Below are 56,818 nucleotides of genomic sequence, written 5' to 3'. Positions count from 1 at the left end.
CGGGGTGATTTTGCTGGAGCTAGACCAGACCATCATCTGGGCGAACGAAGCTGCACTGTCCATGCATGGCGTCGAGCAACTGGGTGACCTGGGTGCCAATGCCCAGGAATACGCCAAGCGCTTCGCCCTGCGTTATCGCAACAACCACCCGGTAGTGTTCGACAATTATCCGATCAGCCGCGTGGGCCGTGGCGAGACCTTCAGTGACGTGCTGGTCGAGGTGACCCGCACCGATGATGAGGAGCGTACCTGGGTGCACAGCGTGCGCAGCCGGGTTCTGACCAACAGTCGCGGCGATCCCGAGTCGCTGGTGCTGATCATGGACGATGTCACCGAATGGGCCAGCGCCGAACAGCGCTTCGAAAGGACCTTCAACGCCAACCCCGCGCCGGCGGTGATCTGTCGCCTGAGCGATCTGCGCTATATCAAGGTCAATGCCGGTTTCCTGGAAATGACCGGCTATACCCGGGATCAGGTGATCGGTGCATCGACCTACGAGCTGGACATTCTCGAAGGGGCCGAGCGCAGGGAGCTGGCCATCGAGCGCCTGCGCGAGCACGCCACCATTCCGCAAATGCAGGCCGAGCTGACATTGCCCGAGGGCGGCAGCAAGCAGGTGATAGTGGCTGGCCAGCCATTGGCGTTCAACGAGGAAGACTGCATGCTGTTTTCCTTCGTCGACATTGAGCCCCGACACAAGGCCGAGGTTGCGTTGCGCCAGAGCGAGGAGCGATTTGCCAAGGCGTTTCGCCTGTCGCCGGTGCCGATCCTGGTGTGCGGGGCTGCCGATCAGGTGGTGATGGATGTCAACGAAGCGTTCCTCGATACCTTTGCCTATCCGAGTGAAGAAGTGCTGGGCAAAACGGTTGCCGAGATCGGTTTCTTTCATGACAAGGGGGCCCAGACTCGTCTGTTCGCCGCCCTGGAAAAAACTGCAAGGCTGGACCGCATCGACGTCGGCCTGCGCAAGAAAACGGCTGAATTGCTCGACTGCGCCATCTCGGCCGACACTGTGAATATCCAGGACCATCCGTCTTACCTGCTGGTGATGATGGACATCACCGAACGCAAGCGCACCGAGCTGGAACTGGTGGCGGCGATCGAGGAAGTGATGAAGCACGCTTCCTGGTTCAGCCGGACGCTGATTGAAAAGCTCGCCAACGTGAAGAGCGTCAATTCACCGAAACTGCCCAGCGTGTCATTAGCCGAGCTGACGGCGCGCGAACGCGATGTGCTGGGGTTGATCTGTGAGGGCCTGGCCGACAAGGAGATTGCGGCGCGATTGAAGCTGGCACCCAACACGGTGCGTAACCATGTGTCGACCATCTATTCCAAACTCGATGTCCACAGCCGCAGCGAGGCCATCGTGTGGGCACGGGAGCGTGGATTGTTCTCGGGGGAATGGCGCACCAAGGGGCAGCGCTAGGGGTGCAAATGCACTAGGTGATGGGGTGCAATTGGATGTGTCTGGCGACTCTTCCTGTTCGTAATCTGAGAGGGTGCGATACAGGTGCTGGAAAGACCTGTGGTGCCCCAACGGTACATCTCAAGGAACAGCAACATTGATAGCGAAAACATCGACATATCGATCCATTTTGCGCCAGTGCCAAGGTGAATCCCTATGATTTCTCTCGTGCAATTGCGTACCCAACTGGAGCAGAGCTTCCCTCCGCTGGCCTGTGACTGCAGCCTGACGGGCGACAGCTCGCTCACGGTGAAGCTCTATCATCCGACTTCAGGTCAGGTCGACCTGGTGGTCAGCGGGTTGAGCGTCGTCAATCTGCGAACACCTGATGCGGTCGCCGCGCTGGTCGAAGAATTGCGTTATGAACTCGAGAGTAACAACTTGCGCCAATTAGGCCCTTTATAGTCCAGAGTGGCCATTTACTGGCGTTGGCGGCAGGCTAGGCTATAAGAAATGCGAAGGTATTATTTTCTGTAGCCAGCGCGCGGCTTCGCGATGTTGTCGTCAGGTTGCCGAAAGTGTCGATAACTTACCGCAGGTCAGCCTATGAAAAGTCTTGGGAAACGCGTTTTTTCGCCGCTGTCGCTTGCCCTTTGCGCACTGATCCTCGGCGGCTGCGCCAGTCCGCCTCCGCCGCCACCCCCACCGGCACCACCACCTCTGGAACGTACCTGCGAAATGATCGAAAGCACTGATGTCCAGGGCGACGTGCGTGGGGAGAGCGGGCAAGTTACGCGAGTGACCGAGCTGACCCGGTGCGTCACCTAATAGGTTTTTCAATCGATATTGGTTTAACGCATACCCCCTAAGGGGTGTGCGTCAACTCAGATCAGGAGAGGAACCCGCCATCCACATTCAGCGACACACCCGTGGTGTAGCTGGACGCGTCACTCGCCAGATAAAGCACCGCCCCGGCCATTTCACTGGGGTCTGCTACTCGCTTGAGCGGGATCTGCTGCAGTGCAGTCTTGAGGATTGCATCGTTTTTCACCAGCGCCGAAGCAAACTTGGTGTCCGTCAGCCCAGGCAGCAGGGCGTTGCAACGGATGCCGAACTGCGCGCATTCCTTGGCAAACACCTTGGTCATGTTGATCACGGCAGCTTTGGTCACCGAGTAGATGCCCTGGAACACTCCCGGGGAAATACCGTTGATCGATGCCACGTTGATGATGCTGCCACCGCCGTTCTCGCGCATCAGCTTGCCGGCTTCCACGGACATGAAGAAGTAGCCGCGGATGTTCACGTCCACGGTTTTCTGGAACGCCCCGAGGTCGGTGTCCAGCACGTTGCAGAACTGCGGGTTGGTCGCGGCGTTGTTGACCAGGATATCGAGACGGCCGAACTGTTCCTTGATGCCGGCGAAGACCTGGCTGATCTGTTCCATTTCGCCAATGTGACAGGCGATCGCCGTGGCTTTGCCACCAGCAGCGATGATGGCGTCGGCAACGTGCTGGCAGCCTTCGAGTTTGCGACTCGAAACAATGACATGGGCGCCTTGTTGGGCCAGGAGTTTGGCAATGGCTTCACCAATGCCACGGCTGGCGCCGGAGACGAAGGCGATTTTGCCGTCGAGGTCGAACAACTGGGTCTTGGACATGGAATTCCCTTAATGAAGAGTCTTGTTATTGGGCCAGGGCGGATTCAGAGGCTGGATTTGGCAATGACCTGCAGGCTCATCTGCTCCAGCAGTTTGTTCATGTGAATGAACTGCGCAAAGCGTTTGTCCTGGGTCTGGCCATGGAAGAAGCGGTAGTAGATCTGCTGCACGATCCCGGCCAGGCGGAACAGGCCGTAGGTGTAGTAGAAATCGAAGTTGTCGATCTGCAGGCCGGCACGCTCGGCATAGTAGTCGACGAATTCACGGCGAGTGAGCATGCCTGGAGCATGGCTCGGCTGGCGGCGCATCAGTTGCACCGGCGGCGGGTCGCCGGCTTCTATCCAATAGGCCAGGGTGTTGCCCAGGTCCATCAGTGGGTCGCCGAGGGTGGTGAGCTCCCAATCGAGCACGCCGATGATCTGCATCGGATTGCCGGGGTCGAGAATCACATTGTCGAAGCGGTAATCGTTGTGCACGATGCTTGAGGTAGGGTGATCGGCGGGCATCTTGTCGTTGAGCCAGGCCTTCACCGCTTCCCATTTCGGTGCATCCGGGGTCAGGGCCTTCTCATAGCGATCGCTCCAGCCGCGAATCTGCCGCGCCACATAGCCTTCGGGTTTGCCCAGGTCGCCCAGGCCACAGGCCTGGTAGTCGACCCTGTGCAGCTCGACAAACTTGTCGATGAAGCTCTTGCACAGGGCCTCGGTCCTGGCTGAATCCAGCCCCAGCTCTGCAGGCAGCTCGGAGCGCAGGATAATGCCCTTGACCCGCTCCATCACATAGAACTCGGCGCCTATCACCGATTCGTCGGTGCAGTGCACGTAGGCCTTGGGGCAATAGGGAAAACCGTCGCGCAGTTGATTGAGGATGCGAAACTCGCGCCCCATGTCGTGGGCGGACTTGGCCTTGTGACCGAACGGCGGGCGCCGCAGGACGAACTCCTGCCCAGGGTATTCCAGCAGATAAGTGAGGTTGGAGGCGCCACCGGGGAACTGGCTGATGGTGGGCAGGCCACTCAATCCGGGAATGTGGGCCTTGAGGTAAGGATCGATCAGGCTGGCATCGAGTTCTTCGCCGCTGCGAATAGGTGTGGATTGGTCAGTAAGCGCCATGCTTATCCCTTCTGCTTATTCTGGAGGCCTGAAACTATTGGCTAATCTAATGCGCACTCCTGGCACCCACAACCACGAACATCCCTTATAGGTGAGCGTGTTGCCGGCCAATCATTGTTTTTGATACACCTGTTTGAATTATCTCAGAGCACCGCACTGCTCAGATCGCTGGGCAGGTTGACGGGCGTCAGTACCGGTTCACCGGAAAAGAATGCCACCAGGTTGCGCCCGACCATCTCCACGGTACCCTGGGTCGCTTCCGGAGACAGCCCGGCAACGTGCGGGGTGAGGATCACGTTGGCCAGGGACTTGAGTGCATCGGGGACCCGGGGCTCGGCGTCGAATACGTCCAGCGCCGCGCCAGCGATCCTGCGTTGCTCAAGCGCGCTGATGAGGTCGGCAGTCACGACCACACTGGCCCTGGCGATGTTGACGATAAAACCGCTGGGCCCCAAGGCATCTAGCACCTGGCGGTTGATCAGGTGCCGGGTACCCACCCCACCGGGCGTTGCGACGATCAGAAAGTCCGAGGCCCGGGCCAGCTCGGTCGGAGTCGAGCAAAAATCGTAGGGGACATCCTTGCGGTTCTGCCGGTTGTGGTAGCAGATCGTCATGTCGAAGCCATTGGACGCGCGCTTGGCGATGGCCATGCCGACTGCACCCAGGCCGAGGATACCCAGGCGTTTGCCCGCCAGCGACGGGCGCATGATCTTCGGCCACTCACCCCGGCGCACGGCGGCGTCGCAGCGGGGAATGTCGCGCACCAGCGACAGCAGCATTGCCATGGCATGGTCGGCCACCGACGACGCATTCACCCCGGCACCGTTGGTGACGGTGATGCCCCGGTCAGCGGCAGCGTGCAGGTCGACGTGTTCGTAACCGGCGCCGATCACGCAGATGATCTTGAGGGCGGGCAGGGCGCTGATCTCTTCGGCGTACAAGCCAAGCGGCCCGCGGGTCAGCACCGCATCGATCCGGTCACCATGACGGGCGATGGCAGCAGCCCGTTCGTTGGGGGTCGGTGCCAGAATCAGGTGAAAGCCCTGGTGTTCGAGAATCGGCAGGTAGTCATTGATGGTTTCGACCAGTACCAGAACGGTTGCGGGCATTGCGCGACTCCTGTGATCGGCGACTAGGTGGACAGCGCAAATGGGTCAAAAATGCTGATTCCCTGACAGTCTGGCAATCGTTGTCATTTGCGCAGTAGTGCTTTGATTCTGGACGGGTTCACGCAAGAAGCAAGGTCGGTGGCACGCCGGCTATCCAGTGTGCCACCAGGATACTGGGCGGCGCGCGCTCTGGTGTGTTCGGCCTGTGCAATCGGCTTGAAATCATAGATTGGGGATGAGCCGAATTAACTCCAGCGCATCGCTACGCAGCGACATATCTGAAAGCGACAGATAAGCCAGCTGATAACGACAGCTTTTGTGCTGATAACGACAAGTCGACGATCTGCCACGCACGACCATTCCTCAGCTAAGTCTTTGCTTCTGCTCAGTTATCGCGGAGAATCGCGCCCCTGTTTCGGCCGGACATGTCTGTCGGTTTTTTCCGACGCGTCCTGACCGAGTGGCAAGTGACCGGAATGCGGAGATCCGACCGGATGAATGATCAGGCCAATAGCGTCGACGAACGCTATGTAGCGACGAAACCCACCAGCCTCGAAGGCTGGAATCGCCATGACACCACCTGGATGTTGGGGCTGTTTGGCACGGCCATCGGCGCCGGCACGCTGTTCCTGCCGATCAATGCGGGTCTGGGCGGCTTTTGGCCGCTGATGATTCTTGCGCTGTTGGCGTTCCCCATGACGTTCTACGCGCACCGCGGCCTGACCCGGTTCGTGCTGTCCGGGCGCGAAGGCGCCGACATCACCGAAGTGGTTGAAGAACATTTCGGGATCAAGGCCGGCGCGCTGATCACCTTGCTGTACTTCTTCGCGATCTTCCCGATCCTGCTGATCTACAGCGTGGCGCTGACCAACACCGTGGGCAGTTTCCTCGAGCATCAACTGCACATCATGCCGCCACCGCGCGCGGTACTGTCGCTGGTGCTGATTCTGGGCCTGCTGGCGGTGGTGCGTTGCGGCGAACAGGTGATCGTCAAGGCCATGAGCCTGATGGTCTATCCGTTTATCGTCGCGCTGTTGTTCCTGGCGGTGTTCCTGATTCCCCACTGGAATGGTGGCATCCTCGCTACCGCGACCACAGTGCCGGCACCTTCGGCGTTACTGCATACGCTGTGGCTGGCGATTCCGGTGATGGTGTTCTCATTCAACCACTCGCCGATCATCTCGGCCTTCGCGGTGGATCAGAAGCGTCGCTACGGTGAACATGCCGAAGAGCGCAGCTCGCAGATCCTGTCCCGCGCCCACGCTTTGATGGTGGTGATGGTGCTGTTCTTCGTCTTCAGCTGTGTGCTGACACTGTCGCCGGCGCAGCTGGCGGAAGCCAAGGCGCAGAACCTGTCGATCCTGTCGTACCTGGCCAACCATTTCAGCAATCCGACCATTGCCTTTGCGGCGCCACTGATTGCCTTCGTGGCGATTTCCAAGTCGTTCCTGGGGCACTACATCGGCGCCAGTGAAGGGCTCAAGGGGCTGATCGTCAAGAGCGGCAAGCGTCCGGCAGCCAAGACCCTGGACCGCATGACGGCGGCCTTCATGCTGGTGGTCTGCTGGATCGTGGCGACGCTGAACCCGAGTATCCTGGGGATGATCGAAACCCTGGGCGGACCGATCATTGCGGCGATTCTGTTCCTGATGCCGATGTACGCGATTCGCAAGGTACCGGCCATGGCGCGTTATCGCGGGCAGGCTTCGAACGTGTTCGTGACGGCGGTGGGGCTGGTGGCGATATCGGCGCTGATCTATTCGCTGAGTGCCTGACAAGCAAGATCAAAGGATCGCAGCCTTCGGCAGCTCCTACGGGTAAATGCATTCCCCTGTAGGAGCTGCCGCAGGCTGCGATTTTTTGATCTCAGGGCATAAAAAAACGCCGCTCATCTCACGATGGGCGGCGTTTTTTATTGCGCTGTAACGTTAGGCTTGAACGACCGGGATGTTGGCGTTCGCTGCGGCTTCACGGAACTCGGCGATCTGGTCGAAGGACAGGTAGCGGTAGACATCAGCCGCCATGCTGTCGATCTTGCCAGCGTATTCCATGTACTCCTCGACGGTCGGCAGGCGACCCAGGATGGAAGCCACCGACGCCAGCTCAGCCGAAGCCAGGTAGACGTTCGCGCCGTCACCCAGACGGTTCGGGAAGTTACGGGTCGAAGTCGACACGACGGTCGAATTCGGCTCTACACGGGCCTGGTTACCCATGCACAGCGAGCAGCCCGGCATTTCCATGCGCGCGCCAGCCTTGCCGTAGATACCGTAGTAGCCTTCCTCGGTCAGTTGGTGAGCGTCCATCTTGGTCGGCGGCGACAGCCACAGACGGGTTGGCAGCTGACCCTTGACCTGCTCCAGCAACTTGCCCGCAGCGCGGAAGTGGCCGATGTTGGTCATGCACGAACCGATGAACACTTCGTCGATCTTCTCGCCAGCAACGCTGGACAGCAGACGGGCGTCGTCCGGATCGTTCGGCGCGCAGAGCACAGGCTCCTTGATGTCGGCCAGGTCGATTTCGATGATTTCAGCGTATTCGGCGTCAGCATCGGCAACCATCAGCTCAGGGTTGGCAACCCAGGCTTCCATCGCTTGGGCACGACGCTCCAGGGTACGCGCATCGCCGTAGCCTTCGCCGATCATCCAGCGCAGCAGGGTGATGTTGGAGTTCAGGTACTCGGTGATCGACTCTTTCGACAGCTTGATGGTGCAACCGGCAGCCGAACGTTCGGCCGAGGCGTCGGACAGCTCGAAAGCCTGCTCGATGCTCAGGTCGTCCAGGCCTTCGATTTCCAGGATGCGGCCGGAGAAGGCGTTCTTCTTGCCTTTCTTTTCAACGGTCAGCAGGCCAGCCTGGATCGCGAAGTAAGGAATGGCGTGAACCAGGTCACGCAGGGTGACGCCCGGTTGCATTTTGCCTTTGAAACGCACCAGGATCGATTCCGGCATGTCCAGTGGCATGACGCCAGTGGCTGCGGCGAACGCTACCAGGCCGGAACCGGCCGGGAACGAAATGCCCATTGGGAAACGTGTGTGCGAGTCACCACCGGTACCGACGGTGTCCGGCAGCAGCATGCGGTTCAGCCAGCTGTGAATGATGCCGTCGCCTGGACGCAGGGAAACGCCGCCGCGGGTCATGATGAAGTCTGGCAGGGTGTGGTGGGTGGTCACGTCGATCGGCTTTGGGTAGGCCGCGGTGTGGCAGAAGGACTGCATCACCAGATCGGTCGAGAAGCCCAGGCACGCCAGGTCTTTGAGTTCGTCACGGGTCATTGGACCGGTGGTGTCCTGGGAGCCGACGGTGGTCATCTTCGGTTCGCAGTAGGTACCAGGACGAACGCCTTTGCCTTCTGGCAGGCCGCAGGCCTTGCCGACCATTTTCTGTGCCAGGGTGAAGCCTTTGCCGGTATCGACAGGTGCTTCTGGCAGCTTGAACAGGTCGGTTGGACCCAGGCCCAGTTCGGCACGGGCCTTGTCGGTCAGGCCGCGACCGATGATCAGCGGAATACGGCCGCCGGCGCGAACTTCGTCCAACAGCACCGGAGTCTTCATTTCGAAGGTGGTCAGGACTTCGTCAGTGCCGTGTTTGCAGACTTTGCCAGCATGCGGATACAGGTCGATCACGTCGCCCATGTTCATGTTGGTGACGTCGAATTCGATCGGCAGGGCGCCGGCATCTTCCATGGTGTTGTAGAAGATCGGAGCGATCTTGCTGCCGAAGCAGAAACCGCCAGCACGCTTGTTCGGGACGTATGGCACGTCGTCGCCGAAGAACCACAGCACCGAGTTGGTGGCGGATTTACGCGACGAACCGGTACCGACCACGTCACCGACGTAGGCGATAGGGAAATCCTGGCCGCGCATTTCTTCGATTTGCTTCATCGGGCCGGTCTTGCCTTGCTCGTCCGGCACGATGCCTTCGCGAGCCATTTTCAGCATGGCCAGGGCGTGCAGCGGGATGTCCGGGCGGGACCAGGCGTCTGGGGCAGGGGACAGGTCGTCGGTGTTGGTCTCGCCGGTGACCTTGAACACGCGCAGGCTGATCTTGTCGGCCAGGGTCGGACGGTTGCTGAACCACTCGCCGTCAGCCCAGGACTGGATCACGCCTTTGGCGTGTTCGTTGCCGTTGCGGGCTTTTTCCGCGACATCGTGGAACGCATCGAACATCAGCAGGGTGTGCTTGAGCTGAGCGGCTGCAACAGGGGCCAGTTCGGCGCTGTCGAGCAGGTCAACCAGGGTCACGATGTTGTAGCCGCCCTGCATGGTGCCGAGCAGTTCAACAGCGCGCTTCTTGTCGATCAGAGGGGAAGTTGCTTCGCCTTTGGCGAGGGCAGACAGGAAACCGGCCTTTACATAGGCGGCTTCGTCCACGCCTGGCGGAATGCGATTGGTGATCAGGTCAACGAGGAAAGCTTCTTCGCCAGCCGGGGGATTCTTCAGCAGCTCGACCAGGCCTGCAGTTTGTTCGGCGTTAAGCGGCTGGGGAACGATACCCAGTGCTGCACGCTCTTCGATATGTTTGCGGTAGGCTTCAAGCACAGTTATTACCCTCATCAGTGGTCCCAAATGGGTGTCCGGGACGCTCATCCCGAAATTGCCGTACTCATGCGCTGCGCGGCGTTGTGGGCCGCTTAGCCAGAATTACCGACAATTCCTTACAGAAGCTGCTTTCAAAGTTTTACGCCTGCAGAACGGGGAGCTGATGAGGGTTGGCGTTGGGCTTTTCCCCGCTGGAAAAACCCTTCGCCAACACCGCTCTGAAGGAACGACTGTGCTCGTGACGCTTTGAAAACAGCTTCTAACGGACATTGGCGCCTTAAAAGGCTGGCTGATTCTACGGCAAAAAAAAATTAAAGGTAAGTGAGGGTCTATTGGACTTTGGTGGCGAGTCGCGTTGTGCGCCTACGTGTGCGAGGCAAGGCGCGGGATGCCGCTAATGGTTGTTCCCTTGGCAAATCCCGCAACGCAGCTTCGCGCACGTAGGCGCGCAACGCGGCCGGTGCCAAAGTCCAATAGACCCTCCGCCCCTCAAGATTGAGGGGTGATCAATGTTAGACAAAGGGCTAACATGCCGACCTGTCCTGCTTTCCCGTGTTCTCCTTAACTATGCCCAATCAGACCATCAAGACCCCCTGCGTCGGCCTCTGCTCCACTGTTTACGGTGACCTGGTGTGCCGTGGCTGCAAGCGTTTCCATCACGAAGTGATCAACTGGAATGGTTACAACGAGGAGGAGAAGCGCGCGGTGTGGCTGCGTCTGGAGCAGCTGTTGTCCCAGGTCATGGCCAGCAAGCTGGAGATTTTCGACCCCCAGCGCCTGCGGCTGCAGCTGGAACAGCGAAAGATTCGCTTCGTGCCGCATCAGTCGGAATATTGCTGGGCCTATCAGCTGATTGCCCGGGGGGCGCGGGTGATCAACAACCTCGAGGCCTACGGCATGGTGCTGATGCCGGAATTTCGCGACTGGAACCTGCCGGAGCTGCGCGATGCGATTGATCGGGAGTTCTTTTTGCTGTCGGAGGCGCACTACCAGCGCTATATCGCACCGGGCTTCCTGAAAGACGCCTTCGGCGGCTGACTTTAAAGTCGAAAGATCGCAGCCTTCGGCAGCTCCTACATAGGCTTGCGTTCATCCTGTAGGAGCTGCCGAAGGCTGCGATCTTTTGATCTTGCTTTTGCTTTAATGCCGCGCCACCACCTCTTCCAGATGATCCTCGATCTCCTGCGGCTTGAGCACCAGCACATCACTCTCCACCGCATCCAGCACCACCTCTGCGGTATTGCCGATCAACGCCCCCGACAACCCGGACCGCGCTACGGTGCCAATCACCGTCACCACTGCACGCAGCTTGTGCGCCATGAACGGAATCAGCACGTCAGCCGGCCCTTCCTCGATGTGCAAGTGCTGATCGTCGATGTCGAACTCGGCCTGGAACGCCCGGCATTGTTCGCGATATCGCGCCTCGATGGTTTCGCTGAGTTGAAAGGTGGGGTCCGCCGACGACAGCATGGGCGACGGATGGGCGCTGATCACGTGCAGGCGGGCCTTGGCCAGGCTGGCGATGTCGTAGCCATGATCGATGATGATGTTGTGCAGGTGCCGGTGCTCCAGGTCGGTGTTGCCGACATCGATGGCCGCCAGAACCACCCCGTCCTTCCACGGATGGGCAGTTTTCACCAGCAGCACCGGGCACGGGCAGTGCCGCAACAGTTTCCAGTCCGCCGGCGTCAGCAGGGCTTTTTTCAACGGGCTGTCGGGGAAGTGCTGCTTGATCACCAGGCCGCAACCTTCAGCCTGCTGCACATCGATGATGGTTTCATGCAGGCTTTCGTTCCACGCCTGCTCGGTGGTGACGCTGTAGCCATCCGCCAACAGCGCCGCCTTGAGCACGCCGAGCATGCCGCCATGGTCGTGCTTGCGGTCGCACACCAGCAGATGCAGATGCGCCTGGGTCACGCCGGCAATCAGTTTTGCGCGTTTGAGCGCGAGGCTTTCCGAGTGTTCGGGCTCGATGACCACCAGGATGCTGCGGATGGCTTGCATGATCGGGATCTCCGGGAGATGGAAAAATGCTGCGTGGGACAACTATAGTTGCTGGCCACGCATCCGGGACTTGATGCATATCAACGGTAAGCGACTGGTGGTCTGGCGGCAGGCCGGTATAATCGGCGCCCTTCGTTTTGTACCTTCTTTGCGTGAGCCCCATGATCCTTCCCGAAATTCACGAGTTCCTCGGCTGCCGCACCCCCGACGGCTGGGTTCAAGCCGCGCTGGCGGATCAGGAAACCCTGCTGATCGACCACAAGAACTGCGAATTCAAGGCGGCCAGCACGGCGTTGAGCCTGATCGCCAAGTATCACTCACACGTCGATCTGATCAACCTGATGTCGCGCCTGGCTCGGGAAGAGCTGGTGCACCACGAACAGGTCATGCGTTTGATGAAGAAGCGCAAGATCGAGCTGCGCCAACTGTCGGCCGGGCGTTACGCCTCGGGCCTGCGCAAGGTGGTGCGTAGCCATGAGCCGGTAAAACTGGTGGATACCCTGGTGGTCGGCGCATTCATCGAAGCCCGCAGTTGTGAGCGTTTCGAAGCCCTGGTGCCACATCTGGACGAAGAATTGGGCAAGTTCTATTTCGGCCTGCTCAAAAGCGAGGCCCGGCATTTCCAGGGTTATTTGAAACTGGCTTACCAGTATGGGGATGCGAAGGATGTTGCCCAGGTGATCGACCGGGTGCGTGCGGCCGAGCAGGAGCTGATCGAATCACCGGACGTGGAGTTCCGTTTCCACAGCGGCATCCCAACCGCCGCATAACCCCCGTATGAACGAGGCTTTCCCGCGAAATCGCCATCGCGGGCAAGCCATGCTCCTGCAAAAAACGTCATCCGCAAGGCAGTAGAACCGCTTCACCACAGAGACTGTGATTACTTTTCCAGACCGAGGCGTATATGCCAATCGGCAATGGACTCCTCGGGGTAGACGTCGAACTGCTGGTCCTTGGGTTTCACCTCAACCTCCACCCACGACGCTTTCGAACCCAGCATCAAATGCGTGTGCTCCGGTGGCACCGGCAGCGCGGTGTCGATGGCCGAGGCAAACGGATGAATCAACTCCGGCCATTGCGGGCTGAACAGCCACAACCCAGTCCCGCAAACAGAACAGAAATGCCGCTCGGCGGTGCTGTTATGGGCGCGTTTATCACCCACGTCCTTGAGCCGCGCATGGTAGATCGCGATGTGCTTGCGCCCGCGCACCTTCAGGCTGCCGGCGTCGCCACTGAGGTTGATCGCATAACCGCCGCCGCCCTGGGTCTTGCGGCAGATCGAGCAGTAGCAACGCTGGTAAGGGTAGGGATGACCGCTGGTGAGGCTGAACGACACCGCGCCGCAATGGCATGAACCTTCGAGCTGCATGGGACCTCCGGCTGTTCTCGAATCGATTCAAGACAGCCTAGACCCTTAGCGACTGTCGACCGGCACCAGAATCGCGTCGCCGGTCGCCACCAGTTTTAACTCGTCACCGGTTTGCGCGAACAACTCGGCGCGGGCGAACACCTGCTTCTTCCCGGCCTTCACCACCCGCCCCTTGGCGATGAACACTTCACCGACAGCGGGTGCCAGGCAGTTGACTGAAAAATGCGACGCCAGCACGTTGCCGGCGACCGTCCCGGCGGCAAAACCGCAGGCGGTGTCGAGCAACGCGGCGATCAGGCCGGCATGCAGGAAGCCGGCGTACTGCGCCATGTCGGTTTCGCGAAAAACCAGGGTAAGTTCGGCTTCACCGCTTTGGGCGTAGGTGACTTCGAAGCCGGCCCAACGGTTGAAGGCTGAGGTTGAGTTGGTCTGTTTGAGTGCGTTGAGCATAGCGAATCCCTCCGGTTGAGGGATCAACATGCGCCGGGTTCGGGGGGAAGTCATGGTGGATAAAGGAGGGTGATGGGCGGGTGGAGTTGCGCTGAATGGACTGCTGACAAAGGTACTGCTGCATATAGGTGGTGTAGGTGTAGAACGCCTGCAGGAGCTGCCGAAGGCTGCGATCTTTTGATCTTTTTTGGCGCGGCCGCTTAAGATCAAGATAAAAGATCGCAGCCTTCGGCAGCTCCTACGGGGGTGGACGTGTGCCAGTTACCGGGTCAGCATGACCGCCTCGAGACAGAGCCTTGATCAATGCGACGACTACCCTCCCTGGCAGCACTCAGAACTTTCGAATGCGCCGCTCGTCACGCTCATTTCGGCCGGGCGGCGGCGGAGTTGTGCGTCACCGACAGCGCCGTCAGCCATCAAATCCGTCAACTCGAAGAACAGTTGGGCGTGTCGCTGTTTATCCGCGAAGGTCGGCAGATTCGCCCGACCATGGCCGCCGGGCGCCTGATGCAGAGTTTGCAGCAGGCTTTCGAACTGATCGGCGAGGCCTGCGATGAACTGCGGGATCCGTCATCCCTTGCTGTGTTGCGCCTGGCGGTTACCGCCGAACTGGCGCAGAAATGGTTGATGAGCCGCCTCACGGATTTCTACGCGCGCTATCCGCACATCACCTTGCACCTCTACGAACAACCGATCGACGCCACCGCGCCGGGGGAAGACATCGACCTGGCGATCACCTACGGCACCGGCCCGGTGGACAGCAGCGCCTACTTCGTGCGGCCCTTGCCGGCGTTGCAGTTCTTCCCGGTGTGCAGCCCCAGCCTATTCAACCAGGGTACGCTGAAAACCCCGAAAGACCTGGCCCGTCACTGCCTGCTGCACGACGATCAGGACGGCAAGACCTGGACCGCCTGGCTCACCAGCCATGCCGGCGACCAGCGCCCGGAGCGACAACTGTATTTCGCTCACGCCGGGTTGGCGCTGGAGGCGGCTGCGCAGGGGCAGGGCGTGGCCATGGGCGATAACCTCACGGCACAGGAAGACCTGCTCAGTGGGCGGCTGGTGCGACCGTTCGCGGCCAACATCACCGCGCTCGGCCAATACGCCCTGGTCTGTGAACGGGTCCGCCTGGAGCGTCCAGCCGTGGCTCAAATGCTTGATTGGTTCAACGATCAGTTGGCCGATTGATGAGTTAAATTCAAGCATCCCGAAATAATCATCGTTGGCGAGGAGGGCGCTGGCGACCTTAGCCTGTGGTCATTCCAATCCCCGCTGATGAGGTATGCCCATGGCACGTTTGCTCGATTCCACCCCCAAACAAGACGGCTTCCGCCTGCCCGGTGAATTCGAAACCAAGTCCGGCTGCTGGCTTGGCTGGCCTGAGCGCACCGACGTTTGGCGCAACGGCGCCAAACCTGCGCAGAAAGTCTGGTTGCAGATTGTTACCGCCATTTCCCAGAGCGAACCGGTGACTGTGTGTGCCTCCGCCGCACAATTCGCCACCGCTCGCCGTCAATTGCCGCCGCAAGTGCGGGTCGTAGAAATGACCTGCAACGACACCTGGTTTCGCGACAGCGGCCCGTGCTTTGTGGTCAACGATGCCAGCGGCGACGTGCGTGGCGTGGATTTCGAGTTCAACGCCTACGGCGGTCTCGACGGCGGCTTGTATTACCCGTGGGACAAGGACGACCAGATCGCGAGCAAGATCCTCGAAATCGAACGTTTCGACCGTTACCGCGCGCCGCTGATTGCCGAGCTCGGTGGCATCCAGAGCGACGGCCAGGGCAGCATCCTGACCACCGAGCAGTGCCTGCTCAACCGCAATCGCAACCAGCATTTGGGCAAGGAGGAAGTCACCCGACGGCTGACCGATTACCTCGGCGCCGAGCAAATTATCTGGTTGCCACGGGGCTGCAAGTTCGACGAAACCGATGGCCATGTCGATGACCTCGCTTGCTTCGTCCGCCCCGGCGAAGTGGTACTGCAATGGACCGATAATCGCGATGACCCGCAGTGGGAAATCTACCAGGAGGCCTACGACATCCTGCGCAGCACCCGGGACAGCCGTGGTCGTGAGTTGACCGTGCACAAGTTGCCGCAACCGGATGTGCTGGAATGGACCGGCGAAGAAGCCGAGGGCCTCGATCAGCAGGACAGCACCCACACCCGCCAGGCGGGGACGAAAATCTGCGCGTCGTACATCAACTACTACGCCGGCAATACCTCGATTGTGGTGCCGTTGTTCGGTGATCGGCAGGATCAGACCGCGCTGGCAACCCTGGCCGAACTGTTCCCTCGGCACAAAATCGTCGGCATCGAAAACTCCCGGGAAATCCTCCTCGGTGGTGGCAACGTCGCCTGCATCACCATGCCGCAATACGCCGGCACTCCTGACCACAAGAAGGGGGTTTAACCATGGGCCTGCACAAACTTGCTCAAGCGTTGTTGCTGGTGCTTGCACCCCTGTGTGTGCAGGCCGCCGACACCGCCAAACCGGTGGTCAACCTGTACATCTGGGGCGAGTACCTGGCCCCGGACACCCTGAGCAACTTCGAAAAACAGACCGGCATTCGGGTGGTGGCCGATCACTTCGACTCCCTCGAAACCGTCGAGACCAAACTGCTGACCGGCCACAGTGGTTATGACCTGGTGCTGACGGCGGGGCAGCATCTGTCCCGGGCGATCCAGAGCGGCGCAATCCAGACGGTGGACAAGCAGCAACTGCCGCACTTTGCCGGCGTCGGCGAGGAGTTCCGCCAGCACATGGCGGTGTTCGATCCGGGCAACCGCTACGCCGGGATATACGCCTGGGGCACCACAGGCGTGGGTTATCAGGAGGAGGCGGTCAAGCAGCGTCTGCCCGACGCGCCACGGGACAGCTGGGCGATGTTGTTCGATCCGACCGTGGTGTCGAAATTCGCCGATTGCGGGGTCACCCTGCTCAACGACCCTAACGAAGTATTTGCCGCGGTCATGAAGTACATGGGCCTGGACATCAACCGCCAGAGCCTGGATGACCTGAAACTCGCGGAACAGCAATTAGCCAAGATCCGGCCTTACATCCGCTACTTCGATAACGACCTGAACATCAGCGACCTGGCCAACGGCAACACCTGCGTGGCGATGTCCTGGAACGGCAACGTGGCCATTGCTGCCGGTCAGGCTACGGCGGCGAACAAACCGTTCAAGTTGAGTTACCGGATCCCGAAGGAAGGCACGTTGATCTGGTTCGATGCCATGGTCATACCCAAGGACGCGCCGCATCCGCAGGCAGGGCTGGCGTTGATGGACTACCTGATGACGCCGCAGGTGATTGCGCCGATCACCGACACCATTCATTACGCCAATGCAATTACGGCAGCGGATGGGCTGATCGATCCGGCGATTCGCAATGATCCGGGGACGTATCCCTCGGCTGAGGTAAGGGCTTCGTTGTACAGCAAGAATGACAATGGGAAGGCGTTTAACCGGGCGTTGATTCGGGCGTTCAGTCGGTTGAAGTCGGGGTTGTGACGGGCTTTGGGTGATGCGGCCTACTTGCTAGGTACCCGCCACAAATACCAGCAAGCCACTGTCCGATAAGGCTTCCAGTCCAACCCGATCTCAATCATCTGCCGGCGAGTAGGCTGCACCTGCAAACCCTTCAACCGCCGATACCCCTCACGCACCCCAAAGTCATCCGCCGGCAAAATATCCGGGCGCTCCAGGCCGTAGATCAGCAGCATCTCCACGGTCCAGCGGCCAACCCCGCGCAGGGTGATCAAGCGCTCGATCAGCGCTTCATCGTCCATCATCCGCGCGGTGTTGTAATCGGGCACCACGCCACTCACCGCCGCTTCGGCGATGCCCTGAATGGTCGCTATCTTGCTTGCCGAAAAACCGCAGCTGCGTAGCGCGTCAAAATCAGTCGCGATGATCTGCTCCGGGCGCGGAAAATTCCCTGGGGGGAACAACGCCAGTAAACGCCCGATGATCGCGTCGCCGGCCCGGGCATGCAGTTGTTGGTAGGCAATCGAGCGCACCAGGGATTCATAGGGATCCCGCGCCGGATGTGGCTGATGCAGGCAGGGACCAATGGTGGCGATATGTTGGCGCCAGTCGTCATCGATGCCGGCCAGAAACTGGCTGGCAGCCGACCACGCGTCAGGCAGGGCGCTCATGCTTCTTCGCGCGCCATGCCCGGCAGGCTCAACTGGCTGAGCTGCAGTGCCGCGTTCTCCAGGCGCAGCAGGAATGCCTTGCGCGGCTGGCCGCCGCCGTAGCCAGTCAGCGAGCCATCGGCGCCGATCACCCGGTGGCAAGGGACGACGATGGAGACCCGGTTATGCCCGTTGGCCAGGCCGACGGCGCGGCTGGCGCCGGGTTTGCCGAGAATCGCGGCAATGGCGCCATAGGTACTGGTCTGGCCGTAGGGGATTTTGACCAGCTCGGCCCACACCTGCCTGGAAAATTCGCTGCCTGGCAGATGCAGCGCGACCCTGAATTCGCAGAGCTTGCCGGCAAAGTATTGCGCCAGTTCGTCTTCGATCTGGCGCAAATGGGCGTTATGCCCGGGCGCTATCACGTATCCATAGCGGTTTTGCAGCGCTTCAAGCTCACGGGTCAGTGCCGGTCGGTCAAGAAACTCAAGCATCACCAGCCCGCGCCGCTCCGCCATGGCGATCATCGGCCCCAGGGGCGTGGTCAGGCGGGTGAAGAGCAGTGGCTCACTGTCGGCTGCTTTGCCTGGGGTGATGTGGAATGACTTTTGAAACGCGTCGCGAAAACCGCTCAGGGATTCATAACCCGAATCGAACGCCGCGTGGTCGATGGACTCACCCTGGCGAATGCCGCCTAGCGCCATGCCCAGTCGGCGGGTGCGTAGCCACGCGTGGAAGGTCATGCCGAAATGCTGTTTGAACCAGCGCCGAAGTTTCAACGGCTCGATGCCCTCGGCCAGCAGTTGCGCATCGGACCATTGTCGATCCGGGGTGGCTTCTACCGCGCCCAGTAGCTTTTGCACCCAGTCCGGGGCAATGGCTGCAGCGTCCAGTGGCTTGCAGCGCAGGCAGGCACGATAGCCCGCCGACAGGCATTCATCGGCATGGGCGAAGAACTCGACATTCTCCGGCTTCGGTTTGCGTGCCGTGCAACTGGGACGGCAAAAGATGCCGGTGGTCTTGACCGCAGTGAAGAACACCCCCTCGTAGGCGGTGTCACGTTCAAGCATGGCGCGGACCATCTCGTTGCGGGGCGGTAAGGAAGCGTTTTGTAGGTTCATGGCGTGAGCATAGGGGGCGTCGCGCCGGGGCTCCACCGGTAAATCGACAAAGAATTCGCCCGGAGCGTCAGGAGTGCGCCTGCCGAGGGGTGTTTTGTTCAATACTCGGCGGTGGCGATTTCTTAGTCTGGGGGCCAATTCAACCGAGTGAAGAGGTTTGCGATGAGTCTGATTGTTTCCATGGCCGCGTTTGCGCTGGTGGCTTCGATCACCCCCGGGCCGGTAAATATTGTGGCCTTGAGCTCCGGCGCACAGTTTGGCTTGCGCGCCAGCCAACGGCATGTTCTGGGCGCCACCTTGGGTTTCGTGGTGTTACTGCTGTTGATGGGGCTGGGTTTGCATGAAGTGTTGCAGCGCTGGCCGGCGCTGACGCAGGTGGTGCGACTGGCGGGGGTGGCATTCCTGCTGTTCATGGCCTGGAAACTGGCGGCCGACGATGGCCAGGTCGATGCTGCGAGGTCGACCCGCGCGCCCTCGATGCTGTATGGCGCGATCATGCAGTGGCTCAACCCGAAAGCCTGGCTGGCCTGCGTGGCGGGCATGGGCGCGTTTGTCGCTGACGGTGAGGCGCGGCTGGTCTGGCAATTTGCGGCGGTGTACCTGGTGATCTGTTATCTGTCGGTTGGGTGCTGGGCCTACGCCGGGACTTTTTTGCGCGGGTATCTGAACAACCCGCGGGGGATGCGCCTGTTCAATCGGGCGATGGCGGCCTTGCTGGTGATGAGTGCGGGTTATCTGCTGTTGCCTTGATATTGGCCGGGCGTAGCGGCCAGGTGGTGTTTGAACGCACGCTGAAAATGTGCCTGATCGGCAAATCCCGCTTCAAGCGCCACATCGGCAATCAACTTGCCGCTGCGCAGGCGGTCCTGGGCAAACTGGATGCGGCGATTGATCAGGAAGGCGTGGGGCGTCATCCCATAACGTTGTTTGAACGCGCGGATCAGATAAGACGGCGATAACTGGGCGGCCGCGCATATGTCTTCAAGCTTGAGCAACCGAGTGCAGTTGTCGCGAATGAAATCCGCTGCGCGTTCCAGCTTGAAGTTGGGTTCACGCAGCGCTGGCCCGGCCGGGTTCAGCCGCAGCTGCAGGTCACTGAAAAACTCCACCAGGGCGCTGTGTTTCTGCAGGTGGTCCTGCTGCGAATCAGTCAACGCCTCATACACCCCGACCAGTCCCTCAAACAGGCTGGCATCGCGCACGTGCGTAAGGGCAAAGTGGCGAAACGCCAGGTCGGGACTGAAGCCCAGTTGGTGCTGCAGATCGGTAAGCCACGCCGTGTCGACATAAAACATCAGGTACGACCACGGCTCATCGTCGATGGGGTTGCAGGCGTGCACGTCGCCAGGGTTCATCAGTACGACGGTGCCGACGCTGACTTGCGACTGCACTTGATCGTGGAGATAGGTACTGCGTCCAGCCGTGATCGCACCGATGGAAAAATGCTCGTGGGAATGGCGCGTGTAACACACCTCGCGACCATCGACGATGGAGCGCGCTTCGACAAAGGGCAGGGCATCATCGCGCCAGAATAGCGGACGTTGATCTTCATTCCTGGCAACCGCGCGCTTCATATTCGAATCCTGGGCAGGTGAGTCGTTGAGTGTAATGGCTCCTGCGGCCAAAGGCTCGCCCTGGTGAATATGTCTGGCATAGTCATTCGGACAACACATGGAGTCATATCGACCTCAATAAACGATTGTCATTATGACTTCCTGCACGCCATCTCATTGATTTTCAAGACCCTGGATGTTGGCACGAGACTTGATATATCACTCGTACCCGAACACCTTCAGGAGTACCGGAAAATGTTCAGCTTCTTCAGTCATCCCCAGAATGTTCTGCACCTGTCCAGCCGCATCCTTGGAGCCGGTCTGGCCCTGCTCGGGGCCGGCATCTATGGCGCGTATTTGTACGGCGGACATCTGCCTATCCCTGCCTTGGTGTCGTTTCACGCCATGACCATCATCGGGCCCACCCTGTTGACGATCGGCTACGTAATGCGCCTGTTATCCCAGCATCATCTGGGTCAGCGCCTGACAGGGGTATGCGCTTGATGCGCGCCTTGGGTTCGGCACCACTGTTCAGTCTCGGCTTTCGCCCGTTTTTCCTCGCCGGAGCCGGCTTCGCGGCGGTTGCCGTGGCCGTCTGGGGCTTGTGGTTGTACGGACGGTTGCCGGGTGCGCAGCCCATCGGCGGGATGTTGGCCTGGCATCGACATGAGATGCCGTTCGGTTTTGCTGCGGCAATCATCGCTGGCTTTCTCCTCACGGCAGTGCCCAACTGGACCGGTCGCCCGGGGCTCCACGGCTGGCCCCTGATTGGGCTGGTGCTGACCTGGCTGCTGGCGCGGCTGGCGTGGATGATGCCGTTGCCAGCCGAACTGCTGATCGCCACCCAGGTGCCTTTCCTGCCGTTGCTGGCATGGTTCATTGGAAGGGACCTGGTCATGTCCGGCAAGCGCGACAACTACCCGGTCCTGCTGGTGATCGCGCTGCTGGCGGGTTGCCAGTTGATGACCCTGGCCGGTATGGCGACCGACAACGTCGATCTGCAGCGTCGTGGTGTGCTCGCGGCGTTGTGGCTGATAGGCGCGTTGATGAGCGTGATCGGTGGCCGGGTGATTGCGTTCTTCATTCAGCGCGGCTTGAATCGTCTGCCAGCGCCTGTGACCAACCCCTGGCCCACTCGCATCCTGCTCGTCGGCGGGCTGCTCGCAGCCCTGTCGTTCGCGGCCGGGTTCAACGACGTTCCCAATCCTTGGCTGTCTGGCCTGTTTCTGCTGATCGGGGGCTTGCACCTGCTGCGCCTGTGGCGTTGGCATGATCGAGGTATCTGGGGTGTACCGTTGCTGTGGTCGCTGTACCTCGCATATGCCTGGCTGGTGGTGGCGGCGCTGGCGATGTCGCTGTGGCATGCCAGCCTGATGTCGCAGCAGAGTCTTGCCAGTCACTCGCTGGCCGTCGGCGGGGTCGGCGGGTTGATCCTGGCAATGATTGCCCGGGTCGGTCTAGGACACACCGGGCGAGCGCTGACAGCCTCGAAACCGATCGTTCTGGGGTTTGCCCTGCTGATGATTGCGGGCGTCTGTCGGGTGCTGCTGGTACCGTTTTCCACCAGCGGCCTGGGCTTGTCGGCGCTGCTGTGGTGTGCGGCCTTTGTACTTTTTCTGTTGAGCTATACCCGGATTCTATTGCGGCCCAGGGTGTAGCGCTTGCCGGCCAGTGCACACTCGCTGGGCCCTTTAATGACATGACCGGTGGTCGATGAACCGGTCTCGCCCGCTATTTTGCGCTTAGCTGTAGGGATCACTCGAGGCGTGCGTGGGCATTGATCGGCCACAGCGACGCTCCTTCAGAACACCGTGAGTCTGAGGAAACCCGCAATGCTGACGCTTAACATCAATGGCAAGGACCAGGCTCTGGATGTCCCTGCGGACATGCCGCTATTGTGGGTGCTGCGGGATGTCGCGCACCTGACTGGAACCAAATTTGGCTGCGGCATGGCGCAATGCGGCGCCTGCACCGTGCACGTCGACGGCGCGCCGCTGCGATCCTGCATCACGCCCGCCACAGCCGTGGCCCATGGGCAGAAGATCCTCACGATTGAAGGCCTGTCCGCCGATGGTTCTCATCCCGTGCAGCAAGCCTGGGCCGAACTCGACGTGGTCCAGTGCGGTTACTGCCAGTCCGGGCAGATCATGTCTGCCGCAGCCTTGCTGGCAAAAATCCCCAAGCCCACCGACAGCGATATCGACCAGGCACTGTCCGGCAATATTTGCCGTTGCGGCACCTACCCGCGTATCCGCGCGGCAGTCAAACGCGCAGCCGACATCGGTTGATTTCCGGGGAGGGCAGGTCATGAACAGCAGTCATCCGCTGTCGCGTCGGGGGTTTCTCAAGGGCAGTGCCGTGCTTGGCGGCGGGCTGGTCGTGGCCTTTGTCATTCCCGGTGCTCACCGCTTCGCCCTGGGCGCGGAGAATCAGGGCAATGTATTTGCGCCGAATGCGTTCTTGCGAATCGGCAACGACAACAGCGTCACCGTGCTGCTCGGGCACTCGGAAATGGGCCAGGGCATCTGGACCGGCCTGACCATGCTGATCGCCGAGGAACTGGACGCCGACTGGTCGAAAATCCTCGTCGAACATTCCCCGGCGTCGGCCGCTGATTATGGTCTGGCCGGCTTCGGCGGGATGCAGATCACCGGCGGCTCGACCTCGACCTGGATGGAGTTCGATCGCTACCGCCAGGCGGGTGCGGCGGCGCGCTTGATGCTGATCGACGCGGCGGCCAAGCGCTTCAATGTCGCGCCCTCGACGATCCGTACCGAATCGGGGGTGGTCATCACCGCAGATAATCGGGTCACCTACGGTGAACTGGCCGATGAAGCCGGCCAGTTGCCAGTGCCGGACCCGGCCTCGATCAAGCTCAAGGAGCCCAAGGACTGGAAGCTGATCGGCAAACCCACCAAGCGCCTGGACACGCCGGAGAAAATCACCGGCAGGGCCAGGTTCGGCATGGATGTGCAGTTCGAAGGTTTGATGACCGCCATGGTTGCTCGCACGCCGGTGTTCGGTGGCCACGTCAAATCTTTTGAAGGCGCCGAGGCGCTGGCGATACCGGGCGTGCACAAAGTGGTGCAGGTGCCCAGCGGAGTGGCGGTGATCGCCGATCACTATTGGGCGGCGAAGCTGGGGCGTGATGCACTCAAGATTGACTGGGACCTGGGGCCCAACACTGGCCTGGACAGCCAGCAATTGCTGGAAAGTTTCCGCAAGCTGGCCGGCACCCCGGGCCTGCCCGCGAGTAAGGGCGGGGATGCCAAGGCCGCCCTGGCCAAGGCGGCGAAAACCATCGATGTCGAATACAGCGTGCCTTACCTGGCCCACGCACCGATGGAACCGCTCAATTGCACGGTGAAAATCACCCAGGACAAGTGCGAGATCTGGACGGGCACCCAGTTTCAGACTCTGGACCAGATGATCGCCGGGAAAATTACCGGCTTGAAGCCCGAACAGGTGGAGATTCATACCGAGTTCCTCGGTGGTGGCTTTGGGCGCCGGGCCAATCCGACTTCGGATTTTGTCGCCGAAGCGGTGCAGGTGGCCAAGGCCGCAGGCGCGCCGGTGAAGACGGTGTGGTCCCGCGAAGACGACATCCGTGGCGGCTACTACCGCTCGGCATTCCTGCATCAGGCGCGCATTGGCCTGGATGCGGGTGGGTTGCCCATCGCCTGGCAGCATGTACTGGTCGGGCAGTCGATCATGGCCGGCACCATGCTCGAGGCAACGATGGTCAAGGATGGCATCGACAAGACCTCTGTCGAGGGCGTGGCGGACAGTCCCTATCTGCAGCACCTGGCCAACCATCAGGTCGAACTGCATTCGCCGAGCACGGGAATCAATGTGCTGTGGCTGCGTTCGGTGGGGCATACCCATACCGGATTCGTCATGGAATCACTGATCGACGAACTGGCCGAGGCGGCGGGCCAGGATCCAGTGGAGTACCGACGCACGCTGCTCAAGGACCATCCGCGGCATCTCGGCGTGCTGAACCTGGCAGTGGAAAAGGCCAACTGGAAGGCAACGTTGCCGGACGGCCATGCGTTGGGCGTGGCGGTGCACGAGTCATTCGGCAGTTACGTCGCCCAGGTGGCCGAAGTGTCCCAGGACAACCTGGCGATTCGCGTGCATCGGGTGGTGTGCGCAGTGGACTGCGGCATTGCGGTCAACCCGCAGAGCATCGCGGCGCAGATGGAGTCGTGCATTGCCTTCGGCCTGGGGTTTGCCCTGCACAGCAAACTGACCTTCAAGAACGGCAAGGTGGAGCAGTCCAATTACCACGACTATCAAGTGCTGCGCCTCAATGAGATGCCGGTGGTTGAAGTGCATATCGTGCCCAGTTCCGAGAAGCCCGGAGGTATCGGCGAAGCGGGTGTGCCGCCGACGGCACCGGCAGTGGCGAACGCCGTATTCGCCTTGACCGGGCAACGCCTTCGGGAACTGCCGCTGCAACTGTCGGGGGTGTGAGATGAAACGACATCTGATGCTGGGCGCGGTGATGCTGCTTGGCCTGGTGGCTTACACCGAGGACCTGTTCGCGGACGACAGTGAAGCGCTCAAGGCCTTCGATACCGTGCAGAAAGTCTTCCAGAGCCCGCGTTGCCAGAATTGCCATATTCCGGGGGATTCGCCGCTGCAATTCGATGCCGGCACGCCCCATGGGATGAATGTCGTGCGGGGTATGGACGGCAAGGGTGCTGCAGGTCTGCCTTGTATCACCTGTCACGCTGAGGCCAATCCGCCGGCCAGTTACGGCCCCAATGCGCCACCCGGTGCGCCCCACTGGAGCCTGCCGCCGGCCGCCCACAAGATGGCCTGGATCGGCCTGCCGGCCGATCAGCTATGCGCAATGATCAAGGATCGCAAGGCCAACGGCGACCGTGATTTCGCCGCGCTGATCAAGCATGTCAGCGACGACAAACTGGTGCTCTGGGGCTGGAACCCGGGAGCTGGCCGGGCGCCAGTGCCGGTGCCGCACGATATTTTTGTTGCCCAGTTCAAACTGTGGGCGCAGGCGGGAGGGCCATGCCCGGTCCAGGGCATCTGACTCAGCGCTGAACTCAAAAAAAACCCGCCGGAGTCGGCGGGTTCTTTAGCGGCTAACCGAAGATTACTCTTCCAGGCTGCCCATCGCAGTGGTGTTGAAACCACCGTCTACGTACATGATTTCACCGCTGATGCCAGACGCCAGGTCCGAGCACAGGAAGGCGCCGGCGTTGCCGACTTCGTCGATGGTGACGTTACGACGCAGCGGGGTTTGCGCTTCGTTGGCTGCCAGCATCTTGCGGAAGTTCTTGATGCCGGAAGCGGCCAGGGTGCGGATCGGACCGGCCGATACGCAGTTGACGCGGGTGCCGTCCGGGCCCAGGGAACCGGCCAGGTAACGTACGCCAGCTTCCAGGGAAGCCTTGGCCATGCCCATCACGTTGTAGTTCGGCATGGTGCGCTCGGCGCCCAGGTACGACAGGGTCAGCAGGCTGCCGTTGCGGCCCTTCATCATTTCGCGACCGGCCTTGGCCAGGGCTACGAAGCTGTAGGCGCTGATGTCGTGGGCGATGCGGAAACCTTCACGGGTGGTGGCTTCGGTGAAGTCGCCGTCCAGTTGGTCGCCGGGAGCGAAACCTACGGAGTGCACGATGCAGTCCAGGCCGTCCCACTTCTTGCCCAGTTCAACGAAGACCTTGGCGATTTCTTCATCGCTGGCCACGTCGCACGGGAAGCACAGATCCGGGTTGGAACCCCAGCTTTGTGCGAACTCTTCGACACGACCTTTGAGTTTGTCGTTCTGATAAGTGAAGGCAAGCTCAGCGCCCTCGCGATGCATGGCGGCAGCGATGCCGGATGCGATGGACAGCTTGCTGGCGACACCGACGATCAGTACGCGCTTACCGGCGAGAAAACCCATGTGTTGCTCCTCTTTCAGGTTATTGCGCAGTGGCTGGAGCCAGGAAAGCGGCTTCCAGCAACTGCTGTGTATACGGATGTTGGGGGGCGGCAAAGATACTTTGCGCGTCTCCCTGTTCGACCACTTGGCCCTGCTTGACCACCATCAGCTGGTGGCTCAGCGCCTTGACGACAGCCAGGTCATGGCTGATAAACAGATACGTCAGGTTGTACTTGGTTTGCAGTGAACGCAAAAGCTCCACCACCTGGCGTTGCACGGTGCGGTCGAGGGCCGAAGTCGGCTCGTCCAGCAGGATCAACGCCGGTTTGAGCACCAATGCCCGGGCAATGGCAATTCTCTGCCGTTGCCCACCGGAAAATTCGTGGGGGTAGCGGTGCCGGGTGTCCGGATCCAGGCCTACCTCCTTCAATGCCGCAATAATCGCTTGTTCCTGTTCCGCCTCGCTACCCATCTTGTGGATTCGCAGGCCTTCGCCGACGATCTGGCTCACGCACATTCGTGGGCTGAGGCTGCCAAAGGGGTCCTGGAACACCACCTGCATCTCCCGCCGCAGCGGCCTGACCTGTTGCTGCGTCAGGCAGTCTAGCTGGTTGCCTTCAAAACGGATGCCGCCTTTGCTGCCGATCAGCCGCAAAATCGCAAGGCCGAGGGTCGATTTACCGGAACCGCTTTCTCCCACAATGCCCAGTGTCTGGCCCTGGGGCAGGCTGAAGTTGATGCCGTCGACCGCCTTGATGTGGTCGACGGTCTTTTTCAGCAAGCCTTTCTTGATCGGAAACCACACTTTCAGATCCTTTACCTGCAGCAGCGGCGGCCCGATTGCATTGGTGGCCGGCATCCCGCTGGGCTCCGCTGCCAGCAGTTCCCGCGTGTACGGATGCTGCGGTGCGCGGAACAATTCTTCGCACGATGCCTGTTCGACGATGCAACCGCGCTGCATGACACATACTCGGTGCGCAATTCTTCGCACCAGGTTCAAATCGTGACTGATCAGTAGCAGCGCCATGCCCAGGCGAGCCTGCAATTCCTTGAGCAATTCGAGGATTTTCAACTGCACCGTGACGTCCAGCGCGGTGGTCGGTTCGTCGGCAATCAGCAGTTCCGGCTCGTTGGCCAGGGCCATGGCGATCATCACCCGCTGGCGCTGGCCGCCGGACAATTCATGGGGTAGGGCCTTGAGGCGCTTGTGCGGCTCGGGGATGCCGACCATCTCCAACAGTTCCAGGGTGCGTTGGGTGGCGATCTTGCCGACCAGCCCTTTATGGATGCCCAGCACTTCGTTGATCTGCTTTTCGATGGAATGCAGAGGGTTGAGCGAGGTCATCGGCTCCTGGAAGATCATCGCGATCCGGTTGCCACGGATATGCCGGATGGTCTTTTCTTTCAGGCTCAGCAGGTCCTGGCCCGAGTATTCGATGGTCCCCGAGGGATGCCGGGCGAGCGGGTAGGGCAGCAGCCGCAGGATCGAGTGGGCGGTGACCGATTTGCCCGAGCCGCTTTCGCCCACCAGGGCCAGGGTCTCGCCACGCTTGATGTCGAAGCTGACACCCTCGACCACCCGTTGCACGCGCTCGCCGACGACAAACTCCACCGCCAGGTCGCGCACTTCGATCAGATTGTCCTGATTCATTTCACTTCCTCGGGTCGAAGGCATCGCGAGCGGACTCGCCGATGAACACCAGCAAACTCAACATCAACGCCAATACCGCAAATGCGCTCATGCCAAGCCAGGGCGCCTGCAGGTTGGATTTGCCCTGGGCCACCAGTTCACCCAGGGACGGCGCACCAGGCGGCAGCCCGAAGCCCAGGAAGTCGAGGGCGGTCAGGGTGCCGATGGCGCCGGTCAGGATGAACGGCATGAAAGTCATGGTCGAGACCATGGCGTTGGGCAGGATATGGCGGAACATGATCGCACCATTCTGCATCCCCAGCGCCCGGGCCGCGCGTACGTATTCGAGGTTGCGCCCGCGCAGGAACTCGGCGCGCACCACGTCCACCAGGCTCATCCAGGAGAACAGCAGCATGATCCCCAGCAGCCACCAGAAGTTCGGCTGGACGAAGCTGGCGAGGATGATCAGCAGGTACAGCACCGGCAGCCCCGACCAGATTTCCAGGAAGCGCTGCCCGGCCAGATCCACCCAGCCGCCATAAAAACCCTGCAAGGCCCCGGCAATCACACCGATGATCGAGCTGAGGATGGTCAGGGTCAGGGCGAACAGCACGGAAATGCGGAAGCCATAGATTACCCGGGCCAGCACGTCGCGGCCCTGGTCATCGGTGCCCAGCAGGTTGTCCGCTGAAGGTGGCGCCGGTGCCGGGACCTTCAGGTCATAGTTGATGCTTTGATAGCTGTAGGGGATCGGCGCCCACAGCACCCAGGCATCCTTGGCCTTGAGCAGTTCGCGGATATACGGGCTCTTGTAGTTGGCTTCCAGCGGGAATTCGCCGCCGAAGGTGGTTTCCGGGTAGCGCTTGAGCGCCGGGAAATACCAGCCGTCGTCGTAATGCACCACCAGCGGTTTGTCGTTGGCGATCAATTCGGCGCCCAGGCTCAGGCCGAATAGCACCAGAAACAACCACAGCGACCACCAGCCGCGCTTGTTGGCCTTGAACAGTTCGAATCGCCGACGATTGAGTGGGGACAGGTTCATCTCAATGCTCCCGGCTTTCGAAGTCGATACGCGGATCGACAAAGGTGTAGGTGAGGTCGCCGATCAACTTCACCACCAGTCCCAGCAGGGTGAAGATGAACAACGTGCCGAACACCACCGGATAATCGCGGTTGATGGCCGCCTCGAAGCTCATCAGGCCAAGGCCGTCGAGGGAAAAGATCACTTCCACCAGCAACGAGCCGGTGAAGAAAATCCCGATGAAAGCCGACGGGAAGCCGGCAATCACCAGCAGCATGGCGTTACGGAACACGTGCCCGTAGAGCACGCGGTGGTTGGTCAGGCCCTTGGCCTTGGCGGTCACCACATACTGTTTGTTGATTTCGTCGAGGAAACTGTTCTTGGTCAGCAGGGTCATGGTCGCGAAGTTGCCGATCACCAGCGCCGTCACCGGCAGGGCCAAGTGCCAGAAATAATCGAGGATCTTGCCGCCAGTAGTGAGCTCATCAAAGTTGTTGGAAGTCAGGCCTCTGAGCGGAAACCAGTCAAGGTAACTGCCGCCGGCAAACAGCACGATCAGCAGGATCGCGAACAGGAAGGCCGGGATCGCATAACCGACGATGATCAGCGAACTGGTCCAGACGTCGAAGTGGCTGCCGTGCCGCGTGGCCTTGGCGATCCCTAGCGGGATCGACACCAGGTACATGATCAGGGTGCTCCACAGTCCAAGGGAGATGGAGACCGGCATCTTTTCCTTGATCAGGTCGATGACCTTGGCGTCGCGGAAAAAACTGTCGCCGAAATCCAGCTTCGCGTAGTTCTTGATCATGATCCACAAGCGTTCCGGCGCCGATTTGTCGAAGCCGTACATGTGCTCGATTTCCTTGACCAGCGCCGGGTCCAGGCCCTGGGCGCCACGATAGGCGGAGCCGGCCACCGACACCTCGGCGCCGCCGCCGGCAATGCGGCTGGTGGCGCCTTCGAAGCCTTCGAGCTTGGCGATCATCTGCTCTACCGGTCCACCGGGGGCGGCCTGGATGATCACGAAGTTGATCAGCAGAATGCCCAGCAAGGTCGGGATGATCAGCAGCAGTCGTCGAAAAATGTACGCCAGCATCTGATTACTCCGTGCCCGTAGCGTCGGTTTGCAGTTTGGTTTCGACCTCTATCGCCGGTTTGGCATCCGGCTTGATCCACCAGGTGTTGATGCCGACATCGTAGGTCGGTGAGATTTTCGGATGACCGATATGGTTCCAGTAAGCCACGCGCCAGGTCTTGATGTGCCAGTTCGGGATCACGTAATACCCCCATTGCAGCACGCGGTCCAGCGCCCGGGCATGGGCCACCAGGCTTTTGCGCGAATCGGCGTTGATCAGTTGCTCGACCAGCTGGTCGACCACCGGGTCCTTGAGGCCCATGGAGTTACGGCTGCCGGGTTTGTCGGCGGCGGCAGACATCCAGAACTCCCGTTGTTCATTGCCTGGCGAGTTGGACTGCGGGAAGCTGCCGACGATCATGTCGAAGTCCCGTGAGCGCACCCGGTTGATGTACTGGGAGACGTCGACCCGGCGGATCACCAGGTCGATCCCCAGATCGCTGAGGTTGCGCTTGAACGGCAGCAGCACCCGCTCGAATTCAGTCTGGGCCAGCAGGAATTCGATGGTCACCGGTTTGCCGGTAGCATCGACCATCTTGTCGTCGACGATGCGCCAGCCGGCCTCCTGCAGCAGTTGATAGGCCTGGCGCTGCTGGGCGCGAATCATGCCGCTGGCATCGGTGCGCGGGTTCTGGAACGCCTCGCTGAACACCTGCTCGGGAATTTTTCCGCGAAAAGGGTCGAGGATTGCCAGCTGGTCGGCATCCGGCAGGCCCGTGGCAGCCATTTCCGAGTTTTCGAAGTAACTGCGGGTGCGCACATAGGCGCCGTTGAACAGTTGCTTGTTGGTCCACTCAAAGTCCAGCAGCAGGCTCAAGGCTTGGCGCACGCGCACATCCTGGAACAGCGTGCGCCGCAGGTTGAATACAAAGCCCTGCATGCCGGTCGGGTTGCCGTTGGGGATTTGCTCCTTGATCAGGCGGCCTTCGGTGACTGCTGGAATGTTGTAGGCGTTGGCCCAGTTTTTGGCGGTCATCTCCAGCCAGTAATCGAACTGGCCGGCTTTCAGGGCTTCCAGGGCGACGGTGTTGTCGCGGTAGTAGTCGGTGGTCATGACGTCGAAGTTATAGAAGCCGCGGTTGACCGGCAGGTCCTTGCCCCAGTAGTCCTTGACCCGTTCGTAGCGCACTGAACGCCCGGCCTTTACTTCGCTGACCCGGTAGGGCCCGCTGCCAAGAGGGATTTCCAGGTTGCCCTTGTTGAAGTCGCGGTCGGTCCACCAGTGTTTGGGCAGTACCGGCAGTTGGCCAAGAATCAGCGGCAGCTCGCGGTTGTTGCTGTGCTTGAACTTGAACAGCACGGTCAGCGGGTCTTCGGCGATCACTTCGGCCACGTCGCTGTAATAGCCGCGATAGAGCGGGGCACCTTCCTTGGTGAGCATGTCGAAACTGAAGATCACGTCCTCGGCATGGATAGGGTGACCGTCGTGGAACCGGGCTTGCGGGCGCAAATAGAAACGCACCCAGCTGTTGTCGGGGGCTTTCTCGATCTTGCCGGCGACCAGGCCGTACACGGTGAACGGTTCGTCCAGGCCTTGTCTGGCCAGGGTGTCGTAGATCATGCCGACATCGTCGGCGGGCACGCCTTTGCTGATAAACGGATTGAGGCTGTCGAAGCCGCCGAAGCCTGCCTGGCGGAAGGTCCCGCCCTTGGGCGCGTCGGGGTTCACGTAATCGAAATGCTTGAAGTCGGCCGGGTATTTGGGCGGTTCGTTGTACAGGGTCAGCGCGTGTTGCGGAGCGGCGCAGGCCAGCCCGGCAAACATCAGGCCGCTGACCTGCAACAGCAGGGCACGTACAGGGGTCATCGATCCTTCTCCGAAGATTTCAGCCACCACGCGCTCAAGCCCAGGGTGTAGGGCGGCGTGGTAACAAAGGCAAACCGGTTGCGGTAGGCCAGGCGGTGATAATTGAGGTACCAGTTGGGAATGATGTAGTGCTGCCACAGCAGTACGCGATCCAGGGCTTTGCCTGCGGCGACCTGCTCGTCACGGGTCTTGGCTGCGAGCAGCTGTTCGAGCAGGTGGTCAACCACGGGATTGGCGATACCTGCGTAATTCTTGCTGCCCTTGACCGCCACCTGGCTGGAGTGGAAGTACTGCCATTGCTCCAGGCCGGGGCTGAGCGTCTGGTTGAGGGTCATCAGGATCATGTCGAAGTCGAATTGGTCGAGACGTTGCTTGTACTGGGCGCGATCGACCGTTCGCAGCCGGGCATCGACGCCGATGCTCGCGAGGTTCTCGACGTACGGCTGGAGAATGCGTTCCAGGTTGGGGTTGACCAGCAGGATCTCCAGGCGCAGCGGCTGGCCGGCGGCATTTTGCAGGCGCTGGCCGTTCAGCTTCCAGCCGGCTTCGGCGAGCAGGCCCAGGGCGTTGCGCAGTGTCTGCCGGGGAATGCCGCGACCATCGGTCTGGGGCAGGCTGAAAGGTTCGGTAAAGAGCCTGGCCGGCAGCTGATCGCGATAGGGCTTGAGCATCAGCCATTCGTGGCCGACCGGCAGCCCGGTGGCGGAAAACTCGCTGTTGGGGTAGTAGCTCATGGCGCGTTTGTAGGCGCCGCTGAACAGCGTGCGGTTGGTCCACTCGAAGTCGAACATCAATCCCAGCGCTTCGCGGACCTTGGGATCGGCAAAGGCGGGGCGCCGGGTGTTCATGAACAGGCCCTGGCTCTGGGTCGGAATCTGGTGGGGGATCAGCGCCTTGATCACCTCGCCGCGCCTGACCGCCGGGAAGCGGTAGCCGTTTTCCCAGTTTTTCGCCTGGTGCTCGATGTAGATGTCGAACTCCCCGGCCTTGAACGCTTCGAAGGCGACGTCGCTGTCGCGGTAGAACTCGACCTCCATCCGGTCGACGTTGTACTTGCCGCGATTGACCGCCAGGTCCTTGCCCCAGTAATCCTTGACCCGCTCGAAAATCAACTGCCGCCCGGGCGTTACTGAAGTAATGCGGTAGGGGCCGCTGCCCAGGGGCGGTTCGAACGTAGTGGCCTTGAAGTCGCGGCCTTTCCAGTAATGCTGGGGCAACACCGGCAACTCGCCCAGGCGCAGGATCAACAACGGGTTGCCGGCGCGCTTGAAGACGAATCGGATACGGTGGGGGTTGAGGATATCGACCCGCAGTACTTCCTGGAGGTTGGTGCGGTATTGCGGATGCCCTTCCTTGAGCAGCAGGCGATAGGAAAACGCGACGTCGTAGGCGGTGATCGGCGCGCCGTCATGAAACCTGGCCTCGGGGCGCAGGTTGAACACGACCCAGCTGCGGTCTTCGCTGTACTCCACCGATTGCGCGATCAGCCCGTAGCTGGAGGTGGGCTCATCGCCGGACGGCGCGTATTGGCCGGTGCCCACCATCAGCGGCTCGTTGAGTTCGTTGATGCCGTATTGCAGGAAATTGGGCGTGGAAACCGGGCTCGATCCCTTGAAAGTATAGGGATTGAGCGTATCGAAGGTGCCGAATGCCATCACTCGCAACGTACCGCCCTTGGGCGCTTGCGGGTTGACCCAGTCGAAGTGGGTAAATCTGGCCGGGTACTTGAGGGTGCCGAACTGCGCATAACCATGGCTTTCGCTGATCGTCGCGCTTGCGGGTGAGCTCAAGGCCAGGCTGATCAGGAGCAGGAGGAGGGGACGCTTCAAGTCAGAGATCCGATCCAGGCGGCTTGGGCTTTATGGACCGTACAGTAACAGCTTGTCTTCGCAGGAAAAAGATGGCGTATTTGTAGGAGCGAGCTTGCTCGCGATGGTCGTTAACGATAACGCTGGGAATCTGTCACCCCGCGGCGTTCTCAGGTTCTTCGCGAGCAAGCTCGCTCCTGCAGGGGATTGTGTGCTTTCTTGAAAAACAGCCCCTGGTTCAGGGGCTGTTTTTTAGTGCGGCGAGTAGACCGTCAGCATCTGGCCGGGCTTCAGGGCCTGGCCGAGGCGTGGATTCCAGCGTTTGAGGTGCTGCATCTCGACGTTAAAGCGCTTGGCGACCATGTACAGTGAGTCGCCCTGCTTGACCTTGTATTTGGTCTGCTGTTTCTTGCTGTTGGCGGCGACTACCGTGTTGACGCGTCCGCCGCTGCGCTTGGTGTTGTCCTGCATCACCAGGGTCTGGCCAACCTTGAGGTTCTTGCCGGTCAGCTTGTTCCACTGCTGGAGATCTTTCACGTCGACTTTGTTGGCCTTGGCAATGGTGCCCAGGTTGTCGCCGCGCTTGACCCGGTAGGAGCGCTTGGCGCCGGCAATCGCCGGGCTGTTGGCGCTCTCGAACACTGGCTTGAGCGGTCGCTTGCTGATCAGTTCTTCCGGGCGCATGGTCGACAGGCTGGTGGTCAGCAGTTGCGCCTTCGAGGTGGGCACCAGCAAATGCTGGGGGCCATCGAGGGTGGTGGTGCGCTGCTTGAATGCCGGGTTGAGCTGGAACAGTTCGTCTTCGTCGATGTTGGCCACTGCAGCGACCTTGGACAGGTCCATGCGCTGGTTGATCTCGACCACCTTAAAGTACGGCTCGTTGGCGATCGGGCTGAGGTTCACCCCGTAGGCTTCCGGCGCCAGCACCACTTGTGACAGCGCGAGCAGCTTGGGTACATACGCCTGGGTTTCCGCCGGCAGCGGCAGGTTCCAGTAATCGGTCGGCAGGCCCAGCTTTTCATTGCGCTCGATCGCCCGGCTGACCGTTCCTTCCCCGGCGTTGTAGGCCGCGAGTGCCAGTAGCCAGTCGCCGTTGAACATGTCATGCAGGCGGGTCAGGTAGTCCATCGCCGCGGTGGTCGAGGCGGTGATATCGCGACGGCCATCGTAGAACTGGTTCTGGCGCAGGTTGAAGTAACGCCCGGTGGAAGGAATGAATTGCCAAAGTCCCACCGCATGGGCCCGGGAATAGGCCATCGGGTTGTAGGAGCTTTCTATCACTGGCAACAGCGCCAGTTCCAGCGGCATGTTGCGTTCTTCCAGGCGTTCGACGATGTAGTGAATGTACAGGCTGCCGCGTTCGCCGGCGTTTTCGAGATAAGACGGGTTGTTGGCGAACCACAGGCGCTGTTGTTCGATGCGCGGGTTCAGGCCGACGCTGTCCTGCAACTGGAAGCCCTGGCGCATGCGCTCCCAGACGTCCTGTGGTATTTGCGGAACAGGCTTTTCGCTGAGCCAGACAGGTTTTTGCTTGGCTCGAGCGGCGATGTTGGGGGTGTGTGTCGCTTCGGTTTGCGGCACATGGCTTGAACAGCCCGCCAGGGTGGCGGACACAGCCACCGCGATGGCTTGAGCCAGGCGGGTCAATGCGTCTGAATTGATGGACTTACGAATAGATGACGACATTGGCTGGAAGTAAGTTCCGGGCAAAAATGTCGGGCGATTCTAGAAAGCACACCCCCCGAGGTCAACCATTGAGAATTCCTGTACCGCCCGGTAGCCTCCCTAGAACTTGTCTTTCCAGGCACGCAAGGCAGCAAAGACCGCACTCGGGCTACTGTTATCGGCGCCGCTCCGTTCGTCCACTTTTTGTTTAATAGATGTTTCGCCGGCACGCAGGAAGGGGTTGGTGAGCTTTTCCAGGGCCAGCGTCGAAGGCAGGGTCATGATCCCGGACTCGCGCATTTGTGTGACTTTGCCCAGGCGTTCGACCGTGTGCGGATTGCCGGGCTCGACCGCGACGGCAAAGCGCAGATTGCTCAGGGTGTATTCATGGGTGCAATACACCAGCGTATCCTCGGGAAGGGCTGCAAGCCGGTTCAGGGAGGTATACATTTGCTCCGCAGTGCCCTCGAACAGGCGGCCGCAACCGGCAGCGAACAGGGTGTCGCCGCAGAACAGCAGGCCATGATGATAGAAGGCGATGTGCCCCAGGGTGTGGCCGGGAACGGCAAGAACATCGAACTCCCAGCCCAGCACGCTGACCCGGTCGTTGTCCTTGAGCGCCACGTCGCGGGCCGGGATGCGCTCGCTGGCCGGCCCGTAGACCGTCGCGTCCGTCGCGCTCTTGAGCAGTTCCACGCCGCCGACGTGATCATGGTGGTGATGGGTGATCAGGATATCGCTCAACACCCAGCCCGGATGGGCCGCAAGCCAGGCCTGCACGGGCGCGGCGTCACCGGGATCGACCACGGCGCAGCGCTGGGTATTGTGGTCCTGTAACAACCAGATGTAGTTGTCGGTAAAGGCAGGCAGGGCACTGATCTGTATCATCGTCGGATTCGCCAAGCGGAAAACATTGGCGCATCTTAGAACTTCCTGGCGCGTTGGAGAATGCAATGACCGATAAAGCGTTCGCTCAGGCGGATCCTGACTGGCTGGATTTGATCAGCGCAGCCCGTGAATGGCTGTCCGGCCCGATTGGGCAATTTCTCCTGGATGAAGAGCGGCGCATGCTCGAAGACGAGTTGGCGCGCTTCTTTGGTGGCTATCTGGTGCACTACGGCCCATCGGCTCAAACGCCTCCGTCGGCGCCGCAGGTGCAGCGCAATGTGCGCCTGGGCGCGCCGCTGCCCGGTGTGGAGATCGTCTGCGAGGAACAGGCCTGGCCCTTGAGTGAACATGCCGCCGACGTCGTGGTGCTGCAGCATGGGCTGGATTTCTGCCTGTCGCCACACGGCTTGCTGCGTGAGGCCGCCAGCAGCGTGCGGCCAGGAGGGCACCTGCTGATTATCGGCATCAACCCCTGGAGCACCTGGGGGTTGCGGCACGTATTTGCCCATGACGGCTTGCGCAAGGCCCGCTGCATATCGCCTTCGCGGGTCGGGGACTGGCTGAACCTGCTGGGCTTCGCGCTGGAGAAACGCCGCTTCGGGTGCTATCGTCCGCCGCTTGCTTCCCCGGCATGGCAGACCCGGCTGGCCGGTTGGGAGCGCAAGGCTGGCGACTGGCAGCTGTCCGGTGGCGGCTTCTATCTGTTGGTGGCACGCAAGATCGTGGTCGGTTTGCGCCCCCTGCGCCAGGAGCGCCGCGAGCCCATGGGCAAGTTGATTCCGTTGCCGATGGCCAAGGTCAACCGTCGCCGCATCGAACCGTAAGACACTCTTTTATTCCCGGCCGGGTTGACCCCGGCCTCGGGCATCGCTGATCACGGATCGGCGAGCCACGGCATTTTTCTGGAAAGGTTGGCATGAGCGATAGCGTAGAACTCTTCACCGACGGCGCCTGCAAGGGCAATCCCGGCCCTGGCGGCTGGGGCGCATTGCTGGTGTGCAAGGGCGTTGAAAAAGAACTCTGGGGTGGCGAGGCCAACACCACCAACAATCGCATGGAGTTGATGGGGGCGATCCGTGGCCTGGAAGAACTGAAGCGCTCCTGCGACGTGCTGCTGGTGACCGACTCGCAGTATGTGATGAAGGGCATCAACGAGTGGATGGACAACTGGAAGAAGCGCGGCTGGAAGACGGCGGCGAAAGAGCCGGTAAAAAACGCTGATCTGTGGAAGCTGCTGGACGAGCAGGTCAATCGCCACAATGTCACCTGGAAATGGGTGCGCGGGCACATTGGCCATCATGGCAACGAACGGGCGGACCAGTTGGCTAACCGCGGCGTCGATGAAGTGCGCGGCTACAAACAAGCCTGAAACGCTGCACACCCCCGTAGGAGCTTCCGCAGGCTGCGATCTTTTGATCTTGTTTTCAGAGCGCAGATCAAAAGATCGCAGCCTGCGGCAGCTCCTACACGGTGACCCTGTTCTCTAAGGCCTCCGCCAGCGTGTTAACATTCGCGCTTTTTCAAGATCGACCCGTTGAGAGCTGAGCACTGATGGCCACCAGATCCGTTGTACTCGATACCGAAACCACCGGCATGCCGGTGACCGATGGCCACCGGATTATCGAAATCGGCTGTGTCGAGTTGCTCGGTCGGCGCCTGACCGGCCGGCACTTCCATGTCTATCTGCAACCTGATCGCGAGAGTGACGAAGGCGCGATTGGCGTGCACGGCATCACCAACGAATTCCTGGTGGGCAAGCCGCGCTTCAACGAAGTGGCCGATGAGTTCTTCGAATTCATCAAGGGTGCGCAGCTGATCATCCACAACGCGGCATTCGACGTTGGCTTCATCAACAACGAATTCGCCCTGATGGGCCAGCACGATCGCGCCGACATCACGCAACACTGCTCGATCCTCGACACCCTGATGATGGCCCGGGAACGTCACCCGGGGCAGCGCAACAGCCTGGATGCCCTGTGCAAGCGCTACGGCGTCGACAACTCGGGCCGCGAGCTGCACGGCGCCTTGCTCGACTCCGAGATCCTGGCGGACGTCTACCTGACCATGACCGGTGGCCAGACCAGCCTGTCGCTGGCCGGTAACGCCTCCGATGGCAATGGTTCGGGCGAAGGGGCGGATAATTCGGCGACCGAAATACGCCGCCTGCCGGCAGATCGCCAGCCGACGCGGATCATCCGCGCCAGTGAGGATGACCTGGCCCAGCATGTGGCGCGGTTGGAAGCGATCGCCAAGGCGGCGGGGGCTCCGGCGTTGTGGCAGCAGCTGGTTGAGGCTGAGGCTTCGGCGTAGGTCTCGGTGTAGTCTTGGTAAAGATCGCAGCCTCGTTTCACTCGACAGCTCCTACGGAGGGCGAGGAGGCGATGACCCATTTCAGGGCATCCCCACTCGCCACATTCGCTCCAACCCTCTACCCTGAGGAGATTGGCAGACCCTGAGCTGCCGCCTCAGGATCCTGAGCCCAATGTATAAAGACTTGAAATTCCCGGTATTGATCGTCCATCGCGACATCAAGGCCGACACCGTAGCCGGTGATCGGGTGCGCGGCATCGCCCGGGAGCTGGAGCAGGAAGGCTTCAGCATTGTCTCGGCGATGGACTACGCCGAGGGCCGCCTGGTTGCTTCGACCCATCACGGTCTTTCCTGCATGTTGATCGCCAGTGAAGACGCCAGCGCCAATTCACATTTGTTACAGAATATGGCCGAGCTGATCGGACTGGCCCGGGTTCGCGCGCCGGATCTGCCCATCTTTGCCCTCGGCGAACAGGTGACCCTGGAAAACGCTCCGGCGGATGCCATGGCCGAGCTCAACCAGCTTCGCGGCATCCTGTATCTGTTCGAAGACACCGTGCCATTTCTGGCCCGCCAGGTCGCCCGCGCGGCACGCAAATACCTCGACGGTCTGTTGCCGCCGTTCTTCAAGGCGCTGGTGCAGCATACCGCCGACTCCAATTATTCGTGGCACACCCCCGGGCATGGTGGTGGCGTGGCCTATCACAAGAGCCCGGTAGGGCAGGCGTTTCATCAGTTCTTCGGGGAAAACACCCTGCGCTCGGACCTGTCGGTGTCGGTTCCAGAGTTGGGTTCCCTGCTGGACCACACCGGCCCCCTGGCCGAAGCCGAGGCGCGCGCGGCGCGTAACTTTGGTGCCGATCACACCTTCTTCGTCATCAACGGCACGTCCACCGCCAACAAGATCGTCTGGCATTCAATGGTCGCCCGGGATGACCTGGTGCTGGTGGACCGCAACTGCCACAAGTCGGTACTGCATTCGATCATCATGACCGGGGCGATTCCGCTGTACCTGTGCCCGGAACGCAATGAACTGGGGATTATCGGCCCGATTCCCTTGAGCGAATTCAGCCGCGAGACGATCCAGGCCAAGATCGATGCCAGTCCGTTGACCAAAGGGCGGGCGCCCAAGGTCAAGCTGGCAGTGGTGACCAATTCGACCTACGACGGCCTTTGCTACAACGCCGAACTGATCAAGCAGAGCCTGGGCAACAGCGTCGAGGTGCTGCATTTCGACGAGGCCTGGTACGCCTATGCGGCCTTCCATGAGTTCTTCGCCGGGCGCTACGGCATGGGGACCTCGCGCAGCGCGGACAGCCCGCTGGTCTTCACCACCCATTCCACGCACAAGCTGCTGGCGGCGTTCAGCCAGGCTTCGATGATTCACGTGCAGGACGGTGGGGCCCGCCAACTGGACCGCGATCGCTTCAACGAAGCCTTCATGATGCACATCTCCACTTCGCCGCAGTACAGCATCATCGCTTCGCTGGATGTGGCGTCGGCGATGATGGAAGGGCCTTCGGGGCGCTCGCTGCTGCAGGAAATGTTCGATGAAGCCCTGAGTTTTCGGCGCGCCCTGGCCAACCTGCGCCAGCACATCGCCGCCGATGACTGGTGGTTTTCGATCTGGCAGCCGCCTTCGGTGGAAGGCATCAAACAAGTGGTCACCGAAGACTGGTTGCTGCAGCCTGACGCCGACTGGCACGGCTTTGCTGGTGTAACCGACGATTACGTGCTGCTCGACCCGATCAAGGTCACCCTGGTGATGCCCGGCCTCACGGCGGGAGGTGCCTTGAGCGAGCGCGGGATTCCGGCGGCGGTGGTCAGCAAATTCCTCTGGGAGCGCGGCCTGGTGGTGGAAAAGACCGGGCTGTATTCGTTCCTGGTGCTGTTTTCCATGGGCATTACCAAGGGCAAATGGAGCACCTTGCTCACTGAGTTGCTGGAATTCAAGCGCAGCTACGATGCCAACGTCAGCCTGGCGAGTTGCCTGCCGTGCATCGCGCAAGAGGATGCCGATCGCTATCGGGGCATGGGCTTGCGTGACTTGTGTGACCAACTGCACGCCTGTTACCGCAGCAACGCCACGGCCAAACACCTCAAGCGCATGTATACCGTACTGCCACAGATCGCCATGAAACCGTCTGACGCCTATGATCACCTGGTACGCGGCGACGTTGAAGCTGTGTCGATCGATGCCCTGGATGGGCGGATCGCTGCCGTGATGCTGGTACCCTATCCGCCAGGAATCCCGTTGATCATGCCCGGCGAGCGTTTTACCGACGCCACCCGTTCAATCAACGATTACCTGGCATTTGCCCGCACATTCGACAGCAGCTTTCCCGGCTTTGTCGCCGATGTGCACGGCTTGCAACACGAAGATGAGGGCAATGGGCGGTACTACACCGTCGATTGCATCAAGGAATGAGGACCTTTCCCAGCATGCAACCGGTTATGAATCCCAAATACCCAGGGCTGTCGGTACGAGTCGCTGACGATGGATTTGCCCCCTATATCTGGGGCAGCGATTTCAGTTTTGAAGTCTCGGCTTATGTCGCCGCCGAAGTCGGCAAGCCAGTGGAGCAGTGGCCCGTGACGCCCATCACGCCGTATCGAAAGTGCTACGGAATTGACCCTGAAGAGTTCAGCAATTTTCGCGATGCGGCTGATAGCGCGGTGTTCATGGCTTATCTGGACGATGAGCCGGTGGGCCATCTGGTGGTCAGCACCAACTGGAACGGCTTTGCCCATATCGACGAGCTGGCGGTGCATGCGCCGGCGCGGCGCCACGGTGTCGCCAAAGCCCTGCTGGATGTCGCGCAGTTCTGGACGCGGAAAAAGAAACTGCCAGGCATCATGCTCGAAACCCAGAACAACAACCTGGGTGCCTGCCGACTCTACGAGCGTTGCGGCTACGTGGTAGGCGGCATCGACTACCTGCGTTATCGCGGCATCGATCCCAATACGGCCGAGGTCGCGTTGTTCTGGTATCGATTGTTTGATGATCCGCTGGTCATGCCGCTCAGTTCGCCAACATCGCCACGGCTTGTTCCGTGATGATCTCCAGCAGGGCCTGAGCCGCCGGTGAAGGTTCGGCGTTTTTCAGGCTCAGGGCATACAGGCTGATCGGCACCGCGGGTGCCAGCGGGCAGGTGTCCAGTTCGGCGGTCCTGGCTCCCAGGGCGGTGAACGGATCTACCAGCGCCAGGCCTTCCCCGGCTTCGACCATGCTGCGCATCATCTGGTGCGTCTGCACCCGGGTGTGGATGACCGGGGCCGGGCGTAGCGCATGCAGTTTGTGCTCCAGCGCCAGGCTCAGCGGATCATGACCGTCGAGGCCGACCATCGACTGGCCTGCCAGGTCCTGCAGCGAAATGTATTTCTGTTTGGGTTGCAGCCAGCCATGGGGTGCCAGCAGCTGGATCTTGCCTTGGGCGATGGCCTGGCAATCGATATCGGCATGGTCCGGGTCGTGCAGGCTCAGGCCCAGGTCGGCTTCGCGCAGGAGCAGACGCTTGACGATGTCGCGGGTGGGTTGGGCCAGCAGGGTGCAAGGTGCGTCGGGAAGACGCCGGCGCAGGGCGGCAATGGCGTGGGGCAATAGTTTGTGCGCCAGGGGCGGGGTGCAGATGATTCGCAGCGGGGGCGCCTGGTATTGCTTCAGGCTGCTGGCCAGGCGCTGGGCCGGCTCAAGTGCTTCATAGACGTGGGCAATTTCAACCTGCAACTCCCGCGCTTCTCGCGTGGCTTGTAGGCGGCCACGGACGCTGGAAAACAGCATGAAACCCAGCTGGTCTTCAGCGTCGCGCAGGGTGCGTTCTACCTCGGCCACTGGCAACTGCAACCATTCGGCCGCGGTGCCCAGGTGACCGGTCTGCAACAGCGCCTGGATGACTTCGATATGACGTAAACGCATGCGTGAAGTCCATGTTCGGCAGATGAAGGATTCAGTGTTTGAATCCTAACTCATGTCCGCGCATCTGACTTCTGCTCATAACGGCAGGTTATGAGGCGACGTTCGTTTCCGGCAGCTTGCCGACGTAGGTATCCGGCTCGCGAACGATGGTCACATCCGATTGAATCAGCAGGAACTGGTTGTCATCGAGCTTCTTGACCCGGTCGCCGATGGCCAGCTTGTAGGTGGTGACAGGCACCGAGCCGGTTAGGCCGTCTGCCGACGGGGTGGATTCCTGGAACTCATGCACCGAATAGACGCGGCCTTCCGCATCTCTTGCATGGAACTGACCGACAAGTACTGCTGCCATCTGCTTAGAACCTCTGGAGATAAATCACTCAATTTGCGGTGTGTAGACCGTGCTTGGGCGAAGTAAGTTTTCTTGCAAGAAAAAAATAGTCGCAGGGGCGAATTTTCGGTCGCGTCCTGGGTGAATCGTCATCTATAACTACAGGTTCTTTCCGTTGAACAGTCGAGAATCTTCCATGAGCAATGTCTATAAGGTCGCCGTTGTGGTCGGCAGCTTGAGAAAGGAATCGATCAACCGCAAGGTTGCACTGGCCCTGGCTGAACTGGCTCCGGCAAATCTCAAGCTGGAAATCGTCGAAATCGGCGACCTGGCGCTTTATAACGAAGACATTGATGGTCAATCACCGCCGGCAGCCTACAGTACTTTCCGGCAACACGTGAGTTCATCCGACGCGGTGCTGTTCGTCACTCCGGAATACAACCGTTCTGTACCGGCCCCGCTGAAAAACGCAATTGACGTGGGCTCGCGGCCCTACGGGCAGAGTGCCTGGAGTGGCAAGCCTGGTGCGGTGATCAGCGTGTCTCCCGGGGCGATCGGCGGGTTTGGTGCCAATCATCACCTGCGCCAGTCCATGGTGTTTCTCGACGTGCCTCTCATGCAGCAACCGGAAGCGTACCTGAGTGGGGCGGGGTCGGCGTTTGATGAGGCGGGCAAGCTGTCCGAGTCGGTGAAGCCGTTTCTGCAGAAATTCATTGACGCTTACGGGCGCTGGGTAGAGCAGCACAAGAAGGTCTGATAAACAGCGTTCATTGGGATAGGAGCGGTCTTCGGGATCCTGTATGTTGCATCGATTTTTGAAGGCTGCTCCTGCATGCTCACCGCCTCGCTGATTTTCCTGCTGACCATTACCCTGGTGATCTGGCAACCCAAAGGCCTGGGTGTCGGCTGGAGTGCAGTGCTGGGCGCCGTGCTGGCACTGGTGTTTGGCGCAGTGCACTGGAGCGATATCCTGCTGGTGTGGCAGATCATCTGGAACGCCACCGGGACGTTCATTGCACTGATCATTATCAGCCTGTTGCTGGACGAGGCGGGGTTCTTCGCCTGGGCGGCGCTGCATGTCGCCCGGTGGGGGCGCGGCAGCGGACGCAAACTTTTTGCCTTCATGGTATTGCTCGGTGCGCTGGTCTCGGCGTTGTTCGCCAATGACGGGGCTGCACTGATTCTCACGCCTATCGTGATTTCCATGTTGCTGGCACTGCGGTTTTCGCCTGCCGCGACGCTGGCGTTCGTGATGGGCGCCGGCTTTATCGCCGACACGGCCAGCCTGCCGCTGGTGGTGTCGAACCTGGTCAACATCGTCTCCGCCGACTTCTTTAACATCGGTTTTAACCGCTACGCGGCGGTGATGGTGCCGGTCAACCTGGTCAGCGTCTTGGCCACCCTGGGTGTGCTGCTGTGGTATTTCCGCCGTGACATCCCCAAGGATTACGACCCCGAACAGCTGGAAGAGCCGGCCAGTGCGATCCATGACAAGGCGACTTTTTATGCCGGCTGGGCGGTCTTGGTCATCTTGCTGGTGGGCTGTTTTGCCCTGGAGCCGCTGGGGATTCCGATCAGTGCCATTTCTGCCGTCTGTGCGGCTCTGCTCTGGGTGATTGCGGCGCAAGGCCACAAGATCTCCACCCGCAAGGTCCTCAAGGAAGCTCCCTGGCATATCGTGATCTTTTCCCTGGGCATGTACCTGGTGGTGTATGGCCTGCGCAATGCCGGGCTCACGGGTTATCTGGCCGGTTGGCTGGACGGCTTTGCCGGGTATGGCGTCTGGGGCGCGGCGATGGGTACCGGCGTGCTGACGGCGCTGCTGTCGTCGATCATGAACAACCTGCCGACGGTGTTGATCGGCCTGCTGTCGATCGATGCCACTCAGGCGACCGGTGTCGTGAAGGAGGCGATGATTTATGCCAACGTGATCGGCAGCGACCTGGGGCCAAAGATCACGCCCATCGGCAGCCTGGCCACTTTGCTGTGGCTGCATGTACTGGAACGCAAGGGAATCAAGATCGGTTGGGGGTATTACTTCAAGGTGGGGATTGTGCTGACGGTGCCGGTGCTGCTGGTGACTCTGGCGGCTTTGGCGGTGCGGTTAACCCTGTGACCGAGGTGGCCCCATCGCGGGCAAGCCTCGCTCCCACAGGGGTCATCAAAAAACTCAACCACCACCCGGCACATTCGGCCAAAGATCCGCCACCAGAAACAACCGCTCGGCTTCCTCCCAATCCCCTGCGGCGTTCTCCACCAGCCGCACCAGCAGCTGCGCCGGTGCCTGCGGGTCAAGCTCGCCCAACCAGGCATCCAGTTGCCCCTGGCTCCAGGTCTGCTCTGCCGGGTAGTGCGCAGGCGCAAGCCAGGCATGGCGGGGCAGGGGCTGCCAGCGTCCGCCGGGACGCCGGGTAACGAATGTCGCCCAGTCTTTCTGATGCAGCCAGCTGCCACGCAAATGGTGGGGATGCGCGCCGCCGGGTGGCTCGGCGGTGCCCGGCCAGGGATACAGCAAGTAGCCGCCGAGCCACAGGTGCGCGCTGAACTGCTGGATATCCAGGGCCGCCAACACGGCACGGCTTTCCGGGCGCGCCGAAATGGGCAGCTGGTGCTGGCTCAGGTGCGCCAGCTTGCGGTCCAGCCGGTCGTGACAGCCGGGCCCCAGCCATTGCCCGGTATCCCGGCCATCGCCATGCTGCGGGCCGAGGTACAGCTTGATCGCCAGTTCCAGATGGTGCACACCGTCGCGATCGCGCAACAGCATGTCCAGCTCACCCAAGGTGTGACCCTCGCGGCGGATCGGCAGATTCGCTGCGATCAGCTCGATACCGGGCGCATTGCGCACTGCGTACTGCCACAGGCGCTCGTAATACAAACCCAGCCGCCGGGTCCGGGCCTGGGCCAGCCAATGCAGCAAGTCATAACTGTCACGATCGAGCTGGCGCAGCCAGTCTTCCAGGTGCTGCGGCGCCTGCACCCAGTCGCTGCCGGCCAGCGGATGGCGCTGCGGCCATGGCGTCTCGCTGAGCATCGGCGGCGCGAGAATGACCCACGCCAGGTCGCGCACCTCGGGATGGCGTAGCTGGTGGGGCAACTGCAGCAAATCTGGAAATAGGATCATCTTGCGAGCATAGCCTGAAACACGAGTAGCCCCTTGTGGCTGAAAGGATTTTGTCTGCGGCCGGGTTTCGCCCATAATCGTGTTTTTCGCCGGCACAGACACTAGGGGCCCCATGGAGCAATTTCGTAATATCGGCATCATCGGTCGCCTCGGCAGTTCGCAGGTGCTGGATACCGTTCGCCGACTGAAACGCTTCCTGCTCGATCGTCACCTGCACGTGATCCTGGAAGACACCATCGCCGAAGTATTGCCAGGGCATGGCCTGCAGACCTCATCGCGCAAGATGCTCGGCGAAGTGTGCGACATGGTGATTGTGGTCGGCGGTGACGGCAGCCTGCTCGGCGCTGCACGGGCGCTGGCCCGACACAATATTCCGGTGTTGGGCATCAACCGCGGCAGCCTGGGCTTCCTGACCGACATTCGCCCCGATGAGCTGGAAGTGAAAGTCGCCGAAGTGCTCGACGGCCACTACCTGGTGGAAAACCGCTTCCTGCTCCAGGCCGAAGTCCGCCGGCACGCCGAGGCCATCGGTCAGGGCGATGCACTGAACGACGTGGTGCTGCACCCGGGCAAGTCCACGCGAATGATCGAGTTCGAGCTGTACATCGACGGCCAGTTCGTCTGCAGCCAGAAAGCCGACGGCCTGATTGTCGCCACGCCGACCGGGTCTACGGCGTATGCGCTGTCAGCGGGCGGCCCGATCATGCACCCCAAGCTCGACGCTATTGTGATTGTGCCGATGTACCCCCATACCTTGTCGGGACGGCCAATTGTGGTCGATGGCAACAGTGAGCTGAAAATCGTCGTGTCCAAGGATATGCAGATCTATCCGCAAGTCTCCTGTGATGGGCAGAACCATTTCACCTGCGCGCCGGGTGACACCATCACCATCAGCAAGAAGGCCCAGAAACTGCGGCTGATCCACCCGCTGGACCATAACTATTATGAAGTCTGCCGGACAAAGCTCGGCTGGGGCAGCCGGCTGGGTGGTGGAGGCGACTGATGCTTGATCCCGCGCGTAGCTACGACCTGATCGGTGACGTGCACGGTTGCGCTCTGACCCTTGAGCACTTGCTCGACCGGCTCGGTTATCAAAAGCACGGTGGCGTCTGGCGGCACACGTCGCGCATGGCGGTGTTCGTGGGCGATATCATCGACCGCGGCCCGCGCATTCGCGAGGCCCTGCACATCGTCCATGACATGGTCGAAGCTGGCCAGGCGCTGTGCATCATGGGTAATCACGAGTTCAACGCCCTGGGCTGGAGCACGCCGGCGCTGCCGGGCAGCGGCAAGCAGTTCGTGCGCGAGCACACACCGCGCCACGCACGATTGCTGCATGAAACCCTGACCCAGTTCGAGGACCATCCGGCGGACTGGCACGACTTCCTGCAATGGTTTTACGAAATGCCGCTGTTCGTCGATGCCGGGCGTTTCAGGGTGGTGCATGCCTGTTGGGATGCCGGCCTGATCGAGCCGCTGCGGGCGCTGTTCCCCAACGGCTGCGTCGATGAGCATTTCCTCCAGGCGTCGGCCGTGCCCGGCAGTTTTGCCTGCACCGTGTTCGACCGGTTGTTGCGCGGCACTGACATGCGCCTGCCCGATGGCTTGACCATGACCAGCGGCGATGGCCTGACGCGTTCGTTCTTTCGCACCAAGTTCTGGGAAGACGACCCGCAAACCTACGGAGACATTGTGTTCCAGCCTGACGCCTTGCCTGATCCGGTAGCCCGGACGCCGCTGTCCTCTTCCGAAAAAACCAATCTGCTGCGCTATGGTGCGCACGAGCCGTTGCTGTTCGTCGGGCATTACTGGCGCAGCGGCAAACCGGCACCGATTCGCCCGAACCTGGCCTGCCTGGATTACAGCGCGGTGCTTTACGGCAAACTGGTCGCCTATCGCCTGGACCAGGAAACCCGCCTCGATCCGAACAAGTTCGTCTGGGTCGATGTCGAGCGGCCGGAGGTGTTGCAATGAGTACGGTGGCCGTATTGCGCCTGCCGTTGGCGGTGGACCTGAGCGGATTCGTCAAGCTGCTGCAGCGCATGCAGGTGCCGCACCGGGTCAGCGAGGAGGCGGGTGAGCAGGTGCTCTGGGTGCCGGCCAACATCAGCGAGGACGTGCGCTCACTCTACGAGCGTTTTCCTGCCGGCGACCCCGACCAGCAACTGGATATCCCGCAAGCACAACCCCTTCATCGGCCGGGTTTTGTCGAGCAACTGCGCTACGCCAAGGCCACGGCTCTGGTGTTGCTGCTGAGTATCATCGTTGGCGCGGTCACGCTGCTGGGGGAAAACCTCGGTACGATGCGCTGGCTGACCTTCCTTGATTTCCGCATCGTCGGCGAGTACATCCACTTCGTGCCGCTGGCGGACAGCCTCGCGGCAGGGCAGTGGTGGCGCCTGGTGACACCGATGCTGATCCACTTCGGCATCCTGCACCTGGCCATGAACGGCATGTGGTACTGGGAGCTGGGACGGCGCATAGAGTCGCGCCAGGGCAGCATCAACCTGGTCGGCCTGACGCTGCTGTTCAGCCTGGTGTCCAATTACGCGCAGTACCTGTTCAGCGGCCCGACCCTGTTCGGCGGCTTATCGGGGGTGCTGTACGGCCTGCTCGGGCACTGCTGGATCTTCCAGTTGCTGTCGCCCAACCCGGCGTATCGCCTGCCGCGCGGCGTGCTGGTGATGATGCTGGTATGGCTGGTGCTGTGCCTGTCCGGGCTGGTCTCGATGATCGGCTTCGGCGAAATTGCCAACGCCGCCCACGTCGGCGGGTTACTCATCGGATGCTTCACAGGCCTGTTGGGCGGTTTGTACAACCGCCGTAAACTGGCCGCCTGAATTTTTTGCTGTGAATAAAGAGCGCGGAGACCCAATGTCCTCTTTTAACGAAATGATCAAGAACATCACCCCCGATATCTACGAAAGCCTGAAACTGGCGGTGGAAATCGGCAAATGGTCCGATGGTGGCAAACTCACCGCCGAACAACGGGAATTGTCGCTGCAGGCGATGATCGCCTGGGAAATCCAGAACCTGCCTGAAGAGCAGCGCACTGGCTACATGGGCCCGCAGGAGTGCAGTTCCAAGTCGATTGAAGTGCCCAATATCCTGTTCAAGTCGGATGCCATCCATTGATCGAGATTGGCCGCGGTGCAATCAGCAAGATGTCGGCGCGCCTGGACGGGCCGAATGTGCAGTACGCGTTTCGTCTGGGGGATGCCGAGGTGCCGGTCAATCCGTTGATCGGCACCACAGTACGCCTGGAGTACCTGGGGGCGATCCATTGCTCCCATTGCGGACGCAAGACCAAGACCAGCTTCAGCCAGGGCTACTGCTACCCGTGCATGACCAAACTGGCCCAGTGTGACCTGTGCATCATGAGCCCCGAACGTTGCCACTTCGACGCCGGCACCTGCCGTGATCCGGAGTGGGGCCAGACGTTCTGCATGACCGATCACATCGTCTACCTGTCCAACTCGTCAGGGGTGAAAGTGGGGATTACCCGCGCCACCCAGCTGCCGACCCGCTGGATCGATCAGGGCGCGCGCCAGGCGTTGCCGATCATGCGGGCGTCGACCCGCCAGCAGTCGGGTTTTGTCGAGGACCTGTTCCGCAGTCAGGTCGCGGACAAGACCAACTGGCGTGCTTTACTCAAGGGCGAGGCAGTGTCCGTGGACCTGGCGCAAATCCGTGACCAGTTGTTCGACAGCTGCGCCGAGGGCCTGCAAGGTTTGCAGGAACGATTCGGCCTGCAGGCGATCCAGACCATTGCCGACGTGGAGCCCATTGAAATCCACTATCCGGTCGAGCAATACCCGGCCAAGATCGTCAGCTTCAACCTGGACAAGAACCCGATTGCCGAAGGCACGCTGCTGGGGATCAAGGGCCAATACCTTATCTTCGACACCGGCGTCATCAATATTCGTAAATACACGGCTTATCAGCTCGCCGTGCATCAGTAAGGACTCCAGCATGCGCACCGAACAACCGAAGATGATCTACCTGAAGGACTATCAGGCGCCCGAGTACCTGATCGACGAGACGCACCTGACCTTCGAGTTGTTCGAGGACCACAGCCTGGTCCATGCGCAACTGGTGATGCGCCGTAACCCCGAGCGCGGCCCCGGCCTGCCGCCGCTGGTGCTGGATGGCCAGCAGCTGGAACTGCTGTCGGTGGCCCTGGCTGACAGCGAGTTGAGCGAGAGCGATTACCAGCTGACCGAAAATCATCTGACCCTGCACCCGACCAGCCCTGCGTTCACGGTCGACACCAGCGTGCGGATCCACCCGGAAACCAACACCGCCCTGGAAGGCCTGTACAAATCCAGCGGCATGTTCTGCACCCAGTGCGAGGCCGAGGGTTTCCGCAAGATCACCTATTACCTCGACCGCCCGGACGTGATGAGCAAGTTCACCACCACGGTAATGGCGGAGCAGCACAGCTATCCGGTGCTGCTGTCCAACGGCAACCCGATCGCTTCAGGCTCTGACGAAGACGGCCGGCACTGGGCAACCTGGGAAGACCCGTTCATGAAGCCGGCGTACCTGTTCGCGCTGGTGGCCGGTGACCTGTGGTGCGTAGAAGACACGTTCACCACCATGACCGGCCGTTCCGTGGCTCTGCGCATCTACGTCGAGCCGGAAAACATCGACAAGTGCCAGCACGCCATGAACAGCCTGAAGAAGTCCATGCGCTGGGACGAAGAAGTCTATGGTCGCGAGTACGACCTGGACATCTTCATGATTGTCGCGGTGAACGACTTCAACATGGGCGCCATGGAAAACAAGGGCCTTAACATCTTCAACTCCAGCGCCGCGCTGGCCCGGGCCGAGACCGCGACCGACGCCGCTCACCAGCGCGTCGAGGCGATTGTCGCCCACGAATACTTTCACAACTGGTCGGGCAACCGCGTGACCTGCCGTGACTGGTTCCAGCTGTCGCTCAAGGAAGGCTTCACCGTATTCCGCGATTCCGGTTTCTCCGCCGACATGAACTCAGCCACGGTCAAGCGCATCCAGGACGTGGCCTACCTGCGTACCCACCAGTTCGCCGAAGATGCCGGCCCCATGGCCCACGCCGTGCGCCCGGACAGCTTCATCGAGATTTCCAACTTCTACACCCTGACCGTGTACGAAAAAGGCTCGGAGGTGGTGGGCATGATCCACACCCTGCTCGGTGCCGAAGGCTTCCGCAAAGGCAGCGATCTGTACTTCGAACGCCATGACGGCCAGGCCGTGACCTGCGACGATTTCATCAAGGCGATGGAAGACGCCAACGGTGTCGACCTGACCCAGTTCAAACGCTGGTACAGCCAGGCTGGCACCCCGCGCCTGGCCGTGAGCGAGTCTTACGATGCCGCCGCGAAAACCTACAGCCTGACCTTCCGCCAGAGCTGCCCGGCCACCCCCGACAAGGTCGAGAAGCTACCCTTCGTGATCCCGGTCGAGTTGGGCCTGCTGAACAGCCAGGGCCGCGAAATCGCCCTGCGTCTGCAGGTCGAAGCCAGTGCCCAGGGTACTTCGCGGGTTATTTCGGTGACCGAAGCCGAACAGACGTTCACCTTCGTCGACATCGCCGAACAACCCCTGCCTTCGCTGCTGCGCGGGTTCTCGGCGCCGGTGAAGCTGAGCTTCCCCTACAGCCGCGACCAGCTGATGTTCCTCATGCAGCATGACACTGACGGTTTCAACCGGTGGGAAGCCGGCCAGCAATTGTCGGTGCAGGTGCTGCAGGAACTGATTGGCGATTACCAGAAAGGTGAAGCGCTGGTGCTCGACCAGCGTCTGATTACAGCCTTGCACAGCGTGCTGACCGACGAAACACTGGACCAGGCCATGGTCGCCGAGATGCTCTCGCTGCCAGGCGAAGCCTACCTGACGGAAATCAGTGAAGTGGCCGACGTCGACGCCATCCATGCCGCCCGGGAGTTTGCCCGCGAGCAGTTGGCGAACAACCTGTTCGAGCCGCTGTGGCTGCGTTACCAGGCCAACCGCGACCTGTCGAAGAAAACGCCCTACGTTGCCGAAGCCGAACACTTCGCGCGTCGTGCCCTGCAAAACATCGCGCTGTCCTACCTGATGCTCAGTGAAAAAGCCGAAGTCTTGGCCGCGACCCTGGAGCAGTTCGAGGCCAGCGACAACATGACCGAGCGCCTGACGGCGCTGGCGGTACTGGTCAACTCGCCATTCGAAGAACAGAAGGCCCTGGCCCTGGCGAGCTTTGCCGAGCACTTCAAGGACAATCCCCTGGTCATGGACCAGTGGTTCAGCGTCCAGGCCGGCAGCCCGTTACCGGGCGGCCTGGAGCGGGTGAAGGCGTTGATGCAACATCCGGCGTTCAACCTCAAGAACCCGAACAAGGTCCGCGCCCTGATCGGTGCATTTGCCGGGCAGAACCTGATCAACTTCCACGCGGCCGATGGTTCTGGCTATCGTTTCCTCGCGGATCTGGTGATCGAGCTGAACGGCTTCAACCCACAGATCGCCTCCCGGCAACTGGCGCCGCTGACCCGCTGGCGCAAATACGACGAGGCCCGCCAGGCGCTGATGAAAGGCGAACTGGAGCGCATTCGCGCCTCGGGCCAGCTGTCCAGCGATGTGTTTGAGGTGGTCAGCAAAAGCCTGGCCTGATCCCGATGCCGCAGGATAACCATATCCTGCGGCAATCTGGCCCTGATATCCCACTGCAGCCTACCCGTGATATCCCGCTGCACTTTGTCCGTGATATCCCTCCGCACTCTGTCCCTGATTCCTCGCTGAACTGTACCCCTGTAGGAGCTGCCGAAGGCTGCGATCTTTTGATCTTGCTTTGGCGGGCCTGAGATTGCCGAAGATCAAGATCAAAAGATCGCAGCCTTCGGCAGCTCCTACGGGGTGTCATCACCTCTTTCAATACCCTGGCATTCACCCGCACCCCTTATCCCGCCAGTTAACAAAAGATAACGCGGCGTCGATTGTCAGACCTTTCCAAACCCCGATAGGATAAGCCAGCTTCCGAAGGGGCTCTAGATTGCGCATTTCAGGACTATGCTCCAGAACAGGCAATCAGCATGAGCACCCTTACGGCGCCCTGAAGGGTTGAACGACCTAACAATAATAATGGGGGAAAGGTCTATGAGTGAGCCTGTCATGGGTGTGGGCAACTGCCGCCCGCCGGCATTGCGCAAAATCGCGTTGCTGGCTACAGCGCTCTCGCTGTTGGGCTGTGCCCTGTGGTCGGCGCCTGTGTTGGCCGCTGCCGCGTCGGCATCCGACGTTGTCTATTCCGTTGAATCGGCCAGGGCCAGCAAAAGCCTGATGCTCGACGTCGTGCACGCCGGCAAGCGCCTGGTGGCCGTTGGCGATCGCGGGCACATCCTGTATTCCGATGACCAGGGCACCACCTGGACCCAGGCCAAGGTGCCAACCCGGCAACTGCTGACCTCGGTGTTCTTCGTCGACGACCAGCATGGCTGGGCGGTCGGCCATGACGCGCAAATCCTCGCCAGTGAAGACGGGGGAGTGACCTGGACCAAACAGTTCGAAGACCTCAAACGTGAATCGCCGCTGCTCGACGTCTGGTTCCAGGACGCCAACAGCGGCTTCGCCGTGGGCGCCTACGGCGCGCTGCTGGCCACGAGCGATGGTGGCAAGCACTGGGAAGATGTCAGCGATCGCCTGGATAACGAAGACCAGTTCCACCTCAATGGCATTGCCGCCGTCAAGGATGCCGGCCTGTTCATCGTGGGCGAGCAGGGCAGCATGTTCCGTTCTGCCGACTGGGGCCAGACCTGGGAAAGACTCGAAGGCCCATACGAAGGCTCGCTGTTTGGCGTGATCGGTACCGCTCAAGCCAACACCCTGTTGGCCTACGGCCTGCGCGGCAATCTGTTTCGCTCCATCGACTTCGGCACCACCTGGGAGCCGGTTCAACTGCAGGCCACCCGTGGCACGCTGGAGTTCGGCTTGTCCGGTGCGACCTTGCTCGACGACGGCTCCATCGTCATCGTCGGCAACGGTGGTAGTGTGGTGCGCAGCACCGACAACGGCGAAACCTTCAGCGTGTTCAATCGCCCCGACCGCATCTCCGTCTCGGCGGTGACAGCGGCGGGCAATGGCAATCTGATTCTGGCAGGACAGGGCGGCGTTCGCGCTACTTCGCTAACCGGCGCCGAGCTGGGCAAATAACAAGAAGGCGGAGCTATGACATCCATGACTAGTCATCACCAGGACAAGGCGACGTTCCTCGAGCGCCTGATTTTCAACAACCGCCCGGCAGTGATCACCATCTGCCTGCTGGTCAGCATTTTCCTGTTCTGGCAGGCGACGCTGATTCGACCGTCCACCAGTTTCGAAAAGATGATCCCCCTGGAACATCCTTTCATCCAGAAGATGATGGAGCATCGCAACGACCTGGCCAACCTGGGCAATACGGTACGCATTTCCGTCGAAGCCACTGACGGCGACATCTTCTCCAAGGAATACATGGAGACCCTGCGCCAGATCAACGACGAAGTGTTCTACATTTCCGGCGTCGACCGTTCCGGCCTCAAGTCGTTGTGGAGCCCCAGCGTGCGCTGGACCGAGGTGACGGAAGAAGGCTTTGCCGGGGGGGAAGTGATCCCGCAGAGCTACAACGGTTCCCAGGAAAGCCTCGACCTGCTGCGCAACAACGTGCTCAAGTCCGGGCAAGTCGGGCGCCTGGTGGCTAACGACTTCAAGTCCAGCATCGTCGATATCCCGTTGCTGGAGTCCTACCCGGACCCGCAGGACCAAGGCAAGCTGCTGGCCCTGGACTACCGCAAGTTCTCCCACGAGCTGGAAGACAAGATCCGCGACAAGTTCGAGAAACAGAACCCCAACGTCCAGATCCACATCGTCGGTTTCGCCAAGAAAGTCGGCGACCTGATCGACGGGCTGGTGATGGTGGTAATGTTCTTCGGCGTGGCCTTCGTCATCACCATGATCCTGCTGTACTGGTTCACCAACTGCATGCGCAGCACCGTGGCGGTATTGAGTACGACGCTGGTCGCGGTGGTCTGGCAGCTCGGGTTGATGCACTTCTTCGGCTTCGGGCTTGACCCGTATTCCATGCTGGTACCGTTCCTGATCTTCGCCATCGGGATCTCCCATGGCGTGCAGAAGATCAACGGCATCGCCTTGCAATCGAGCGAGGCGGACAACGCCCTGACCGCTGCGCGGCGCACGTTCCGCCAGTTGTTCCTGCCGGGGATGATCGCGATTCTCGCGGACGCGGTGGGTTTCATCACGCTGCTGATCATCGACATCGGGGTCATTCGCGAGCTGGCGATCGGCGCGTCGATCGGCGTGGCCGTGATCGTGTTTACCAACCTGATCCTGCTGCCAGTGGCTATTTCCTACGTCGGTATCAGCAAGCGCGCCGTGGAGCGCAGCAAGAAGGACGCAAACCGCGAACACCCGTTCTGGCGCCTGCTGTCGAACTTTGCCAGCCCGAAAGTCGCACCGATCTCGATTGTCCTGGCCCTGATCGCTTTCGGTGGCGGCCTCTGGTACAGCCAAAACCTGAAAATCGGTGATCTCGACCAGGGCGCACCGGAACTGCGTCCGGACTCGCGCTACAACAAGGACAACAACTTCATCATCAGCAATTACTCCACCAGCTCCGATGTATTGGTGGTGATGGTCAAGACCAAGTCCGAGGGTTGCTCGCGCTATGAAGCCATGGCGCCTATCGACGAGCTGATGTGGAAGATGCAAAACACCGAGGGCGTGCAGTCGGCGATCTCGCTGGTGACCGTGTCCAAGCAGATGATCAAGGGCATGAACGAGGGCAACCTGAAATGGGAAACCCTGTCACGTAACCCGGATGTATTGAACAACTCCATCGCCCGGGCCGATGGGTTGTACAACAACAGCTGCTCCCTGGCGCCGGTATTGGTGTTCCTCAACGACCACAAGGCCGAGACCCTCGACCGCGCGGTGCATGCGGTGCAGGAGTTCGCCAAGGAAAACAACAAGGACGGCCTGGAATTCATCCTGGCGGCCGGCAATGCCGGGATCGAAGCGGCGACCAACGAAGTCATCAAGGAGTCGGAGCTGACCATCCTGATCCTCGTCTACATCTGCGTCGCGACCATGTGCATGATCACCTTCCGTTCCTGGGCGGCGACCTTGTGCATCGTGTTGCCGCTGGTGCTGACGTCGGTACTGGGCAACGCCCTGATGGCCTTCATGGGCATCGGCGTGAAAGTCGCAACGCTGCCGGTGGTGGCGCTGGGTGTGGGGATTGGCGTTGACTACGGGATCTACATCTACAGCCGCCTGGAAAGCTTCCTGCGTGCCGGCCTGCCGTTGCAAGAGGCGTATTACCAGACACTGAAGTCCACCGGTAAAGCGGTGCTGTTCACCGGCCTGTGCCTGGCGATTGGCGTGTGCACCTGGATCTTCTCCGCCATCAAGTTCCAGGCCGACATGGGCCTGATGCTGACCTTCATGTTGCTCTGGAACATGTTCGGCGCGCTGTGGCTGTTGCCGGCGCTGGCGCGATTCCTGATCAAACCGGAGAAACTGGCGGGGCAGAAGGGCAACTCGCTGTTCGCTCACTGATCCATCGCTGAACAAAAAAGCCGCAACTCAGGTTGCGGCTTTTTTGTGGGCGCCAAGATCAAAAGATCGTCCGAACGCGGCCCGAGCCTGCGGCAGCTCCTACAAGGATTGCATGCAACGCCGAATTGCGGGTGTACCTGGTCTATGTAGATACCGTCTTGAACCTCACTGAGCAAGCGCAAGTTTCGGGTCATATGGTTGGCCCGACTTGAGCACGCCGTAAACGAAATGCAGCAGCTTGCGCATCGCGGCACAGATGATCTGCTTGGGGGC

The 56,818-nt window shown here is 60.7% G+C and carries 50 protein-coding genes and 1 pseudogene (1 of these 51 cut by a window edge); 29 read left to right on the top strand and 22 right to left on the bottom strand.

The window, feature by feature from the left end; all coding sequences use genetic code 11:
* Positions 1–1,426 carry the 3' portion of a helix-turn-helix transcriptional regulator gene (locus UB23_RS23245; protein ID WP_045061632.1) on the top strand. It extends 71 nt beyond the left edge of the window, so the window shows 1,426 of its 1,497 coding nt (coding positions 72–1,497); its start codon lies off the left edge, out of view; its stop codon occupies positions 1,424–1,426.
* Between the two features lie 195 nt (positions 1,427–1,621).
* A complete protein-coding gene (locus UB23_RS23240; protein ID WP_045061631.1) occupies positions 1,622–1,870 on the top strand; it encodes a DUF1652 domain-containing protein in 249 nt (82 codons plus the stop codon).
* A gap of 424 nt (positions 1,871–2,294) precedes the next feature.
* On the opposite strand, the gene UB23_RS23235 is transcribed toward UB23_RS23240, so the two are convergent.
* The 3 genes from UB23_RS23235 to UB23_RS23225 all read right to left on the bottom strand — a co-directional run bounded on the left by UB23_RS23235 (position 2,295) and on the right by UB23_RS23225 (position 5,283).
* A complete protein-coding gene (locus tag UB23_RS23235) occupies positions 2,295–3,062 on the bottom strand; it encodes an SDR family oxidoreductase (RefSeq protein WP_045061630.1) in 768 nt (255 codons plus the stop codon).
* A gap of 44 nt (positions 3,063–3,106) precedes the next feature.
* Positions 3,107–4,174: a phosphotransferase family protein gene (locus tag UB23_RS23230; RefSeq protein ID WP_045061629.1), complete on the bottom strand. Its 1,068-nt coding sequence runs from the start codon at positions 4,172–4,174 to the stop codon at positions 3,107–3,109.
* A gap of 143 nt (positions 4,175–4,317) precedes the next feature.
* Positions 4,318–5,283, bottom strand: a complete 966-nt coding sequence (locus UB23_RS23225) for a 2-hydroxyacid dehydrogenase (protein WP_045061628.1) — start codon at positions 5,281–5,283, stop codon at positions 4,318–4,320.
* Between the two features lie 494 nt (positions 5,284–5,777).
* Between UB23_RS23225 and UB23_RS23220 the strand changes: the two genes are divergently transcribed.
* A complete protein-coding gene (locus tag UB23_RS23220) occupies positions 5,778–7,058 on the top strand; it encodes a serine/threonine transporter (RefSeq protein ID WP_045061627.1) in 1,281 nt (426 codons plus the stop codon).
* A gap of 153 nt (positions 7,059–7,211) precedes the next feature.
* Here UB23_RS23220 and acnB read toward each other — a convergent pair whose 3' ends face one another.
* Positions 7,212–9,821, bottom strand: coding sequence for a bifunctional aconitate hydratase 2/2-methylisocitrate dehydratase (gene acnB / locus UB23_RS23215; RefSeq protein WP_045061626.1), 2,610 nt, complete (start codon positions 9,819–9,821; stop codon positions 7,212–7,214).
* Positions 9,822–10,388: 567 nt separating this feature from the next.
* Between acnB and UB23_RS23210 the strand changes: the two genes are divergently transcribed.
* The gene (locus tag UB23_RS23210) at positions 10,389–10,859 is read left to right on the top strand and encodes a DUF1289 domain-containing protein (RefSeq protein ID WP_010459705.1); all 471 of its coding nucleotides are present in this window, start codon (positions 10,389–10,391) and stop codon (positions 10,857–10,859) included.
* A 102-nt stretch (positions 10,860–10,961) separates the two neighbouring features.
* On the opposite strand, the gene UB23_RS23205 is transcribed toward UB23_RS23210, so the two are convergent.
* Entirely contained in the window at positions 10,962–11,825 is an 864-nt protein-coding gene (locus UB23_RS23205) for a universal stress protein (RefSeq protein WP_045061625.1), read from the bottom strand.
* A gap of 161 nt (positions 11,826–11,986) precedes the next feature.
* Between UB23_RS23205 and UB23_RS23200 the strand changes: the two genes are divergently transcribed.
* Entirely contained in the window at positions 11,987–12,595 is a 609-nt protein-coding gene (locus tag UB23_RS23200) for a tRNA-(ms[2]io[6]A)-hydroxylase (protein WP_045061624.1), read from the top strand.
* Positions 12,596–12,705: 110 nt separating this feature from the next.
* Here UB23_RS23200 and UB23_RS23195 read toward each other — a convergent pair whose 3' ends face one another.
* Positions 12,706–13,194, bottom strand: a complete 489-nt coding sequence (locus UB23_RS23195; protein WP_045061623.1) for a GFA family protein — start codon at positions 13,192–13,194, stop codon at positions 12,706–12,708.
* A gap of 45 nt (positions 13,195–13,239) precedes the next feature.
* On the bottom strand, positions 13,240–13,644 hold the full coding sequence (locus UB23_RS23190) for a PaaI family thioesterase (protein ID WP_045061622.1): 405 nt from the start codon (positions 13,642–13,644) through the stop codon (positions 13,240–13,242).
* A gap of 303 nt (positions 13,645–13,947) precedes the next feature.
* Here UB23_RS23190 and UB23_RS23185 point away from each other — a divergent pair, with 303 nt between their 5' ends.
* From UB23_RS23185 to UB23_RS23175, 3 genes are all read left to right on the top strand, one after another.
* Entirely contained in the window at positions 13,948–14,832 is an 885-nt protein-coding gene (locus UB23_RS23185) for a LysR substrate-binding domain-containing protein (RefSeq protein WP_045061621.1), read from the top strand.
* Positions 14,833–14,932: 100 nt separating this feature from the next.
* Positions 14,933–16,057, top strand: a complete 1,125-nt coding sequence (gene aguA, locus UB23_RS23180; RefSeq protein WP_045061620.1) for an agmatine deiminase — start codon at positions 14,933–14,935, stop codon at positions 16,055–16,057.
* A 2-nt stretch (positions 16,058–16,059) separates the two neighbouring features.
* Complete coding sequence (locus UB23_RS23175) at positions 16,060–17,157, top strand: extracellular solute-binding protein (protein WP_045061619.1); 1,098 nt, start codon at positions 16,060–16,062, stop codon at positions 17,155–17,157.
* 20 nt (positions 17,158–17,177) lie between these two features.
* Here the strand turns inward: UB23_RS23175 and UB23_RS23170 are convergent, their stop codons facing one another.
* Positions 17,178–17,804 carry a DNA-3-methyladenine glycosylase family protein gene (locus UB23_RS23170; protein ID WP_442963640.1) on the bottom strand — a complete coding sequence of 209 codons (627 nt, stop codon included), beginning with the start codon at positions 17,802–17,804 and terminating at the stop codon, positions 17,178–17,180.
* A complete protein-coding gene (locus UB23_RS23165) occupies positions 17,801–18,904 on the bottom strand; it encodes a bifunctional transcriptional activator/DNA repair enzyme AdaA (protein ID WP_045061618.1) in 1,104 nt (367 codons plus the stop codon). The genes UB23_RS23170 and UB23_RS23165 overlap by 4 nt, the downstream gene beginning before the upstream one ends.
* A 162-nt stretch (positions 18,905–19,066) precedes the next feature.
* Here UB23_RS23165 and UB23_RS23160 point away from each other — a divergent pair, with 162 nt between their 5' ends.
* Positions 19,067–19,654, top strand: a complete 588-nt coding sequence (locus UB23_RS23160; RefSeq protein ID WP_045061617.1) for a LysE family translocator — start codon at positions 19,067–19,069, stop codon at positions 19,652–19,654.
* On the opposite strand, the gene UB23_RS23155 is transcribed toward UB23_RS23160, so the two are convergent.
* A complete protein-coding gene (locus UB23_RS23155) occupies positions 19,636–20,478 on the bottom strand; it encodes an AraC family transcriptional regulator (protein WP_045061616.1) in 843 nt (280 codons plus the stop codon). The two genes, UB23_RS23160 and UB23_RS23155, sit on opposite strands and share 19 nt — an antisense overlap.
* Positions 20,479–20,712: 234 nt before the next feature.
* On the opposite strand from UB23_RS23155, the gene UB23_RS23150 reads away from it, so the two are divergent.
* From UB23_RS23150 to UB23_RS23130, 5 genes are all read left to right on the top strand, one after another.
* The gene (locus tag UB23_RS23150) at positions 20,713–20,961 is read left to right on the top strand and encodes a hypothetical protein (RefSeq protein ID WP_045061615.1); all 249 of its coding nucleotides are present in this window, start codon (positions 20,713–20,715) and stop codon (positions 20,959–20,961) included.
* On the top strand, positions 20,961–22,115 hold the full coding sequence (locus tag UB23_RS23145) for an NnrS family protein (protein ID WP_045061638.1): 1,155 nt from the start codon (positions 20,961–20,963) through the stop codon (positions 22,113–22,115). The genes UB23_RS23150 and UB23_RS23145 overlap by 1 nt, the downstream gene beginning before the upstream one ends.
* A 174-nt stretch (positions 22,116–22,289) precedes the next feature.
* The gene (locus tag UB23_RS23140) at positions 22,290–22,745 is read left to right on the top strand and encodes a (2Fe-2S)-binding protein (RefSeq protein WP_045061614.1); all 456 of its coding nucleotides are present in this window, start codon (positions 22,290–22,292) and stop codon (positions 22,743–22,745) included.
* A 19-nt stretch (positions 22,746–22,764) separates the two neighbouring features.
* The gene (locus UB23_RS23135; RefSeq protein ID WP_045061613.1) at positions 22,765–24,933 is read left to right on the top strand and encodes a xanthine dehydrogenase family protein molybdopterin-binding subunit; all 2,169 of its coding nucleotides are present in this window, start codon (positions 22,765–22,767) and stop codon (positions 24,931–24,933) included.
* A gap of 1 nt (position 24,934) precedes the next feature.
* On the top strand, positions 24,935–25,513 hold the full coding sequence (locus UB23_RS23130; protein WP_045061612.1) for a hypothetical protein: 579 nt from the start codon (positions 24,935–24,937) through the stop codon (positions 25,511–25,513).
* A gap of 63 nt (positions 25,514–25,576) precedes the next feature.
* Here UB23_RS23130 and fabI read toward each other — a convergent pair whose 3' ends face one another.
* The 8 genes from fabI to gloB all read right to left on the bottom strand — a co-directional run bounded on the left by fabI (position 25,577) and on the right by gloB (position 36,304).
* Positions 25,577–26,371, bottom strand: a complete 795-nt coding sequence (fabI, locus tag UB23_RS23125; RefSeq protein ID WP_008152082.1) for an enoyl-ACP reductase FabI — start codon at positions 26,369–26,371, stop codon at positions 25,577–25,579.
* A gap of 19 nt (positions 26,372–26,390) precedes the next feature.
* Positions 26,391–28,001 carry an ABC transporter ATP-binding protein gene (locus tag UB23_RS23120; RefSeq protein WP_045061611.1) on the bottom strand — a complete coding sequence of 537 codons (1,611 nt, stop codon included), beginning with the start codon at positions 27,999–28,001 and terminating at the stop codon, positions 26,391–26,393.
* Between the two features lies 1 nt (position 28,002).
* Positions 28,003–29,022, bottom strand: a complete 1,020-nt coding sequence (locus tag UB23_RS23115; protein ID WP_045061610.1) for an ABC transporter permease — start codon at positions 29,020–29,022, stop codon at positions 28,003–28,005.
* Position 29,023: 1 nt separating this feature from the next.
* Positions 29,024–30,097, bottom strand: a complete 1,074-nt coding sequence (locus tag UB23_RS23110) for a microcin C ABC transporter permease YejB (protein WP_045061609.1) — start codon at positions 30,095–30,097, stop codon at positions 29,024–29,026.
* A 4-nt stretch (positions 30,098–30,101) separates the two neighbouring features.
* A complete protein-coding gene (locus tag UB23_RS23105; protein WP_045061608.1) occupies positions 30,102–31,943 on the bottom strand; it encodes an extracellular solute-binding protein in 1,842 nt (613 codons plus the stop codon).
* A complete protein-coding gene (locus tag UB23_RS23100; protein WP_045061607.1) occupies positions 31,940–33,772 on the bottom strand; it encodes an extracellular solute-binding protein in 1,833 nt (610 codons plus the stop codon). The genes UB23_RS23105 and UB23_RS23100 overlap by 4 nt, the downstream gene beginning before the upstream one ends.
* Before the next feature lie 231 nt (positions 33,773–34,003).
* The gene (locus UB23_RS23095) at positions 34,004–35,437 is read right to left on the bottom strand and encodes a transglycosylase SLT domain-containing protein (RefSeq protein WP_045061606.1); all 1,434 of its coding nucleotides are present in this window, start codon (positions 35,435–35,437) and stop codon (positions 34,004–34,006) included.
* Positions 35,438–35,536: 99 nt separating this feature from the next.
* Complete coding sequence (gloB, locus tag UB23_RS23090) at positions 35,537–36,304, bottom strand: hydroxyacylglutathione hydrolase (protein WP_045061605.1); 768 nt, start codon at positions 36,302–36,304, stop codon at positions 35,537–35,539.
* A 65-nt stretch (positions 36,305–36,369) separates the two neighbouring features.
* Here gloB and UB23_RS23085 point away from each other — a divergent pair, with 65 nt between their 5' ends.
* The 5 genes from UB23_RS23085 (at position 36,370) to UB23_RS23065 (ending at position 41,671) form a co-directional block, all read left to right on the top strand.
* Positions 36,370–37,128, top strand: coding sequence for a class I SAM-dependent methyltransferase (locus UB23_RS23085; protein ID WP_045061604.1), 759 nt, complete (start codon positions 36,370–36,372; stop codon positions 37,126–37,128).
* Positions 37,129–37,220: 92 nt separating this feature from the next.
* Positions 37,221–37,673 carry a ribonuclease HI gene (rnhA, locus tag UB23_RS23080; RefSeq protein ID WP_008028618.1) on the top strand — a complete coding sequence of 151 codons (453 nt, stop codon included), beginning with the start codon at positions 37,221–37,223 and terminating at the stop codon, positions 37,671–37,673.
* Between the two features lie 182 nt (positions 37,674–37,855).
* The gene (dnaQ, locus tag UB23_RS23075) at positions 37,856–38,614 is read left to right on the top strand and encodes a DNA polymerase III subunit epsilon (protein ID WP_045061603.1); all 759 of its coding nucleotides are present in this window, start codon (positions 37,856–37,858) and stop codon (positions 38,612–38,614) included.
* Between the two features lie 172 nt (positions 38,615–38,786).
* Entirely contained in the window at positions 38,787–41,042 is a 2,256-nt protein-coding gene (locus UB23_RS23070) for an Orn/Lys/Arg decarboxylase N-terminal domain-containing protein (protein ID WP_045061602.1), read from the top strand.
* Positions 41,043–41,056: 14 nt separating this feature from the next.
* On the top strand, positions 41,057–41,671 hold the full coding sequence (locus UB23_RS23065; protein ID WP_045061601.1) for a GNAT family N-acetyltransferase: 615 nt from the start codon (positions 41,057–41,059) through the stop codon (positions 41,669–41,671).
* Here UB23_RS23065 and UB23_RS23060 read toward each other — a convergent pair.
* Both UB23_RS23060 and UB23_RS23055 read right to left on the bottom strand, forming a co-directional pair.
* Positions 41,637–42,530 (bottom strand): LysR substrate-binding domain-containing protein, encoded by an 894-nt coding sequence (locus tag UB23_RS23060; protein ID WP_045061600.1) that lies wholly within the window; start codon positions 42,528–42,530, stop codon positions 41,637–41,639. The genes UB23_RS23065 and UB23_RS23060 overlap by 35 nt on opposite strands.
* A gap of 88 nt (positions 42,531–42,618) precedes the next feature.
* Positions 42,619–42,879: a hypothetical protein gene (locus UB23_RS23055; RefSeq protein ID WP_045061599.1), complete on the bottom strand. Its 261-nt coding sequence runs from the start codon at positions 42,877–42,879 to the stop codon at positions 42,619–42,621.
* A 175-nt stretch (positions 42,880–43,054) separates the two neighbouring features.
* Here UB23_RS23055 and UB23_RS23050 point away from each other — a divergent pair, with 175 nt between their 5' ends.
* The gene (locus UB23_RS23050) at positions 43,055–43,615 is read left to right on the top strand and encodes an NADPH-dependent FMN reductase (RefSeq protein WP_045061598.1); all 561 of its coding nucleotides are present in this window, start codon (positions 43,055–43,057) and stop codon (positions 43,613–43,615) included.
* A gap of 75 nt (positions 43,616–43,690) precedes the next feature.
* Entirely contained in the window at positions 43,691–44,974 is a 1,284-nt protein-coding gene (locus UB23_RS23045) for an arsenic transporter (protein WP_045061597.1), read from the top strand.
* Positions 44,975–45,028: 54 nt separating this feature from the next.
* On the opposite strand, the gene UB23_RS23040 is transcribed toward UB23_RS23045, so the two are convergent.
* Positions 45,029–45,979, bottom strand: coding sequence for a DUF1853 family protein (locus tag UB23_RS23040; protein ID WP_045061596.1), 951 nt, complete (start codon positions 45,977–45,979; stop codon positions 45,029–45,031).
* 112 nt (positions 45,980–46,091) lie between these two features.
* Here UB23_RS23040 and UB23_RS23035 point away from each other — a divergent pair, with 112 nt between their 5' ends.
* From UB23_RS23035 to UB23_RS23000, 8 genes are all read left to right on the top strand, one after another.
* Entirely contained in the window at positions 46,092–46,982 is an 891-nt protein-coding gene (locus tag UB23_RS23035; protein WP_010459816.1) for an NAD(+) kinase, read from the top strand.
* Complete coding sequence (locus UB23_RS23030; protein ID WP_045061595.1) at positions 46,982–47,953, top strand: metallophosphoesterase; 972 nt, start codon at positions 46,982–46,984, stop codon at positions 47,951–47,953. The genes UB23_RS23035 and UB23_RS23030 overlap by 1 nt, the downstream gene beginning before the upstream one ends.
* Positions 47,950–48,819 carry a rhomboid family intramembrane serine protease gene (locus tag UB23_RS23025; RefSeq protein WP_045061594.1) on the top strand — a complete coding sequence of 290 codons (870 nt, stop codon included), beginning with the start codon at positions 47,950–47,952 and terminating at the stop codon, positions 48,817–48,819. The genes UB23_RS23030 and UB23_RS23025 overlap by 4 nt, the downstream gene beginning before the upstream one ends.
* 34 nt (positions 48,820–48,853) lie before the next feature.
* On the top strand, positions 48,854–49,114 hold the full coding sequence (locus UB23_RS23020; RefSeq protein WP_045061593.1) for a YeaC family protein: 261 nt from the start codon (positions 48,854–48,856) through the stop codon (positions 49,112–49,114).
* Positions 49,111–49,941: a DUF2797 domain-containing protein gene (locus tag UB23_RS23015; protein ID WP_045061592.1), complete on the top strand. Its 831-nt coding sequence runs from the start codon at positions 49,111–49,113 to the stop codon at positions 49,939–49,941. The genes UB23_RS23020 and UB23_RS23015 overlap by 4 nt, the downstream gene beginning before the upstream one ends.
* 10 nt (positions 49,942–49,951) lie before the next feature.
* On the top strand, positions 49,952–52,609 hold the full coding sequence (pepN, locus tag UB23_RS23010) for an aminopeptidase N (protein ID WP_045061591.1): 2,658 nt from the start codon (positions 49,952–49,954) through the stop codon (positions 52,607–52,609).
* A 483-nt stretch (positions 52,610–53,092) separates the two neighbouring features.
* Positions 53,093–54,145 (top strand): WD40/YVTN/BNR-like repeat-containing protein, encoded by a 1,053-nt coding sequence (locus UB23_RS23005; RefSeq protein ID WP_045061590.1) that lies wholly within the window; start codon positions 53,093–53,095, stop codon positions 54,143–54,145.
* A gap of 24 nt (positions 54,146–54,169) precedes the next feature.
* Entirely contained in the window at positions 54,170–56,545 is a 2,376-nt protein-coding gene (locus UB23_RS23000; protein ID WP_045061637.1) for an efflux RND transporter permease subunit, read from the top strand.
* 165 nt (positions 56,546–56,710) lie between these two features.
* Here UB23_RS23000 and UB23_RS30390 read toward each other — a convergent pair.
* A pseudogene (locus tag UB23_RS30390) lies at positions 56,711–56,818 on the bottom strand (IS110 family transposase); the annotation flags it as partial.

The organism is Pseudomonas sp. ES3-33, from assembly GCF_000952175.1.
Taxonomy (GTDB): Bacteria; Pseudomonadota; Gammaproteobacteria; order Pseudomonadales; family Pseudomonadaceae; genus Aquipseudomonas; species Aquipseudomonas gregormendelii.
The sequence above is the reverse complement of the archived record's forward strand: the minus strand, read 5'-3'. Positions and strand labels throughout refer to the sequence as shown.

Bases quoted from the DNA above. Each gene is read 5' to 3' on its own strand.
- UB23_RS23000 (WP_045061637.1), top strand. From the start codon at position 54,170: ATGACTAGTCATCACCAGGACAAGGCGACGTTCCTCGAGCGCCTGATT.
- UB23_RS23050 (WP_045061598.1), top strand. From the start codon at position 43,055: ATGAGCAATGTCTATAAGGTCGCCGTTGTGGTCGGCAGCTTGAGAAAG.
- UB23_RS23130 (WP_045061612.1), top strand. From the start codon at position 24,935: ATGAAACGACATCTGATGCTGGGCGCGGTGATGCTGCTTGGCCTGGTG.
- UB23_RS23225 (WP_045061628.1), bottom strand. From the start codon at position 5,283: ATGCCCGCAACCGTTCTGGTACTGGTCGAAACCATCAATGACTACCTG.
- UB23_RS23160 (WP_045061617.1), top strand. From the start codon at position 19,067: ATGAGTCTGATTGTTTCCATGGCCGCGTTTGCGCTGGTGGCTTCGATC.
- UB23_RS23185 (WP_045061621.1), top strand. From the start codon at position 13,948: ATGCGACGACTACCCTCCCTGGCAGCACTCAGAACTTTCGAATGCGCC.
- UB23_RS23175 (WP_045061619.1), top strand. From the start codon at position 16,060: ATGGGCCTGCACAAACTTGCTCAAGCGTTGTTGCTGGTGCTTGCACCC.
- UB23_RS23115 (WP_045061610.1), bottom strand. From the start codon at position 29,022: ATGAACCTGTCCCCACTCAATCGTCGGCGATTCGAACTGTTCAAGGCC.
- UB23_RS23110 (WP_045061609.1), bottom strand. From the start codon at position 30,097: ATGCTGGCGTACATTTTTCGACGACTGCTGCTGATCATCCCGACCTTG.
- UB23_RS23155 (WP_045061616.1), bottom strand. From the start codon at position 20,478: ATGAAGCGCGCGGTTGCCAGGAATGAAGATCAACGTCCGCTATTCTGG.
- UB23_RS23200 (WP_045061624.1), top strand. From the start codon at position 11,987: ATGATCCTTCCCGAAATTCACGAGTTCCTCGGCTGCCGCACCCCCGAC.
- UB23_RS23095 (WP_045061606.1), bottom strand. From the start codon at position 35,437: ATGTCGTCATCTATTCGTAAGTCCATCAATTCAGACGCATTGACCCGC.
- UB23_RS23165 (WP_045061618.1), bottom strand. From the start codon at position 18,904: ATGAACCTACAAAACGCTTCCTTACCGCCCCGCAACGAGATGGTCCGC.
- UB23_RS23045 (WP_045061597.1), top strand. From the start codon at position 43,691: ATGCTCACCGCCTCGCTGATTTTCCTGCTGACCATTACCCTGGTGATC.
- UB23_RS23035 (WP_010459816.1), top strand. From the start codon at position 46,092: ATGGAGCAATTTCGTAATATCGGCATCATCGGTCGCCTCGGCAGTTCG.
- UB23_RS23145 (WP_045061638.1), top strand. From the start codon at position 20,961: ATGCGCGCCTTGGGTTCGGCACCACTGTTCAGTCTCGGCTTTCGCCCG.
- UB23_RS23230 (WP_045061629.1), bottom strand. From the start codon at position 4,174: ATGGCGCTTACTGACCAATCCACACCTATTCGCAGCGGCGAAGAACTC.
- pepN (WP_045061591.1), top strand. From the start codon at position 49,952: ATGCGCACCGAACAACCGAAGATGATCTACCTGAAGGACTATCAGGCG.
- UB23_RS23070 (WP_045061602.1), top strand. From the start codon at position 38,787: ATGTATAAAGACTTGAAATTCCCGGTATTGATCGTCCATCGCGACATC.
- aguA (WP_045061620.1), top strand. From the start codon at position 14,933: ATGGCACGTTTGCTCGATTCCACCCCCAAACAAGACGGCTTCCGCCTG.
- UB23_RS23065 (WP_045061601.1), top strand. From the start codon at position 41,057: ATGCAACCGGTTATGAATCCCAAATACCCAGGGCTGTCGGTACGAGTC.
- UB23_RS23030 (WP_045061595.1), top strand. From the start codon at position 46,982: ATGCTTGATCCCGCGCGTAGCTACGACCTGATCGGTGACGTGCACGGT.
- UB23_RS23085 (WP_045061604.1), top strand. From the start codon at position 36,370: ATGACCGATAAAGCGTTCGCTCAGGCGGATCCTGACTGGCTGGATTTG.
- rnhA (WP_008028618.1), top strand. From the start codon at position 37,221: ATGAGCGATAGCGTAGAACTCTTCACCGACGGCGCCTGCAAGGGCAAT.
- UB23_RS23240 (WP_045061631.1), top strand. From the start codon at position 1,622: ATGATTTCTCTCGTGCAATTGCGTACCCAACTGGAGCAGAGCTTCCCT.
- fabI (WP_008152082.1), bottom strand. From the start codon at position 26,371: ATGGGTTTTCTCGCCGGTAAGCGCGTACTGATCGTCGGTGTCGCCAGC.
- UB23_RS23170 (WP_442963640.1), bottom strand. From the start codon at position 17,804: ATGAGCGCCCTGCCTGACGCGTGGTCGGCTGCCAGCCAGTTTCTGGCC.
- UB23_RS23150 (WP_045061615.1), top strand. From the start codon at position 20,713: ATGTTCAGCTTCTTCAGTCATCCCCAGAATGTTCTGCACCTGTCCAGC.
- UB23_RS23120 (WP_045061611.1), bottom strand. From the start codon at position 28,001: ATGAATCAGGACAATCTGATCGAAGTGCGCGACCTGGCGGTGGAGTTT.
- dnaQ (WP_045061603.1), top strand. From the start codon at position 37,856: ATGGCCACCAGATCCGTTGTACTCGATACCGAAACCACCGGCATGCCG.
- UB23_RS23210 (WP_010459705.1), top strand. From the start codon at position 10,389: ATGCCCAATCAGACCATCAAGACCCCCTGCGTCGGCCTCTGCTCCACT.
- UB23_RS23040 (WP_045061596.1), bottom strand. From the start codon at position 45,979: ATGATCCTATTTCCAGATTTGCTGCAGTTGCCCCACCAGCTACGCCAT.
- UB23_RS23235 (WP_045061630.1), bottom strand. From the start codon at position 3,062: ATGTCCAAGACCCAGTTGTTCGACCTCGACGGCAAAATCGCCTTCGTC.
- UB23_RS23105 (WP_045061608.1), bottom strand. From the start codon at position 31,943: ATGACCCCTGTACGTGCCCTGCTGTTGCAGGTCAGCGGCCTGATGTTT.
- UB23_RS23025 (WP_045061594.1), top strand. From the start codon at position 47,950: ATGAGTACGGTGGCCGTATTGCGCCTGCCGTTGGCGGTGGACCTGAGC.
- UB23_RS23135 (WP_045061613.1), top strand. From the start codon at position 22,765: ATGAACAGCAGTCATCCGCTGTCGCGTCGGGGGTTTCTCAAGGGCAGT.
- UB23_RS23055 (WP_045061599.1), bottom strand. From the start codon at position 42,879: ATGGCAGCAGTACTTGTCGGTCAGTTCCATGCAAGAGATGCGGAAGGC.
- UB23_RS23205 (WP_045061625.1), bottom strand. From the start codon at position 11,825: ATGCAAGCCATCCGCAGCATCCTGGTGGTCATCGAGCCCGAACACTCG.
- UB23_RS23195 (WP_045061623.1), bottom strand. From the start codon at position 13,194: ATGCAGCTCGAAGGTTCATGCCATTGCGGCGCGGTGTCGTTCAGCCTC.
- UB23_RS23060 (WP_045061600.1), bottom strand. From the start codon at position 42,530: ATGCGTTTACGTCATATCGAAGTCATCCAGGCGCTGTTGCAGACCGGT.
- UB23_RS23140 (WP_045061614.1), top strand. From the start codon at position 22,290: ATGCTGACGCTTAACATCAATGGCAAGGACCAGGCTCTGGATGTCCCT.
- UB23_RS23020 (WP_045061593.1), top strand. From the start codon at position 48,854: ATGTCCTCTTTTAACGAAATGATCAAGAACATCACCCCCGATATCTAC.
- UB23_RS23005 (WP_045061590.1), top strand. From the start codon at position 53,093: ATGAGTGAGCCTGTCATGGGTGTGGGCAACTGCCGCCCGCCGGCATTG.
- gloB (WP_045061605.1), bottom strand. From the start codon at position 36,304: ATGATACAGATCAGTGCCCTGCCTGCCTTTACCGACAACTACATCTGG.
- UB23_RS23190 (WP_045061622.1), bottom strand. From the start codon at position 13,644: ATGCTCAACGCACTCAAACAGACCAACTCAACCTCAGCCTTCAACCGT.
- UB23_RS23220 (WP_045061627.1), top strand. From the start codon at position 5,778: ATGAATGATCAGGCCAATAGCGTCGACGAACGCTATGTAGCGACGAAA.